The sequence below is a fragment of the Phyllobacterium sophorae genome, assembly GCF_003010965.1.
GTDB classification, from domain to species: Bacteria; Pseudomonadota; Alphaproteobacteria; order Rhizobiales; family Rhizobiaceae; genus Phyllobacterium; species Phyllobacterium sophorae.
On the sequence record NZ_PGGM01000001.1, the window covers coordinates 627898 to 685219 of the forward strand.

General features: G+C 58.0%; 54 protein-coding genes and 1 pseudogene (1 of these 55 cut by a window edge). 38 read left to right on the forward strand and 17 right to left on the reverse strand.

Annotation, left to right across the window (positions count from 1 at the left end; genetic code table 11):
- Window positions 1-233: 233 nt before the first annotated feature.
- The 4 genes from CU103_RS03085 to CU103_RS03100 all read left to right on the forward strand — a co-directional run bounded on the left by CU103_RS03085 (window position 234) and on the right by CU103_RS03100 (window position 3190).
- The gene (locus CU103_RS03085; protein ID WP_106662637.1) at window positions 234-557 is read left to right on the forward strand and encodes a hypothetical protein; all 324 of its coding nucleotides are present in this window, start codon (window positions 234-236) and stop codon (window positions 555-557) included.
- Between the two features lie 38 nt (window positions 558-595).
- Window positions 596-1258: a peptide-methionine (S)-S-oxide reductase MsrA gene (gene msrA / locus CU103_RS03090; RefSeq protein WP_106662414.1), complete on the forward strand. Its 663-nt coding sequence runs from the start codon at window positions 596-598 to the stop codon at window positions 1256-1258.
- A 211-nt stretch (window positions 1259-1469) separates the two neighbouring features.
- Complete coding sequence (locus tag CU103_RS03095; protein ID WP_106662415.1) at window positions 1470-2465, forward strand: BMP family lipoprotein; 996 nt, start codon at window positions 1470-1472, stop codon at window positions 2463-2465.
- Between the two features lie 83 nt (window positions 2466-2548).
- Window positions 2549-3190: a LysE family translocator gene (locus CU103_RS03100; protein WP_106662416.1), complete on the forward strand. Its 642-nt coding sequence runs from the start codon at window positions 2549-2551 to the stop codon at window positions 3188-3190.
- A gap of 162 nt (window positions 3191-3352) precedes the next feature.
- Here the strand turns inward: CU103_RS03100 and CU103_RS03105 are convergent, their stop codons facing one another.
- Window positions 3353-3565 (reverse strand): SlyX family protein, encoded by a 213-nt coding sequence (locus tag CU103_RS03105; RefSeq protein ID WP_106662417.1) that lies wholly within the window; start codon window positions 3563-3565, stop codon window positions 3353-3355.
- A 173-nt stretch (window positions 3566-3738) separates the two neighbouring features.
- On the opposite strand from CU103_RS03105, the gene CU103_RS03110 reads away from it, so the two are divergent.
- From CU103_RS03110 to deoA, 7 genes are read left to right on the forward strand one after another with little or no spacing between them, the layout of a single operon-like run.
- Window positions 3739-5271 carry an ABC transporter ATP-binding protein gene (locus tag CU103_RS03110; protein ID WP_106662418.1) on the forward strand — a complete coding sequence of 511 codons (1533 nt, stop codon included), beginning with the start codon at window positions 3739-3741 and terminating at the stop codon, window positions 5269-5271.
- A complete protein-coding gene (locus tag CU103_RS03115; RefSeq protein ID WP_106662419.1) occupies window positions 5268-5819 on the forward strand; it encodes a cysteine hydrolase family protein in 552 nt (183 codons plus the stop codon). The genes CU103_RS03110 and CU103_RS03115 overlap by 4 nt, the downstream gene beginning before the upstream one ends.
- The gene (locus CU103_RS03120; protein ID WP_106662420.1) at window positions 5816-6961 is read left to right on the forward strand and encodes an ABC transporter permease; all 1146 of its coding nucleotides are present in this window, start codon (window positions 5816-5818) and stop codon (window positions 6959-6961) included. The genes CU103_RS03115 and CU103_RS03120 overlap by 4 nt, the downstream gene beginning before the upstream one ends.
- Window positions 6961-7932, forward strand: a complete 972-nt coding sequence (locus CU103_RS03125; protein ID WP_106662421.1) for an ABC transporter permease — start codon at window positions 6961-6963, stop codon at window positions 7930-7932. Before CU103_RS03120 ends, CU103_RS03125 begins: the two co-directional genes overlap by 1 nt.
- A 10-nt stretch (window positions 7933-7942) precedes the next feature.
- Window positions 7943-8347, forward strand: coding sequence for a cytidine deaminase (locus CU103_RS03130; protein WP_106662422.1), 405 nt, complete (start codon window positions 7943-7945; stop codon window positions 8345-8347).
- Window positions 8344-9144 (forward strand): purine-nucleoside phosphorylase, encoded by an 801-nt coding sequence (locus tag CU103_RS03135; RefSeq protein WP_106662423.1) that lies wholly within the window; start codon window positions 8344-8346, stop codon window positions 9142-9144. Before CU103_RS03130 ends, CU103_RS03135 begins: the two co-directional genes overlap by 4 nt.
- A 6-nt stretch (window positions 9145-9150) precedes the next feature.
- The gene (gene deoA, locus CU103_RS03140) at window positions 9151-10464 is read left to right on the forward strand and encodes a thymidine phosphorylase (protein ID WP_162707275.1); all 1314 of its coding nucleotides are present in this window, start codon (window positions 9151-9153) and stop codon (window positions 10462-10464) included.
- 1 nt (window position 10465) lies between these two features.
- On the opposite strand, the gene upp is transcribed toward deoA, so the two are convergent.
- Together upp and CU103_RS03150 are read right to left on the reverse strand one after the other, a co-directional pair.
- Window positions 10466-11092, reverse strand: a complete 627-nt coding sequence (upp, locus tag CU103_RS03145) for a uracil phosphoribosyltransferase (RefSeq protein ID WP_106662425.1) — start codon at window positions 11090-11092, stop codon at window positions 10466-10468.
- A 33-nt stretch (window positions 11093-11125) separates the two neighbouring features.
- Complete coding sequence (locus tag CU103_RS03150) at window positions 11126-12145, reverse strand: adenosine deaminase (protein ID WP_106662426.1); 1020 nt, start codon at window positions 12143-12145, stop codon at window positions 11126-11128.
- 123 nt (window positions 12146-12268) lie between these two features.
- Between CU103_RS03150 and ubiE the strand changes: the two genes are divergently transcribed.
- The 4 genes from ubiE to CU103_RS03170 all read left to right on the forward strand — a co-directional run bounded on the left by ubiE (window position 12269) and on the right by CU103_RS03170 (window position 16665).
- Entirely contained in the window at window positions 12269-13045 is a 777-nt protein-coding gene (ubiE, locus tag CU103_RS03155) for a bifunctional demethylmenaquinone methyltransferase/2-methoxy-6-polyprenyl-1,4-benzoquinol methylase UbiE (RefSeq protein ID WP_106662427.1), read from the forward strand.
- Window positions 13046-13059: 14 nt separating this feature from the next.
- Entirely contained in the window at window positions 13060-14637 is a 1578-nt protein-coding gene (gene ubiB, locus CU103_RS03160; RefSeq protein ID WP_106662428.1) for a 2-polyprenylphenol 6-hydroxylase, read from the forward strand.
- 68 nt (window positions 14638-14705) lie between these two features.
- The gene (gene coaBC, locus CU103_RS03165) at window positions 14706-16100 is read left to right on the forward strand and encodes a bifunctional phosphopantothenoylcysteine decarboxylase/phosphopantothenate--cysteine ligase CoaBC (protein WP_245448554.1); all 1395 of its coding nucleotides are present in this window, start codon (window positions 14706-14708) and stop codon (window positions 16098-16100) included.
- A gap of 37 nt (window positions 16101-16137) precedes the next feature.
- Window positions 16138-16665, forward strand: coding sequence for a GNAT family N-acetyltransferase (locus tag CU103_RS03170; protein ID WP_106662429.1), 528 nt, complete (start codon window positions 16138-16140; stop codon window positions 16663-16665).
- Between the two features lie 59 nt (window positions 16666-16724).
- Here the strand turns inward: CU103_RS03170 and CU103_RS03175 are convergent, their stop codons facing one another.
- From CU103_RS03175 to dut, 6 genes are all read right to left on the reverse strand, one after another.
- Window positions 16725-17267 carry an SRPBCC family protein gene (locus CU103_RS03175; RefSeq protein WP_106662430.1) on the reverse strand — a complete coding sequence of 181 codons (543 nt, stop codon included), beginning with the start codon at window positions 17265-17267 and terminating at the stop codon, window positions 16725-16727.
- The gene (locus tag CU103_RS03180; RefSeq protein WP_106662431.1) at window positions 17264-17668 is read right to left on the reverse strand and encodes an ArsR/SmtB family transcription factor; all 405 of its coding nucleotides are present in this window, start codon (window positions 17666-17668) and stop codon (window positions 17264-17266) included. Before CU103_RS03180 ends, CU103_RS03175 begins: the two co-directional genes overlap by 4 nt.
- Window positions 17669-17817: 149 nt before the next feature.
- A complete protein-coding gene (locus tag CU103_RS03185; protein ID WP_106662432.1) occupies window positions 17818-18822 on the reverse strand; it encodes a proline racemase family protein in 1005 nt (334 codons plus the stop codon).
- Window positions 18822-19478: an HAD family hydrolase gene (locus CU103_RS03190; protein WP_106662433.1), complete on the reverse strand. Its 657-nt coding sequence runs from the start codon at window positions 19476-19478 to the stop codon at window positions 18822-18824. Before CU103_RS03190 ends, CU103_RS03185 begins: the two co-directional genes overlap by 1 nt.
- Before the next feature lie 3 nt (window positions 19479-19481).
- Entirely contained in the window at window positions 19482-20300 is an 819-nt protein-coding gene (locus tag CU103_RS03195) for an isocitrate lyase/PEP mutase family protein (RefSeq protein ID WP_106662434.1), read from the reverse strand.
- A 25-nt stretch (window positions 20301-20325) separates the two neighbouring features.
- Complete coding sequence (dut, locus tag CU103_RS03200; protein WP_106662435.1) at window positions 20326-20811, reverse strand: dUTP diphosphatase; 486 nt, start codon at window positions 20809-20811, stop codon at window positions 20326-20328.
- Window positions 20812-20976: 165 nt separating this feature from the next.
- Here dut and CU103_RS03205 point away from each other — a divergent pair, with 165 nt between their 5' ends.
- Window positions 20977-21786, forward strand: a complete 810-nt coding sequence (locus CU103_RS03205) for a class II glutamine amidotransferase (RefSeq protein WP_106662436.1) — start codon at window positions 20977-20979, stop codon at window positions 21784-21786.
- A gap of 88 nt (window positions 21787-21874) precedes the next feature.
- Window positions 21875-23461: a peptide chain release factor 3 gene (locus tag CU103_RS03210; RefSeq protein ID WP_106662437.1), complete on the forward strand. Its 1587-nt coding sequence runs from the start codon at window positions 21875-21877 to the stop codon at window positions 23459-23461.
- Between the two features lies 1 nt (window position 23462).
- Here CU103_RS03210 and CU103_RS03215 read toward each other — a convergent pair whose 3' ends face one another.
- Window positions 23463-25463, reverse strand: coding sequence for a long-chain fatty acid--CoA ligase (locus CU103_RS03215; protein ID WP_280954578.1), 2001 nt, complete (start codon window positions 25461-25463; stop codon window positions 23463-23465).
- Between the two features lie 517 nt (window positions 25464-25980).
- Between CU103_RS03215 and CU103_RS03220 the strand changes: the two genes are divergently transcribed.
- Window positions 25981-27615, forward strand: coding sequence for a Na+/H+ antiporter (locus CU103_RS03220; protein ID WP_106662439.1), 1635 nt, complete (start codon window positions 25981-25983; stop codon window positions 27613-27615).
- Window positions 27616-27661: 46 nt separating this feature from the next.
- On the opposite strand, the gene CU103_RS03225 is transcribed toward CU103_RS03220, so the two are convergent.
- Together CU103_RS03225 and CU103_RS03230 are read right to left on the reverse strand one after the other, a co-directional pair.
- Entirely contained in the window at window positions 27662-29275 is a 1614-nt protein-coding gene (locus CU103_RS03225) for a GMC family oxidoreductase (protein WP_106662440.1), read from the reverse strand.
- Between the two features lie 112 nt (window positions 29276-29387).
- Entirely contained in the window at window positions 29388-29831 is a 444-nt protein-coding gene (locus CU103_RS03230; protein WP_106662441.1) for an SRPBCC family protein, read from the reverse strand.
- 199 nt (window positions 29832-30030) lie between these two features.
- On the opposite strand from CU103_RS03230, the gene pgi reads away from it, so the two are divergent.
- From pgi to CU103_RS03255, 5 genes are all read left to right on the forward strand, one after another.
- On the forward strand, window positions 30031-31683 hold the full coding sequence (pgi, locus tag CU103_RS03235; RefSeq protein ID WP_106662442.1) for a glucose-6-phosphate isomerase: 1653 nt from the start codon (window positions 30031-30033) through the stop codon (window positions 31681-31683).
- Window positions 31684-31717: 34 nt separating this feature from the next.
- Window positions 31718-32773, forward strand: a complete 1056-nt coding sequence (locus CU103_RS03240; protein ID WP_106662443.1) for a M14 family metallopeptidase — start codon at window positions 31718-31720, stop codon at window positions 32771-32773.
- Entirely contained in the window at window positions 32770-33510 is a 741-nt protein-coding gene (locus tag CU103_RS03245) for an HAD family hydrolase (RefSeq protein ID WP_106662444.1), read from the forward strand. The genes CU103_RS03240 and CU103_RS03245 overlap by 4 nt, the downstream gene beginning before the upstream one ends.
- A 93-nt stretch (window positions 33511-33603) precedes the next feature.
- Window positions 33604-34593, forward strand: coding sequence for a threonine ammonia-lyase (locus CU103_RS03250; RefSeq protein ID WP_106662445.1), 990 nt, complete (start codon window positions 33604-33606; stop codon window positions 34591-34593).
- A gap of 118 nt (window positions 34594-34711) precedes the next feature.
- Entirely contained in the window at window positions 34712-36694 is a 1983-nt protein-coding gene (locus CU103_RS03255; RefSeq protein WP_106662446.1) for a PhoX family protein, read from the forward strand.
- A 133-nt stretch (window positions 36695-36827) separates the two neighbouring features.
- Here CU103_RS03255 and CU103_RS03260 read toward each other — a convergent pair whose 3' ends face one another.
- Window positions 36828-39164, reverse strand: coding sequence for an alpha/beta hydrolase (locus tag CU103_RS03260; protein ID WP_106662447.1), 2337 nt, complete (start codon window positions 39162-39164; stop codon window positions 36828-36830).
- A gap of 150 nt (window positions 39165-39314) precedes the next feature.
- Window positions 39315-39884 (reverse strand): DUF2239 family protein, encoded by a 570-nt coding sequence (locus tag CU103_RS03265; protein ID WP_106662448.1) that lies wholly within the window; start codon window positions 39882-39884, stop codon window positions 39315-39317.
- A 147-nt stretch (window positions 39885-40031) separates the two neighbouring features.
- Here CU103_RS03265 and lepA point away from each other — a divergent pair, with 147 nt between their 5' ends.
- Both lepA and CU103_RS03275 read left to right on the forward strand, forming a co-directional pair.
- Complete coding sequence (lepA, locus tag CU103_RS03270; RefSeq protein ID WP_106662639.1) at window positions 40032-41840, forward strand: translation elongation factor 4; 1809 nt, start codon at window positions 40032-40034, stop codon at window positions 41838-41840.
- A gap of 37 nt (window positions 41841-41877) precedes the next feature.
- Complete coding sequence (locus CU103_RS03275) at window positions 41878-42060, forward strand: hypothetical protein (protein WP_162707263.1); 183 nt, start codon at window positions 41878-41880, stop codon at window positions 42058-42060.
- A gap of 37 nt (window positions 42061-42097) precedes the next feature.
- On the opposite strand, the gene CU103_RS03280 is transcribed toward CU103_RS03275, so the two are convergent.
- Entirely contained in the window at window positions 42098-42940 is an 843-nt protein-coding gene (locus tag CU103_RS03280; RefSeq protein WP_106662450.1) for a hypothetical protein, read from the reverse strand.
- Window positions 42941-43299: 359 nt separating this feature from the next.
- On the opposite strand from CU103_RS03280, the gene CU103_RS03285 reads away from it, so the two are divergent.
- The 3 genes from CU103_RS03285 to CU103_RS03290 all read left to right on the forward strand — a co-directional run bounded on the left by CU103_RS03285 (window position 43300) and on the right by CU103_RS03290 (window position 45328).
- Window positions 43300-43497 carry a hypothetical protein gene (locus tag CU103_RS03285; RefSeq protein WP_106662451.1) on the forward strand — a complete coding sequence of 66 codons (198 nt, stop codon included), beginning with the start codon at window positions 43300-43302 and terminating at the stop codon, window positions 43495-43497.
- 384 nt (window positions 43498-43881) lie between these two features.
- Window positions 43882-44046 carry a hypothetical protein gene (locus CU103_RS31285; RefSeq protein ID WP_170116981.1) on the forward strand — a complete coding sequence of 55 codons (165 nt, stop codon included), beginning with the start codon at window positions 43882-43884 and terminating at the stop codon, window positions 44044-44046.
- Between the two features lie 997 nt (window positions 44047-45043).
- Entirely contained in the window at window positions 45044-45328 is a 285-nt protein-coding gene (locus tag CU103_RS03290; RefSeq protein WP_106662452.1) for a GIY-YIG nuclease family protein, read from the forward strand.
- Here the strand turns inward: CU103_RS03290 and CU103_RS03295 are convergent.
- Window positions 45315-45791 (reverse strand): hypothetical protein, encoded by a 477-nt coding sequence (locus CU103_RS03295; protein WP_106662453.1) that lies wholly within the window; start codon window positions 45789-45791, stop codon window positions 45315-45317. The genes CU103_RS03290 and CU103_RS03295 overlap by 14 nt on opposite strands.
- Window positions 45792-46665: 874 nt before the next feature.
- On the opposite strand from CU103_RS03295, the pseudogene CU103_RS03300 reads away from it, so the two are divergent.
- From CU103_RS03300 to CU103_RS03345, 10 genes and pseudogenes are all read left to right on the forward strand, one after another.
- Window positions 46666-46938 (forward strand): annotated as a pseudogene (locus CU103_RS03300) (Rdx family protein); the annotation flags it as partial.
- Between the two features lie 217 nt (window positions 46939-47155).
- The gene (locus CU103_RS03305; RefSeq protein ID WP_106662454.1) at window positions 47156-48109 is read left to right on the forward strand and encodes a sugar-binding transcriptional regulator; all 954 of its coding nucleotides are present in this window, start codon (window positions 47156-47158) and stop codon (window positions 48107-48109) included.
- Window positions 48110-48220: 111 nt separating this feature from the next.
- A complete protein-coding gene (locus CU103_RS03310) occupies window positions 48221-49531 on the forward strand; it encodes an ABC transporter substrate-binding protein (RefSeq protein ID WP_106662455.1) in 1311 nt (436 codons plus the stop codon).
- A 100-nt stretch (window positions 49532-49631) separates the two neighbouring features.
- Window positions 49632-50504, forward strand: coding sequence for a carbohydrate ABC transporter permease (locus CU103_RS03315; RefSeq protein ID WP_106662456.1), 873 nt, complete (start codon window positions 49632-49634; stop codon window positions 50502-50504).
- A gap of 4 nt (window positions 50505-50508) precedes the next feature.
- Window positions 50509-51339 carry a carbohydrate ABC transporter permease gene (locus CU103_RS03320; protein ID WP_106662457.1) on the forward strand — a complete coding sequence of 277 codons (831 nt, stop codon included), beginning with the start codon at window positions 50509-50511 and terminating at the stop codon, window positions 51337-51339.
- A 19-nt stretch (window positions 51340-51358) separates the two neighbouring features.
- Window positions 51359-52357: an ABC transporter ATP-binding protein gene (locus CU103_RS03325; protein ID WP_106662458.1), complete on the forward strand. Its 999-nt coding sequence runs from the start codon at window positions 51359-51361 to the stop codon at window positions 52355-52357.
- An 18-nt stretch (window positions 52358-52375) separates the two neighbouring features.
- The gene (locus CU103_RS03330; RefSeq protein WP_106662459.1) at window positions 52376-53152 is read left to right on the forward strand and encodes an L-iditol 2-dehydrogenase; all 777 of its coding nucleotides are present in this window, start codon (window positions 52376-52378) and stop codon (window positions 53150-53152) included.
- Between the two features lie 63 nt (window positions 53153-53215).
- On the forward strand, window positions 53216-54694 hold the full coding sequence (locus tag CU103_RS03335) for a mannitol dehydrogenase family protein (RefSeq protein WP_106662460.1): 1479 nt from the start codon (window positions 53216-53218) through the stop codon (window positions 54692-54694).
- Between the two features lies 1 nt (window position 54695).
- The gene (locus CU103_RS03340; protein WP_106662461.1) at window positions 54696-55376 is read left to right on the forward strand and encodes an HAD family hydrolase; all 681 of its coding nucleotides are present in this window, start codon (window positions 54696-54698) and stop codon (window positions 55374-55376) included.
- Window positions 55377-55481: 105 nt separating this feature from the next.
- Window positions 55482-57068: an FGGY-family carbohydrate kinase gene (locus CU103_RS03345; RefSeq protein ID WP_162707237.1), complete on the forward strand. Its 1587-nt coding sequence runs from the start codon at window positions 55482-55484 to the stop codon at window positions 57066-57068.
- A gap of 36 nt (window positions 57069-57104) precedes the next feature.
- Here the strand turns inward: CU103_RS03345 and polA are convergent, their stop codons facing one another.
- Window positions 57105-57322 carry the final stretch of a DNA polymerase I gene (gene polA, locus CU103_RS03350; RefSeq protein ID WP_106662462.1) on the reverse strand. The gene runs 2743 nt beyond the window's last position, so the window shows 218 of its 2961 coding nt (coding positions 2744-2961); the start codon falls outside the window, past its right edge; its stop codon occupies window positions 57105-57107.

Consider the following 57322-nt stretch of genomic DNA (forward strand, 5'->3'; position numbering starts at 1 on the left):
GCGCACTATAGTCAGAACAGGCACTCGATCAATACCTATTTCAACATAATCGCGCTTTGCCGCAGTTTCATCGCTTTCCCACTGAAATTGCTGGGAATTTTCTCGAATGTTTCGGCCGGTGCCATCAAAACACCAGGAAAATTCAATTCATTTGCAGCGAATCCGGCGCTAGAATGCCATTCGTCCAGTCAGATGCCCCTCTCGCATTTGGCGACTTGTTCTTGGAGATAGATGTGATCCGTTCGCTTTTCAGGCTGCTCGCCTATATTGCCCTCAGTCTGGCGATCATTGCCGCCGTTCTTGACGCTGCTCGCTCAGTTGGCGCGTCACATTTGATCATGACATCGCTCCGGGACAGCTGGCAGTCCATATCGGCGTCGTCGCTTGCGCTTGCCGAAACCAGCGTCAAAACCCATATTTACTCGATTTTGTGGGATCCGTTGATGCTCTGGGTGCTCGAAACGCCGACTTTTATCGTTTTTGCCCTACTCGCCTTTGTGCTCTATGCCATAGGTTACAGGCGCCAGAACAGGGTGGGGCGCTTCGCAGCCCGTTGAAGCACGATGGAACTACTCCTTATCCTGGAGGTATTCCGATGTTCATCATAGATATGTTCAACAAGAAAACCAGAATGCCTGATAGGGCGGAAGCTCTTCCAGGCCGCGCGACGGCGATTCCCACCGCTGAAACGCATTTTGTGAATGGACGCCCGTTGAACGGTCCGTGGCCGGACGGTCTGCAGACCGCGATGTTCGGCATGGGTCGCTTCTGGGGCGTCGAACGGCTGTTCTGGCAAGTGCCTGGCGTTTACGTCACCGCCGCAGGTTACGCCGGCGGCATCACGCCGAACCCCACCTACCAGGAAACGTGCACCGGGCTGACCGGCCACAATGAAGTGGTGCGCGTGGTCTTCGATCCGGACATCATTTCCTATGACGAACTATTGTCGCTGTTCTGGCAAGAGCATGACCCCACACAGGGCATGCGCCAAGGCAATGATATCGGCACGACCTATCGCTCGGGCATCTACACCTTCACGCCGGAACAGAAGGTTGCTGCCGAAGCAAGCCGAGATGCCTACCAGAAAGCGCTTGCCGCTGCTGGCCATGGCAAGATCACCACGGAAATTCTGGAAGTGCCGGAATTTTACTACGCGGAGGACTATCATCAGCAATATCTCGCCAAGAATCCCGCCGGTTATTGTGGCCTGCGGGGCACCGGCATTTCCTGCCCTATTCCACAGGCAAAAGCAGTCTAACAGTCTGACTTTGCTGAATTTTCGACGAGCGCTGCATTTGCTGGACAATGCTTCTGGCAATATTTGACCATCAGGCAAAATTTCGCGTGAAATTTGCCCTCTGACATGCAAGATTGCTTGCGGGGCGGCTGCCTCTGACGTTGCCGCAACGATCTTGGGACTCAACAGCAAGTTGGTCCTGCTCAACAAAATCTAGAGGGGTTGGTATCAAATGAAGCGTATTGTTCTTGGTCTCCTGGCTGCCACAGCTATGTCCGTCTCGGCCTTTGCTGCAGATGACAAGCCAGCCGTCATTTACGATCTTGGCGGAAAGTTCGACAAATCCTTCAATGAAGCCGCTTTCAATGGCGCAGAGAAATACACGGCCGATTCCGGTGTCAAATATCGCGAGTTCGAAATCCAGAACGAAGCGCAGCGCGAACAGGCATTGCGCAAGTTTGCAACCGACGGCAATTCGCCGATCGTCATCGCCGGCTTCTCGGCGGCCGCGGCAATCGAAAAGGTTGCAGGTGAATTCCCGGATACCAAATTCGTCATCATCGACGCGGTAGTGGAAAAACCCAACGTGCGCTCGGTCGTATTCAACGACAATGAGGGGTCCTATTTGGTTGGTGTGATTGCCGCCAAATCTTCAAAGACGGGGACCGTGAGCTTCATTGGCGGTATGGACGTCCCGCTCATCCGCAACTTCGCCTGCGGCTATGTCGGCGGCGTCAAGGCTACCAATCCGGAAGCCAAGGTGATCCAGAACATGACTGGCGATACTCCGGCTGCGTGGAACGATCCGGCCAAGGGGGGTGAAATTGCCAAGTCGCAGATGGATCAAGGCTCGGATGTCATTTTCGCGGCCGCTGGCGGCACCGGCATAGGCGTCCTGCAGGCAACTGCCGACGCCGGCAAGCTGGGCATCGGTGTCGACTCCAACCAGAACGGCCTGCACCCGGGCAAGGTTTTGACCTCGATGCTCAAGCGCGTTGATGTTGCGACCTACAATGCCTTCAAAGATGGTGCTGAAGGCAAGTTCACCGCCGGCGTCAATGTGCTCGGCGTGAAAGAAGCGGGCGTGGACTATGCTGTTGACGACAACAATGCCAAGCTGATGACCGATGACGTCAAGAAGGCTGTTGAGACTGCCAAGGCGGATATCATTTCCGGCAAGGTCAAGGTTCACAATTACAATACCGACAATGCCTGCCCGTACAAATAAGCACGGACTTATCAATGATTCAAAGCCGCCGGTTTATTGACCGACGGCTTTGTTTTTTCAGATCGCCGCAAAAGGAGACCGCCATGACTGCCTTTGCTGTCCTTCTCAGTATTCTCGCCGCCATCGCAATTGGTGCGATGAGCCCTGGTCCGAGTTTCGTCCTTGTTTCCCGCATCGCCGTCGTCTCGTCGCGCAGCCACGGTCTCGCTTCGGCGCTCGGCATGGGTGTGGGTGGCGCGTTCTTTGCTGCTTTGGCCGTCCTTGGCCTAACCGCCCTGCTCATGCAGTTCGAATGGCTCTATCTCATGCTGAAGATACTCGGCGGTGGCTATCTGATTTACCTGGCGATCAAGATCTGGCGCGGCGCATCGGAGCCGCTGGCGCCGTCGGGAACAAGCGAGAAAACCCGGGGCATTTCCGTTTTCCGTGCCTTCCTGCTCGGATTGATGACGCAGCTCAGCAACCCCAAGACCTCGATCGTCTACGCCAGCATTTTCGCGGCGCTAATGCCGCCCTCGCCGCCGATATGGCTGCTCTTTGCCCTGCCGCCAATAATATTCTGCGTGGAAGCGGGTTGGTACACCATCGTTGCGGTAGCCTTCTCAGGGTCGCGCGCTCGGCTGATCTATGCCCGCTTGAAGCGGTGGATCGACCGGGGCGCTGGCGCTGTGATGGGTGCGCTGGGGCTGAAGCTGATGGTCGAGGCTTTCAAGGCGAGAACCTGATCAAAGTTCCCGCGCCAGAACGACAGGACCAGTTTCAGCGCCTGTGAGTGTCTCAAATTCCCGCCCGCCGATACGCCGGTATTGAACGGCCTCGCTCGTAAAGAAGAGCAAGCCACGGCCGGCACCATGCGAAGAAATTCGAGCGCTCTACGAAGATCACCATCAGTAGTGCGGTGGTTTGGTTACTGGAATATCGGGGGCCGTCTGCTCTTCCAGCACGAGAAACCGGTCGGTCAATGCATCGAGTTTGCGGCGCATCCCCTCTATGACTTTCCATTGCCCGGCTACCTGGCCGGAAAGTTCCTCGATCGTCTTTTCCTGCTCGGTCACCAGAATCTCGAGGCGGGTCAAACGGTCCGTGTTATCGGCTGTCATTGCTCGTCTCCTTCACCGTGCACGCTTCTCTCTAGTCCGGGTTCGATCATGGTTCAAGTTTGATAGGCTTTGATGATTGTTGAATCTTGTTTTCTTGACTGGAAAGAAAAAAATCCCGTGTTAGGGTCGAATTCCGAAAAGACGATAAAAGCTGAACAACAGCGGATGGGGACATGGCCGAGCCGGCGATTGAACTTGTTGGAATTGATAAGCGTTTTGGTGCCGTTCATGCCAACCGCGACATTCATCTGCGTGTCGAGAAAGGCACGATTCACGGCATTATTGGTGAGAACGGCGCCGGTAAATCGACGCTGATGTCCATCCTTTACGGATTTTATCAGGCGGATTCTGGAGACATTCGCATCAATGGGACCATGGCCAGCATTCCTGATCCCAATGCCGCCATCGCGCTTGGCATCGGCATGGTTCATCAGCATTTCATGCTGGTAGAAAACTTCACGGTGCTTGAGAACGTCATGCTGGGCGTGGAGGGTGCACCACTCTTGAAGAATGGCATAGCCAAGGCGCGCGCCGAATTGAAGCGGCTCGAGCGGGAATATCAGTTGGACGTCGATCCCGACGCATTGATCGAGGAGCTCCCCGTCGGTCTGCAGCAGCGCGTCGAAATCCTCAAAGCGCTCTATCGCGGTGCGGAGATCCTGGTGCTTGATGAGCCCACGGGTGTGCTGACGCCGCCGGAGGCCGATCATCTTTTCCGTATCCTTGAGCAACTGAAGGATCAGGGCAAGACGATTATTCTGATCACGCACAAGCTGCGCGAGATCATGGCAGTAACGGACAATGTTTCTGTCATGCGGCAAGGCGCTATGGTCGCGACCCGCAAGACCGAAGAGACCACGGTGGAAGAACTTGCCGAATTGATGGTCGGCCGCCGCGTGCTCCTCAGGGTACAGAAGGGCGAGGCGAAACCCGCCGAAATCAAGCTTTCTGTCGAGAACCTGACCGTACGCGACAGCCGCGGTGTTGTGATGGTCGAAAATGCATCCTTCACCGTACGTGGCGGCGAAATCGTCGGGATTGCTGGTGTGGCTGGCAATGGTCAATCGCAGCTGATTGAAACCATTGCCGGCATACGTACTGCGGTCTCTGGGCGTGTGCTTCTCGACGGGCAGGTTATCGACATAACCGGCGCTGCCGATCCGGGTGAGCTGCGCGATCGCGGGCTCGCGCATGTGCCGGAAGACCGCCATCATATGGGCCTGGTGCTGGCCTTCGAGGAATACGAGAATTCAATCCTGGGCTACCATGACGATCCGCTCTATCTCAACGGGCCATTTCTCGATCTCGATGCAATCCAGGCCGATGCACGCAAGAAGATCGAGAAATACGACATTCGCCCCAGTGACCCGCGGCTGAAGACTGCGAATTTTTCCGGCGGCAATCAGCAAAAGATCGTGCTCGCGCGTGAAATGGAACGCGATCCCGGTGTTCTTATCATCGGCCAGCCGACGCGTGGCGTCGACGTGGGCGCGATCGAGTTCATCCACAAGCGCATCATTGAAATGCGCGATGCGGGCAAAGCTGTGCTGCTTGTCTCCGTGGAGCTCGATGAAATCCGCTCGCTCTCCGACCGCATCCTGGTGATGTTTGCCGGCCGCATCGTTGGCGAACGCGACTCGGACGCCAGCGAAGGCGAGCTTGGTTTGCTCATGGCCGGCGTCGAACAGCAGGAGGCGGCGGAATGACGACTCAGGCACTGGTCGTCATCGATGTGCAAAACGCCATCGATGATCCGAAATGGGGCCGGCGCGGTCAGCCTGAAGCCGAAGCCGCGATCGCCCGGCTGCTGGCCGCCTGGCGTGAGCGACGCTTGCCGGTTATCCATGTGCGCCACGATTCCACAGACCCCACATCGCCCTACAGGCCGGGAACGGAAGGTAATGAGTTCAAAGCCGAGGTAGCGCCGCAATTGGGTGAGCCGGTCGTCGACAAGCGCACCAACAGTGCCTTCATCGGGACGGACCTCATGGATGTCCTGGACGAATTGCAGGTACACAGTCTCGTCATCACGGGCGTGCTGCTCGAAAACTCTGTCGACGCCACGGTTCGTATGGCCGCCAATCTCGGATTCGAGGTCACCGTTCCAGAAGATGCTGTCGCGAGCATCGACCGCAAGGATCATTGCGGCAAGCACTGGGCCGCTGAAGATGTCCATGCTTTGGCACTATCCATCCTTGATGGCGAATATGCCCGTATCTCAACCGCCGACGCGATCATCGAGACCTTGCCATGAGCCAGCCCTTTGCCAAATTGCCCGCCTGGGCCGACTATGGCCTCCTGCCGCTAATCAATCTGATTGTCGCCTTTTTCGTCGCCGGTCTTGTCGTTCTCCTTGTTGGCGAAAGCCCGGTCGATGCTGCCATCTTGATGGTCAAGGGTGCCTTCGGTTCGGGCGATGGCGTCGGTTATACGCTTTATTATGCGACGAATTTCATCTTCACCGGCCTTTGTGTCGCCGTCGCGTTTCACTGCGGCCTGTTCAATATTGGCGGTGAAGGCCAAGCCTATATTGGCGGTCTTGGCGTTGCGCTGGTGGGGCTTGGTCTTGGCAGCGCTCTGCCCTGGTGGCTGGCCTTCCCCTTGGCAATCGTGGCATCAGCGCTCGTCGGTGCATTGTGGGCATTGATCCCGGCATGGCTGCAAGCCAAGCGCGGATCACACGTTGTCATCACTACGATCATGTTCAACTTCATCGCCGCCAGTATCATGGTCTATCTTCTGGTTGGACCATTGAAGCCTTTAGGCAGCCAAGCCCCGGAGACCCGCGTCTTCGGCGAGGGTGGGCAGCTGCCGGGACTTGGCTGGCTATTGAACCTGGTCGGGCTCAATATGCGTTCGGCCCCGCTCAACATCAGTTTCCTGCTTGCCCTTCTGGCTGCATTTCTTGTGTGGGTGCTAATCTGGCGCACAAAGCTTGGCTATGAAATCCGCACCATGGGCTTCAGCCCCAAGGCGGCGCGCTATGCTGGCATCAGCGAGCTGCGGATCATTATCATTACCATGATGATTTCGGGAGCGCTGGCCGGGATGATGGCCCTCAATCCGATCATGGGCGCACAACACCGGGTGCAGCTGGATTTTGTTGCCGGTGCTGGCTTCGTCGGCATTGCTGTGGCGCTCATGGGCAGATCGCATCCAGCGGGCATCGTTTTGGCCGCAATCCTCTTCGGCATGCTCTATCAGGGCGGCGCGGAAATCGCCTTCGACATGCCCAACATTTCCCGCGATATGATCGTCATCATTCAAGGGCTGGTGATCCTGTTTGCCGGTGCGTTGGAGCACATGTTCCGCCCCTCGCTGCAACGTATTTTCCAGCGTATTGGCCGGGGGAAACGCGGGACGGCACCAGCAGTGGTGGCGGGAGGAGGCCAGTGATGGAATCGCTCACTACAATCCTCCAGCTGTTCGATTCGACGATCCGGCTTTCCGTTCCGTTGCTGCTTGCTTGTCTGGCGGGTCTCTATTCCGAACGTGCCGGCATTTTCGACATTGGTCTGGAGGGCAAGATGCTTGCCGGGGCTTTTGCTGCCGGTGCTGCCGCCACCTGGTTCGGCTCGGCCTACATCGGCCTGTTCGCTGCAGTGCTCATATCGGTGGCACTCGGCCTTGTGCACGGCTTTGCGTCCATCACTCACCGTGGCAACCAGATCGTTTCCGGCGTTGCCATCAACTTCATTGCTGCAGGAACGACAGTTATTCTCGGGCAGGCGTGGTTCAGCCAGGGCGGGCGAACGCCTTCGCTTCCCAACGATGCGCGTTTCAATCCGATCAATCTTCCGGGCGCACAGGCATTGCGCGATGTGCCGGTCATCGGCCCGATCTATTATGAATTGATATCCGGCCATTCGATACTCGTCTATCTGGCTTTTGCCATGGTTCCCTTTACCTGGTGGGTGCTCTACCGCACGCGATTTGGCCTGCGCCTGCGGGCGGTCGGCGAAAATCCAGCAGCCGTGGATACCGCCGGTGTGTCCGTGCCATGGCTGCGCTATCGCGCGGTAATCTGCTGCGGTGTGCTCTGTGGCGTGGCGGGAGCCTATCTGGCAACTGCCCAAGGGGCTGGCTTCGTCAAGGACATGACCGCGGGCAAGGGTTATATCGCGCTTGCGGCATTGATCTTTGCGAAATGGCGTCCGGTGCAGGCCATGTTTGCCTGCCTGCTCTTCGGCTTCCTCGACGCGGTGGCAATCCGCATGCAGGGGCATCCCCTGCCACTCATTGGCGAAGTGCCGGTGCAATTCATGCAGGCCTTGCCCTATATCCTTACCGTCGTCCTCCTGGCCGGGTTCATCGGCAAGGCCATCCCGCCAAAGGCCGGTGGCGTCGCCTATGTGAAAGAAAGATGAGAAGTTGCAAATGAGCAAGGATCTGTTCGATGCGGCGTTTGCCGCCATGCAGAAGACGCATTCACCTTATTCGCAATTCCCGGTCGGGGCGGCAATTCGCACCAGCGACGGGCGCATCTTTTCCGGCTGCAATATCGAAGTCGTTTCCTATCCTGAGGGCTGGTGTGCCGAAACCACTGCCCTGTCGCATTTCGTCATGGGCGGTGGTGGCACGATCACGGAAATCGCGGTTGTCGCGGAGAAGAAGGCAAAATGCACACCTTGCGGCGGCTGCCGTCAGCGCCTGGCCGAATTCGCCGGACCTGAAACGCGCCTGCATCTTTGCGACAACAATGGAATTGTTGAAACCCTGACGATGAGGGAAATCTTTCCCTATGGCTTCGACGCCGAAGTTCTTGGCAAAGGTGCAGCATGATCGCACCTGCGACAGAAGCTCTTATCCAAAAGCTCAATGGTCTTGCGCCGCGCATCGCGCTGGTGCTTGGATCCGGCCTCGGTTCGCTGGTTGATGCCGTGGAAAATGCCATCCGCATCCCCTATTCCGATCTTCCAGGCTTTCCGCATAGCGGCGTCTCGGGTCATGCGGGCGAAGTCGTCGCAGGTTATCTCTCGGGCAAGCCGGTGCTGATGCTGGCGGGCCGTGCCCATTATTACGAGAAGGGTGATGCCTCAGTCATGCGGCCCGTGATCGCAGCGCTTGCTGATCTTGGCATCGAAATGCTGATCCTCACCAATGCTGCCGGTTCAGTCCGTCACGACCTCGTGCCAGGCAGCGTGATGTTAATCGATGATCACATCAATTATTCCGGCCTCAATCCTCTGATTGGAGAGCCGTCGGATCAGCGCTTTGTCGGCATGACGGCAGCCTATGACAAGAAGCTCAAGGACGCCCTGACCATCGCTGCCGGTGAGGTTGGGGAAATGCTTGCGCCAGGCGTTTACATGTGGTTTTCCGGACCCTCGTTTGAAACACCGGCAGAAATTCGCATGGCACGCACGCTCGGTGCTGATGCGGTCGGCATGTCGACCGTGCCGGAGGTCATCCTTGCCCGCTTCTTTGGCCTGCGTGTCGCAGCTTGCTCGGTGATTACCAATTTCGGAGCCGGCATGACCGGGGCGGAGCTTTCCCATGAGGAGACCAAGGATGTAGCGCCAAAAGGCGGCGCACGCCTGCAGAAAATCATCCGGGCGCTGGTTCGGGAGATCGGTTAGGCGATGTTGTTGCCCCAGGAAATTATCCGCCGCAAACGCGACGGACAAACGCTGGATGCGGCGGACATAACCGCCTTTGTCAATGCCATGAGTTCAGGTGCGATCACCGAGGGCCAAGTTGCGGCATTTGCCATGGCGGTGTTCTTCAACGGTATGAAACGTGATGAGGCAGTGGCGCTGACGCTCGCCATGCGCGATTCAGGCGATATTCTTGACTGGTCCGATTTGCCTGGGCCCGCCGTCGATAAGCATTCGACCGGTGGCGTGGGTGACAATGTCTCGCTGATGCTGGCACCGATAGCCGCCGCCTGCGGCGCTTATATTCCGATGATCTCGGGGAGGGGCCTCGGTCACACGGGCGGAACGCTCGACAAGATGGACGCGATTCCCGGATACCGCAGCCAGCCGGACAATGCGCTGTTCCGCAAGGTGGTGCACGAAGTTGGTTGTGCGATCATAGGGCAGACAGCCAATCTCGCTCCCGCAGACAAGCGTTTCTATTCAATCCGCGATGTCACCGCGACGGTGGAATCCATCCCGCTGATTACTGCCTCGATTCTGTCGAAGAAACTTTCGGCCGGACTCAACGCATTGGTGTTGGATGTGAAGTCCGGCAATGGTGCCTTCATGTCCAGAAATCGCGATGCCGTATCCTTGGCCGAGAGCATTGTGGCGGTGGCTCAAGGGGCGGGTTTGGCGACCACGGCGCTCCTCACGGATATGAATGAACCGCTGGCCCTCGCCGCCGGCAATGCAGTCGAGGTGAAGAATGCCGTCGATTTTTTGACCGGCGACCGGCGTGATGCCCGTCTCGAAGCGGTCACACTGGCGCTGGTTGCCGAGATGCTGGTCTCAGCCAAGCTCGCACCAAATCACAAGGTCGCGACGGAAAAGGCACGGGATGCCTTGAGCAGCGGCAAAGCGGCGGAAATCTTCGGGCGTATGGTGTCCGGGCTCGGCGGTCCGGCAGATTTCGTCTCTCGCGTCAGCCATCATTTGCCCGTTGCCCCCGTGACGCACGAGGTGAGGGCCCCACAGACGGGTCATGTCTCGTCGATAGATACCCGAGCAATTGGTGTTGCGGTTGTGACGCTGGGTGGCGGCCGGATCCGTCCGCAGGATCCTATTGATCATGCGGTAGGGGTAACGGCTCTTCAGCCAATTGGCGCCAGGATGGACGAAGGCGAACCGGTCGCTCTTGTGCATGCTCGCAACCACGATGACGCCGCCGCCGCCGTGCGCGTCATCGAATCCGCTTATGGCTTTTCGGAACGCAAACCGCGCACTGTCAACCCCGTCTTCCGCCGCATAGGCGCGTGACTCACTTCGTTCCGTACATGCGGTCCCCGGCGTCGCCGAGACCGGGGACGATATAACCCTTTTCGTTCAGATGGCTGTCAATGGCCGCCGTGAAAACCTGCACGTCCGGATGCGCTTTGGTAAAGCGCTCAATGCCTTCCGGTGCGGCGAGCAAGCAGAGGAATCGAATGTTGCTTGCGCCGCGATCCTTCAGTTTCTGAATGGCGGCTATGGCGGAATTGGCCGTTGCCAGCATCGGATCGACAACGATTATCAGCCGGTTGACGATGTCTTCCGGCGCTTTGAAGTAGTACTCCACCGGCAGCAGTGTTTCATGGTCGCGGTAAAGCCCGATATGTGCGACGCGAGCCGCTGGCACCAGATCGAGCATGCCCTCAAGCAGTCCATTGCCGGCACGCAGGATCGAGGCGAAGACGAGCTTCTTTCCCTCGATGACCGGCGCTTGCATCTCCATCAACGGCGTCTGGATGGTGATATTCGTCAGCTGCAGATCGCGCGTCACCTCATAGCACAGCAGCAGGGAGATTTCCTTGAGCAACCGGCGGAATCCGGCTGTCGAGGTATCCTTGTCGCGCATGATTGTGAGCTTGTGCTGGACAAGCGGATGGGAAACGATCGTAACGCCCATGGGAAATCCCCTTCATTCTGAATATGCCGAACCTTAGCTGCTCGACACCGATCCCGCAAAGAGCTCATCGGCAACGCGCACAGTTTTGTCGGGGTGAAGACGTTCAAGCAGCTTCGTTCGCGTATTTTCGTCAACAAAAGCCCCCTTGATCGCTGTTTCGGTCACCGCATTGAGCATCTCTTCATCATAACCAAAATAAGTCGCCGCGATCTCGTATTCCCGCGCAAGGTCCGTATGGAAAAAGGGCGGATCATCGGAGTTAAGCGTCACCGGAACTCCAGCTCTCGCAAGCTCTGCAAAGGGATGGGCAGGAAAATCGGGATAGACGCTCAGCGAAATATTCGACCCTGGACAGCATTCGAGCATGATCTGGTCATCTGCCAGCCGCTTGACCAGATCGGGGTTTTCGATCGCGCGCACGCCATGGCCGATGCGCGCGGGTCTGAGTGCATCCAGGGCGTCTGCGACGCTTTCCCAGCCCGACAGTTCGCCCGCATGCACGGTAATGCCCAGCCCCGCATTGCGTGCCAGGTCGAACGCCGCGGCGAAGTCCTTGGGGCTATGCATCCGCTCATCGCCGGCCATTCCAAAACCTGTGACCAGCGGGTGCGGATTGTCCGCGATATACTGCGCAGCCGCCAGCACGGCCTCGGGCCCTTTGTGACGCAAGCCCGTCGCGATCATCCGGCATTCCAGGCCGGTAGCGCCTTTGGCCCGGCGCATGCCTTCCGCGAGCCCTTCAATGTAGGCGCGCGGGGAGAGCCCGGCGCTGATGGCATGGTCTGTTGAGATGAACACTTCCGAATAGATGGCGCCTTGCCTGCTCAGCGAGAGCAGATAGTCTTCGGCAAGATCGGCGTAGTCCTCGTCGGTACGAAATAGCATCGAGGCCTGATCATAGGCGCGGAGGAAGGATGTAAAGTCGTGCCAGACGAATTTGCCACCCTGAAGGAATGCCGAAACATCTGCGCCATATTTGGTGGCCTTTCGCTCGACCAGGCCAGGCGAGGCGGCCCCTTCCATGTGGCAATGCAATTCGGCTTTCAGGACCATTCCGGTCACTCCAGAAAAATTAAACAAATTAATCGACGCGGCGCTTCACCGCGCTACAGACAATAGCCTTATGCGTTTCAATCTTCTATGGTTCGCCGCAACATAGATCAGCAGGTACACACAATGAGCCAGCAACGAACCGGGGCCCATGGCGGCATGGAAACATCCTTCGGCTTTCAGGATGTCAGTGATGGGGAAAAGCAGGCACGCGTCAATGATGTCTTCCATCGCGTCGCCAAGCGCTACGACGTGATGAACGACCTGATGTCAGGCGGCCTGCATCGGGTCTGGAAGGATTCGATGATTGCCTGGCTTTCACCTTCCAGGACGGCGAATTGGAAAGTGCTCGACGTGGCCGGCGGCACCGGCGACGTCGCCTTCCGGATCATCGAAGCCTCCAATCGCAATGCCCATGCGACCGTGCTCGATATCAATGGCTCCATGCTTGGCGTCGGACGCGACCGCGCCGAAAAGAAGGGCCTTGCCGACAACGCCGAGTTTGTCGAAGCCAATGCAGAAGAACTTCCCTTCGGCGATGCGAGCTTCGACGCGTACACGATCGCATTCGGCATCCGCAATGTCCCGCATATCGATCGCGCACTGTCCGAGGCCTTCCGTGTTTTGAAGCCGGGCGGGCGATTCCTCTGCCTCGAATTTTCCGAGGTCGAACTGCCGGTCCTTGACAAGATCTATGACGCCTGGTCGTTCAACGCCATTCCGAAGATAGGCAAGGCAGTGACAGGCGATGCCGATAGCTATCAGTATCTGGTGGAGTCGATTCGCAAGTTTCCGCGTCAAGCGGATTTCGCCGAGATGATCCGTCAGGCAGGCTTCGAGCGGGTGAGCTGGCGCAATTTTACTGGCGGCATCGCCGCGCTGCATTCCGGCTGGAAGTTGTGAGTTGTGATTCCTGAATGAGTAAGCTTGCAGCAACATTTCGCCTGATGCGGGCCGGATGGATCATGACGCGTGAGGGGGTCATATCTGCCTTGCCCGCGGAAGGTCTGAGCGGCCTTCCTGCGTTCGGTCATCGGGTGGCCGGGCTTCTGGCGCGCAGGCGTGCCATGACCGCACAGCGTTCCGAACGTATGTCGCGCGCCATCAACAAACTCGGTCCATCCTACGTCAAGCTTGGCCAATTCCTGGCAACGCGTCCCGACGTGGTCGGAAATGAGGTGGCGGACGATCTGGCGCTCTTGCAGGACCAGCTTGATTTCTTTCCGATGGAGGCTTCGGTCAAGGCAATAGAAGGCTCGCTGGGACGGTCTGTCGAGGACCTTTATGTAAGCTTTAACGAACCAATGGCCGCGGCCTCGATAGCGCAGGTGCATCCGGCGTTCGTCAGAAACAATGGCGAGCTCAAGAAGGTTGCCGTCAAGGTGGTGCGCCCCGGCGTTCGCCAGCGATTCAACAATGATTTGGAGAGTTTTTTCCTGGTCGCGAAATGGCAGGAGCGTTATGTGCCGGCCACGCGCCGCCTTCGACCCATCGAAGTCACGCGTACCCTCGCTCAAACGACCCGCATTGAGATGGATATGCGGCTTGAGGCGGCGGCATTGTCGGAGATTGGCGAAAACACCAAGGACGATCCGGGGTTCCGTGTTCCAACTGTGGATTGGGAGCGCACCGGACGTGACGTCCTGACGCTCGAATGGATCGACGGCGTGAAAATGTCGGACATCGAAGGTTTGCGTGCTGCCGGCCATAATCTCATCAAGCTCGCGGAAACACTTATCCAGTCGTTCCTGCGCCACACATTGCGCGATGGTTTTTTCCATGCCGACATGCATCCCGGTAATCTCTTCGTCGATTCCGAGGGCCATATCGTTGCGGTGGATTTTGGCATTACCGGCCGCTTGGGCAAGAAGGAGCGCCGCTTTCTTGCCGAGATCCTGTACGGCTTCATTACCCGGGATTATGCGCGTGTCGCCGAAGTACATTTTGAAGCCGGCTATGTGCCGCATCATCATGATGTATCGAGCTTTGCCCAGGCAATCCGCGCCATTGGCGAGCCGATTCACGGACAGCCGGCGGAAACCATTTCCATGGCGAAACTGCTGACGCTGCTTTTCGAGGTCACCGAGCTATTTGATATGGAGACCAGGCCCGAGCTCGTCATGCTGCAGAAAACCATGGTCGTTGTTGAAGGCGTATCACGTACGCTGGATCCGCATTTCAACATGTGGAAAGCATCCGAGCCCGTTGTCGGCGGCTGGATCCGCCGCAATCTCGGGCCGCAGGGCATTCTCATTGACGCCCGCGACGGCGCAAATGCCCTCCTGCATCTGGCCAGGCAGGCACCTGAACTTCTGGCGCGCGCGGATCGCTTGTCACAGGAACTCGACCAGATGGCGGCGAATGGATTGCGCTTTGATGAACAGACCGCCAAGGCAATTGGCAAGGCCGAGGCGCGGCATACGCGTTCCGGCCGCGTCGCACTTTGGGTGATTGCAATTTGCCTTGTCGCGATCACCTATAAGCTTGTCGCTTGAAGAAACGATGCGATTGGTGATATCATTGATTGCAAATTGCGGGATAATTTTCGCGAAAGTGCAATCATATGGCCAGTATCACAATCCGAAATCTTGACGATACCATCAAGGAAAAATTGCGTCTGCGCGCTGCGGCACATGGACGTTCGATGGAAGAAGAGGTCCGGCTTCTCCTCGGGGGACTGGGAAATACGACTCCCACCGGGCTTGCACCTGCCGCCGTGAATGCTCATTCCGTCGCGTCGGGCTCCCTTTCCGGGCGGCGCGTACTCCTGATCATCGGCGGTGGCATTGCCGCGTATAAATGCCTCGACCTGATTCGGCGGTTGCGCGAACGGGGCGCCCAGGTGCGGCCGGTTTTGACCAAAGCGGCTGAAGAGTTCGTCACGCCGCTGGCTGTCGGCGCGCTTGCTGCCGACAAAGTCTTCACCGAGCTTTTCTCCCGCGAGGATGAACACGATGTCGGCCATATCCGCCTCTCGCGTGAAGCCGATTTGATCGTCGTTGCGCCGGCGACGGCCGACCTCATGGCCAAGATGGCAAATGGTCTTGCCAATGACCTCGCATCTGCCGTGCTGATGGCGACTGACAAGCGTGTGTTGATTGCCCCGGCAATGAACCCGAAAATGTGGGACCACCCGGCCACGAAGCGCAATCGCGCGACTCTGGAGAAGGATGGCATCCATTTTGCTGGTCCCAGCAGTGGCGAGATGGCAGAGAGTGGTGAAGGCGGTACGGGACGCATGGCCGAACCGCTGGAGATCGTTGCGGCGATCGAGCTGCTGCTCGACCGCCGTCCCAAGCCGCTGACAGGCAAGACCATAATCATGACCTCGGGACCGACCCATGAGCCGATTGATCCGGTGCGCTACATCGCCAATCGTTCTTCCGGCAAGCAGGGCCACGCTATTGCCGCAGCACTGGCGAAGCTCGGCGCCACAGTACGGCTGGTTTCCGGACCTGTGAGTATTCCCGATCCTGAAGGTGTTACGGTAACCCACGTCGAGTCGGCACGGGAAATGCGTGATGCGGTGGAACAGTTTCTGCCCGCCGATGCCGCTGTCATGGTCGCTGCGGTGGCGGATTGGCGCACGGCAAACGAGGCCGGCGAAAAGATCAAGAAAAAGCCGGGTGAAAAAGCCCCGGCGCTGCAAATGGTCGAGAATCCCGATATCCTCGCAGGTATCGGTCATAGCAAATTGCGGCCGCGCCTTGTCGTTGGCTTTGCCGCCGAAACCCAGGATCTGTTGAAGAACGCGCGCAAAAAGCTCGACAAGAAGGGTGCTGACTGGATCGTCGCCAACGATGTCAGCCATGCCACGGGTGTCATGGGCGGCGATCGCAATGCGGTGCGCATCGTCAGCCGTTCAGGTGTGGAAGAATGGCCGGACATGAGCAAAGGCGAGGTTGCTGAACGACTGGCTGCCAGGATCGCCGCCGCATTGCAGGCGGTTGAGGTTTAGGGCTAAGACCGGTCGGCATGAAAACGGAGTACCATTCATGATTCCCACCCTTGAAACCGATCGCCTTATCCTGCGTCCCCATCGGCGCGAGGATTTTGAGGCGGTTCACGCCATGTGGCAGCACCCCGCGATCTACACGCAAATAACGGGAAAACCATCGACCCGAGAACAATCCTGGGCACGCCTCTTGCGCTATGCGGGTCTCTGGCCCCTGATCGGTTATGGCTTCTGGGCAATGGAAGACAAGGCAACCGGACGCTTTGTCGGCGAGCTCGGCTTTGCCGACTTTCAGCGGGAGATCAACCCGCCGTTCGGTGACGCGCCGGAAATGGGCTGGGTCCTCGCACCGGAAATTCACGGCAAGGGCTATGGCAGCGAAGCGCTGGCGAGCGTTGTTGAGTGGGGCGATACATTCTTCAAGCAGGATCGGGCGCTTTGTATCATATCGCCGGAAAACGCCGCCTCGTTGCGAGTTGCCGAAAAGAACGGCTTCAGCAAGGTTCTCGAAACGACCTATACGGATGAGCCCGTCATACTTTTGGAACGGGCGTTTCGACCCAATTAATTGCCGCCGAGGCTGGCACGGTGTCAGCCTCGGCGTTATGTAAGCAAACACTTACAGTTCTATTCGACGATAATCTGGCTGTATTCCTTTCTGAGTCGTTCGAAATTGCCCCAGAACCCCGGCGTCTTGTCGCCATTGAGGTGATCGATGAGCACGCCGAGATGGGTGTGCCAGCCACTCGCAACCATGACCATTGAATCGGCACTGGCAAGACGCGTATGGGTCACCCTCAGCAATGTGTCGGCGCCTTTCGCTTCGAGTTCGAATGTGACTTCGGAATCCTGTCCCCCGTCCGGCCACGTAATGCTCAAGACATGCGGCGGCTCATAACGAAGAACCTTGCCTTCATTGGTTGCACCTTCGAAGTTCTTGAATTCGGCCGGTGTCGTTTCGTCCGTAAGTTGCGAATGGTAAAAGGTCAGTTTGACGTCACCGCCGACGTAATCGGCCATCGGGCCTTGCGCCAGCCATTTTTTGCGCTTGTCCGATTCCGTCAGATATGCCCAGACCCGTTCAATAGGGCCTGGCAGGATGCGTTCGATGCGAACCGTACGAGGCGCGGTGACAACGCCGAGCCGATCATTTCCAACATGCTCGTTCATTTCTGTCTCCTTGACGTATTTTCAGGTGTTGACGGTTTTTCTGGCAGTTTCCCGGCCGCCTGGGCCGTGGCGCGATCCTCCTCACGCAGGATTTCCTCAAGATCTTCCAGACGCGAGGTCCAGAACCTTTCATACGTGCGCAGCCACTCCTGTGCCTCGGCGAGCCGCGCCGCCTCAAGCTGGCACATATGAGTCCTGCCCTGGACATGCCTGCGGACCAGCCCGGCCCCTTCCAGCACCTTGATATGTTTCGACGCGCCCGCCAGCGACATGTTGAAGGGTGTCGCGAGTTCACTGACCGAGCGTTGACCATCCGTGAGCCGGTGGAGCATCGCCCTTCGCGTCGGATCAGAAAGGGCGTGGAATACGGCGTCGAGATGAGGTGCCTGAAATTCAACCATATGGTTTAATATCATTGAACCCAAATTTAGTCAACCATATGGTTGAATATTATTCTGCCAACATTAATTCCCTTCACAAGGCGCAAGGGTGCGAACAGGCTGGTACCTACCTGTTTTCGGCAAAGTAGCGGTTGATTGGATACGTTGCGCTAAAGAACCAGAAATCCCTGTCCCAGCGGATCGTCTTCCTCGACGATGAATTCCGCCTTGCCACTGTAATAGGCATGACCGGAAACACGGGCGGTAATGGCATCGTATTCGCCGGCTTTGGTTTTGGAGGCGACGAAGCCCGCGAACCTTGACCCGACGATGCTTTCGAAAATCCGCGCATTGCCCTCGCGGATCTGGCCCTTGGCATGCATCGCCGCGAGGCGTGCGGTTACCCCGGAGCCCGTGGGCGAACGGTCAAGTTGCGCGTCGGCGAAGATGCAGACGTTCTTGGTCGGACCTTCATTCCAGGCATCAGCCCCATCGGTCAGAATGGAGCCGTAGAGGAACGCCAGATCCTTGTGATCGGGGTGGTCAAGCGGCACCGCCTCTTTCACCGCTTCCGTTAAGATCGTCGCGGCTTCGATGAATTTTTGAGCCGGATCGCGGCCAAACTCGAGACCGAATTGATGGCAGTCCGCCATCGCATAAAAGGCGCCTCCATAGGACACGTCGAACTTCACTGCCCCAAAACCGGGCAGGTCGATGCTTTGATCCCGTGCAAACAGGAAAGCCGGGACACTCTCAAACGAGACGCCGCCGGATTTGCCCTCGCGCACTTCGACGGAGGCGACCACCATGCCACATGGGCATTCGATATGAACCGTTGTCACCGGCTCCACCTTGGGAACAATGCCGTAATCAATGGCATAGCGGCCAAGCGCGATGATGGCGTGGCCACACATGGTGGAATAACCTTCATTGTGCATGAACAGCACCGCGAGATCGGCGCCGGGAAGATTCGGCTGAACCAGCAATGCACCGTACATGTCGAAGTGTCCGCGCGGCTCGAACATCAGGATCCTGCGCAGGTGATCATGCCTGTCGCGTACATAGGCACGTTTCTCGAGGATTGTACCCTTCGGCAATTCGGGATAGCCGCCAGTGATGATGCGCAGCGGCTCACCGCCCGTGTGCATGTCGACGACCTTAAGTGGGGCATCCATCAGGCAATCTCCAGCAATGCGGGCAATTTGCGCATGTCGTCGAACAAAATACCTCCCGCGGCCGTCAGGCCATCGCGGTCCGCGTGCTCGTCGCCGCAATAGGCGAAGACACGCATGCCAGCGGCCGTTCCCGCTGTGGTTCCGGCAACACTGTCCTCGATCACTACGGCCTGGGAGGGCTCGTAGCCCATCTCTTTTGCGGCGTGCAAAAACAGATCGGGAAAAGGCTTTCCGCGAGCAACCATGGAAGCGCTATAGAGCACATTCTGGAAATGGCCGATAAGACCTGTTTTCCCGAGCGTTATGTACATCTTTTCGACATGCGCTGATGAAGCCACGCAAAAGGGAAGTGCGGCTTTCTTCACTGCAGAAATGACGTATTCAATGTGAGGGATGGCTTCGACACCATTTTCAAAGATGATGGGAATAGCCTGATACCAGCGGTCGACGAAATCCTCCCCGAGCGGATAACCTTCCGCTTCGACCTTCTCCTTGACGGCGCGCATCGGCATCCCGCACAGGTTTTTCCGTGCCTCTTCGAAGGTGATTGGGTAGCCGGATGCGCCGAGCATTTTCACGAGATGCTGGTTGGCAAGCGTTTCGGTATCGACCAGAACCCCGTCACAGTCGAAGATCACCAATTCGGGGCGTGCCATTATTCAGCTATCCTTATCCATGCCTTGTGAAAAGAGTTGTTGCAGGTCGCCAAATGGAACGCCTGTCTTGGTAAATTCAAAAGTGCCTTTGTCCAGAACCTCACGTGCGGCGTCGCGAACCGCGGTAAAGGCGGCCGTCGTCAAACGCGGGCCGAGCGAAATGCGGCGCACACCGATTGAAGCCAGCTCGCTGACGGTGAGCGATGCGGGTGCCAGCACACTCACCGGTTTTGAAACCGAAGCGCAGATTGTCCGGATGCGCTCGATATCGGAAATGCCGGGGGCAAAAAGTACATCGGCGCCGGCCTTCTCAAAGGCTTGCAAGCGCTTGATCGTGTCGTCGAAATCAGTCTGGCCGTGAAGGAAGTTTTCGGCCCGTGCCGTGAAGACAAAATCGGTCTTGAGGGCGCGCGCTGCTTCGGCTGCGGCCGCGACACGTTCGACCGCCAGCGAAAAATCGTAGATCGGCTTGTCTGGATCGCCAGAAAAATCCTCGATGGAGCAGCCGGCAAGTCCCGCCGCTTCAGCCGCAAAGATCGTCTCTGCGGCACTGTCGGCACTGTCGCCTTTGCCCTTCTCCAGGTCACCGGAAATCGGCAGGTCGGTCGCCCCGACGAGATCACGGCAATGCTGCATCATCACGTCGAAGGTAATTGTCCCATCGGGAAGGCCGCGTGAAAATGCGAAGCCGGCGCTGCTGGTCGCCAGGGCCTTAAAGCCCATAGAAGCAAGAAACTTTGTCGTCCCGGGGTCCCATGGATTGGGCATGAGAAAAATCTCGGATCGCTCATGCAACTGACGGAAAACCCTGCCCTTGTCCATGACGACCTCCCAGTCGAAAATCCAATCACGAAGTGCCCGTTGACCCGAACCCCCCAGCGCCGCGAGCCGTGTCACTTGCATGTTGCCGCTCTTCAATGGCGAGCTGGACAACCGGTGCCAGAACCACCTGCGCGATACGCATGCCGCGTTCCACGTAGAAATCGTCGTCGCCGAGATTGATCAGGATTACTTTTACCTCACCACGGTAGTCGGAATCAATCGTGCCCGGCGTATTGAGGCAGGTAATTCCGTTCTTGATCGCCAGACCTGAACGCGGCCTTACCTGCGCTTCGAAGCCCTTGGGAATCTCGAAAATCAGACCCGTAGGTACCAAGGCTCTGCGACCGGGCAGAAGCAGCAAGGGCCGGTCTTCGGGTACGGCAGCACGAAGGTCCATGCCGGCGGAACCCGAGGTTTCGTAGGAGGGTAGTTCGAGTCCCTCGCCATGCGGCAAACGGACAAGACCCAGAGCTGGGTTTTTCGGATGAGCGGAATCGGTTTCTTGAGCCATGAAAGTCCTTTTTCACCAGTCGGCGGGCACCGTCAACTCACAAGATTGGGGTGCATCCATTCTTTGCACATAATCTCCTTCTAACAGGCTACCCCATCTGGGCGATTCCCAAGAATGAAATCACACGGTATTGTCAGTCTGTATGAGATCAAAACCAGGTGATTCATGTGTCGTTGGGCAGCCTATCTCGGACCGCAACTTTATCTTGAAGATGTTATCGCCTCTCCCTGTCACTCCCTGATCGCTCAAAGCCATGATGCGCATGAGGCCAAGACGCGCACAAATGGCGATGGGTTTGGTGTCGCCTGGTATGGCGAACGGGACGAACCGGGCCTATACCGCGATATCCTGCCGGCATGGTCGGACCAGAACTTGAAGAGCCTGTCGCGGCAGATACGCTCGCATCTCTTTCTCGCCCATGTACGCGCATCGACCGGCGGGGCAACCAGCCGCATGAATTGCCATCCTTTCGTCTGCGGCAAATGGAGCTTCATGCACAACGGCCAGATCGGCCATTTCGATCGCTTGCGCCGCGGACTGGAAGCGCGTCTCGACGATGAACTCTACGCCCAAAAGTTCGGCTCGACCGATTCTGAACTGATTTTTCTGCTGATGCTGCAAAATGGTCTCGACGATGACCCGGCCGAGGCACTGGTCCGAACCGTCAATGACATTGTTGCGGAGGCCGAACGGGCCGGTGTTCCGGCGTTTGTCAGGCTCACCGCAGCATTTTCGGATGGCGAGCACCTCTACGCCGTCCGCTATGCCACGGATCGTTTCGCGCCATCGCTCTACACGGCGAGTCTGGCCGCAAGCGCCGGGCTGTGTGTGGTCTCGGAGCCGCTCGACGGTGAAGCGGGAAACTGGATTCCGGTGCCCCCAAATAGCTTCGTGACCATCAAAAACACCAAACGCATCGCCATTGAACCTTTCATGAGCGAAGAAAAATCCGGGCAGCTCGCCGAAACTGCCTGATCTGCCATTCAGAATTGGCAGTCGACGGCAAGGGCTGCGGCTGATAGAAGGCGCGCAACCATTCCCGTTTCAAGTTTGAGCCTTCTCTATGTCTTCTGCCGACCATCCTGTCTCCAAGCGCCGTACTTTCGCGATCATCGCGCATCCCGACGCCGGTAAAACCACGCTGACCGAAAAGCTGCTGCTGTTCGGCGGAGCGATCCAGCTTGCAGGCGAAGTCAAGGCAAAGAAGGACCGTATCCAGACGCGTTCTGACTGGATGAAGATCGAGCGCGAACGCGGCATCTCGGTTGTCACCTCCGTCATGACCTTCGAGTACAAGGATTGCATTTTCAATCTGTTGGACACGCCCGGCCACGAAGATTTCGCGGACGATACCTACCGCACGCTGACCGCCGTCGACAGCGCGGTCATGGTCATCGATGCCGCCAAGGGTATCGAGGCGCGCACGCTCAAGCTTTTCGAAGTTTGCCGCATGCGCGACATCCCGATTGTCACCTTCGTCAACAAGATGGACCGCGAAAGCCGCGATCCTTACGAAATACTCGACGAGATTGAGCAGAAGCTTGCGCTCGATACCGCCCCGATCACCTGGCCGATCGGGCGTGGCAAGAGCTTTGCCGGAACCTACAATCTGCAGAACAACACGGTGCGTCAGCGCGACTCGGAAGAAGTGCCGACGCCGGTCAACGGCCCTGAATCAGCCAAAGTGTCCGGCCTTTTGCCCGAAAACGAGCGTCAGGCTTGGATCGACGAGGTAACGCTCGCACGCGATGCCTGTAATCCATTCGACCTGCAGTCCTTCCGTGAAGGTCACATGACCCCGGTCTATTTCGGTTCGGCACTGCGCAACTATGGCGTGCGCGATCTGATCGAAGCCTTCTGTGACTTTGGCCCAAGCCCGCGAGCGCAGGATGCCGATACGCGCCGCGTCGAAGCGACCGAAGAAAAGATGACCGGCTTTGTTTTCAAGATACAGGCCAATATGGACCCCAATCATCGTGACCGGATCGCCTTCCTGCGTGTATGCTCGGGCAAGCTGTCGCGCGGCATGAAAGCCAAGCTGGTACGCACGGGCAAGCCGATGGGCCTGTCGGCACCGCAATTCTTTTTCGCCCGCAGCCGCCAGATTGCCGATGAAGCATGGGCAGGCGATGTCGTGGGCATTCCGAACCACGGCACCTTGCGCATCGGCGATACGCTGACGGAAGGCGAAGACCTCCTGTTCCGGGGTGTTCCGAACTTTGCCCCGGAAATTCTCCGCCGCGTGCGGCTCGACGATGCGATGAAAGCCAAGAAGCTGCGTGAAGCATTGCAGCAGATGGCGGAAGAAGGTGTTGTCCAGCTCTTCTTGCCGGATGATGGTTCGCCCGCCATTGTCGGCGTTGTCGGCGCGCTGCAGATCGACGTTCTGACGGAACGGCTAAAGGTGGAGTATACGCTCCCCGTCGGGTTCGAGCCGGCACGCTTCACCATCGCCCGCTGGATTTCAGCGGACGATCCGGCGGAATTGCAGCGCTTCATTAATGCGCATCGCGCCGATATTGCCCATGACCTCGACAATGATCCGGTATTTCTGGCGCAGAATTCCTTCTCGCTGTCCTACGAGGCGGAACGCTGGAAGGCGATCCGCTTCGCCGCGATCAAGGATTATCAGGTGCGCGAGGCCGCCTGACCTATGATCTGAGTTCCCGGCGCAGAATTTTGCCGACATTGCTCTTCGGCAATTCGTCGCGGAATTCGACCGAGCGCGGACGCTTGTAATTGGTCAGCCGCTCGGCACAGAATGCTTTCACCGCTTCTTCCGTCAGCGCCGGATCTTTCCGCACGACGAATAGCTTGACCGTCTCGCCCGAATGTTCGTTGGCAACGCCGATTGCAGCCGCCTCGCGGATGCCAGGATGCTCCATCGCCACTTCCTCGATTTCATTCGGATAGACGTTGAAGCCCGACACCAGGATCATGTCCTTCTTGCGATCGACGATCTTGGTGTAGCCGCGCTCATCCATATAGCCCATGTCGCCGGACCGGAAGAAACCGTCGGCTGTCATTGCCTTCTCCGTCTCGTCCGGACGGTTCCAGTATCCCGCCATGACCTGCGGCCCGCGAATGCAGATCTCACCAACTTCCAGCAAGGGAAGTTCCTTGCCTTCGTCGTCGCGAATGGAAAAATCCGTCGAGGGCAGGGGCACGCCGATGGTGCCGGAGAATTCCGTAGCGTCGAGCCGGTTTGCCGATGCCACAGGTGACGTTTCCGACAAGCCGTAGCCCTCGGTGATCAGGCAGCCGGTCACTTCCTTCCAGCGATCGGCCACCGGCTTTTGCACAGCCATGCCGCCGCCAAGTGACAGGATCAGTCCCGAGAAATCGAGCTTGCGGAAATCCTCATTGTTCAAGAGACCGTTGAACAGTGTGTTGAGGCCGGGGAAGATGTGCATCTTGTGCTTCTGCAGCTCCTTCACGAAGCCCGGAATGTCACGCGGGTTCGGAATGAGCACATTCACCGCTCCCTGTTCCATGCCCATCATCGCGTTCACTGTCAGAGCGAAGATATGATAAAGCGGCAAGGCGCAGATGAAGGTCAAATCGTTTGGCCGCGGCTTGATACGGTAGGCGACATCGCACCACAGCCGCATCTGCGCAACATTGGCAACGATATTGCTGTGGGTCAGGATCGCGCCTTTGGAAACACCGGTCGTGCCGCCGGTATATTGCAGGAAGGCAATATCGGGGCCCTTCACCTCAACAGGTTTGAGGGTCAGGGCTGTACCTTTGACCAATGCTGTCTTGAACGGCGTATGGCCGGGCAGTGACCAGGCAGGGACCATTTTCTTGACGCGCCGGACGACGAGATTCACCAAATGGCCCTTAAGGCCCATCATGTCACCCATTGCCGCAACGATCACATGCTGGACGGGGGTCTTGGTGATCACCTTCGCCAAGGTTGCCGCGAAGTTTTCCAGGATGACGATTGCCTTGGCCCCACTGTCCTTCAGCTGGTGCTCAAGCTCGCGCGGCGTATATAGCGGATTGATGTTGACGACGGTCAGACCTGCGCGGAGGATGGCTGCGATGGTAATTGGATATTGCAGCACATTGGGCATCATCACCGCAACACGATCGCCCTTTACGAGGCCGCGCGACTGGAGCCACGCTCCCATCGATTGCGAGTAGCGGTCGAGTTCAGCATAAGTGATGCTCTTGCCCATGCAGCTGAAGGCTGGCCGGTTGCTATATTGCTTGAAGGCCATGGCAAACAGATCGCCGACCGAATCATACTGCAAAGCGGCGATGTCGGCGGGTACACCGTCGGGATATGATTTGACCCACAGCCTGGGCGTGGGCTTCACCGGCTGCGCCGCATCGGTCTTTGGTTTTGATGTCGGTTTGGATGCCTTGGCTTTGGCCGCGAGCTTTGTCGCTGGTTTCGCAGGGGCTGGTGCAGCGGCCGCATTTTTCACATTTGCAGCCTTTGTCTTTGCGGGCCCTTTGGCTGAGCGAACCGCCTCTGTGGCAACGGGTTCTTTCTTTGACGCCGGCGTTGTGCCTTTGGCTGCGGTCTTCGCTGTTGGTGCCGGGGTGACGGCCGGGGCCTTGGCAATCCCCTTTGCAGCCTTCGCCTTTGCAGGCGCACCTGACGGTTTGCTGGCCACGGTCTTGTTGTTTGCCGCCTCCACTGTTTTGGCATCAGCCGGTGTCTTGGCTTTGGCTGCGGGCTTTGCTGCCTGTTTCGCCGGTGCCGGCTTTGCAATCGGAGCCCCGGCAATCTCCTTTGCGGTCCTCGTCTTGGCAGGAGCTTTCACCGGGCTGCTGGCCGCGGCTGTCTTGACACCACCGGCTGACTTTTTTGAAGCAGGTGCGGCGGTCTTCGCCTTGTCAGATGCCGCTTGCGCACTTGCGCGCCTGAGCGTTTTTACCGGTGTTGTCTCGTTCGCCACATTAACCTCCCAGTTGTTTCCCTAAGCCCGGTTCGCGGTTCTCCAGCCGCGCCCCATGCTACTCAACAATCCTATCTATTGCGAGAGGCGTCACCCATGCAAGTATTTACATTGACGTAAACGTAAAAATAGTCAGTCCGCTGTTTTTTCGTAATTCATTCAAAGGGCGCACTCTTGGCACAAAGTTGCCAAGGTTCGCCTCGACAAAGCATTCGCACTTCCTTCATCTTGTTCACCGAACGAAACTGGATCCACCGTGGAAACAATAACCATTGTCCTCCTGATGCTCCTGGCCGTGGTTGTCAGTGACTCCATTATCCGCATGCTGCCCTTGCCGGTGCCTCTGCCGCTGGTGCAAATCGGGCTTGGCGCGGTGATAGCTTCCCTGACCACCATTCGGGTGGAACTTGACCCCGATATTTTCTTCCTTCTGTTTCTGCCGCCGCTGCTGTTCCTCGATGGCTGGCGCATCCCCAAAGAAGGGCTTTTCCGCGACAAGGGCATCATCCTTGAAATGGCGTTGGGCCTGGTCATTTTCACCGTGCTTGGCGTCGGCTTCTTCGTGAACTGGATGATTCCGTCAGTACCCCTCCCTGTCGCATTCGCGCTGGCGGCCATCGTTTCCCCGACCGATCCGATCGCCGTCTCCGCCATTGCTGCGCGTGTACCGATCCCGTCACGCATGATGCACATACTGGAAGGTGAATCGCTGCTCAACGATGCATCCGGACTCGTCTGCATGCGCTTTGCCGTCGCTGCAATGCTCACCGGGTCGTTCTCCTTGTCAGAGGCGTTCTTCACCTTCCTGTGGCTCGCCATCGCGGGCACCGCCATCGGCGTCGGCGTTACCATTGGAGTAACCCGCGGCAAAGCGTTCCTGACCCGGCATCTTGGCGAGGAGAGCGGTTCGCAAATTCTCATAAGCCTGCTCATCCCCTTCGGCGCTTACCTTCTTGCCGAACATGTTCACGCTTCTGGTATTCTGGCAGCTGTCGCCGCCGGCATTACCATGAGCTATGCCGAAAACACCGGCCAGTCACTGGCATTGACAAGGGTGCGGCGCACTGCCGTGTGGGACACGGCGCAGTTTGTGGCGAATGGTGCTATCTTCGTGCTTCTCGGCGAACAACTTCCGGGCATATTTTACGGCGCGGTCGAGAACGTGCAGCAGGCAGGGAGTTCGAGTCCCTGGTGGCTGTTGGTCTATGTGGTGGTGATTTATGCAGCACTGGTGGGACTTCGATTCGCATGGGTTTGGGCCTCATGGCGCATCGCCCTGTCGCGCCCTTCCAGTCGGGAGAATAACATCGTACGGCCGAGTTGGCAGCTTGTCGCCACCATGTCATTTGCCGGTGTGCGTGGCGCGATAACGCTGGCCGGTATCTTGACGCTGCCGCTTTTCCTGCATGACGGAAGTCTTTTCCCTGCCCGCGATCTGGTCATTTTCCTGGCAACGGGCGTTATCATCCTGTCGCTCCTCATGGCCAGCCTTTGCCTTCCCCGGTTACTCAGGAATATCGATCTGCCTGCTGAGGATTCGAACCAGAAAGAGGAAGACTATGCGCGTATTGCCGCCGCCGAGGCGGCCATCATGGCGGTCGAACGGGCGCAGCACGATCTCGCTGCCGGACGCGCCGACGCTGACATCTATGCCGATGTGGCAACGCAAATCATGGAACTCTACCGCAAGCGGATCGACGGGCGCATGCATCTCGGCGAGGAACGCGAACAGACGGCTCGAAGCGAGGAGATCGGTAAGCTGCTGCATATTACTGCGTTGAACGCCGAGCGGCAGGAAATATATCGTCTGGTGCGGGCAAGGCGGCTTGAAAGCACCATGGCCACGAAGATGGTCCGCGATATCGATCTGCTTGAAGCCAGATATGGCTAGAGCCTTTCATACCTCATGGGCGGGAAGGAGTAGCAACCTGTCCAGATTACGCCTGATCTTCCAATACCAGCTCTGCACCCTTTGCCCCCACCATCATCGCGGCGGCATTGGTATTGCCCGAAATAAGGTTCGGGAACACTGAGCAGTCAATAATACGCAGGCGGTCCACACCATGGGCCCTCAGGCGCGGATCGACTACGCCCTCCAAAGGGTCGGATCCCATGCGGCAAGTGGAAACCGGATGATAGACGGTGCCGCTGCGCCGTCTGAAATCCGCAATGAGTTCATCGTCGCTCCGGCAGGCCGGCCCAGGCAACAATTCCTCGACGATCAGTCTGGACATTGTCGGTGTCGCGGCGATCTTGCGCAGGAATTTCACCGCGTCGAGCATCTCGGCAACGTCATGCTCCGTCGAAAATGCATTTGGCATGATGCGCGGCTGTTCCAGCGGATCGTTGGAGCGAATATGAATCGAGCCTGTACTCGTCGGGCGGCAATTGGAAAGGCCGATAGAGAAACCAGGCCAGGGATCCGGTGTGAGGATTGGTCTTTCACCCGTCTTGGGTACGACGGTAGAAAACGCCTGGAAATAAAGCTGCATGTTGGCTCGCTTGCGCGATGGATCGGTGCGGAAAAAACCACCGCCCTGGTTCATGCTGATTGAGAGCGGCCCGGTCCGCAACAACAGATATTCGATCCCGGCGAGAGCCTTGCCCCACCAGGGTCGCAACACCTGGTTGAGCGATGGAATACTCGCCCGGAAAGTATAATTGATGCCGAGATGATCCTGCAGGTTCTCACCCACCTGTGCGTTGTCGTGAACGACCGGAATACCAAGCTGACGCAGGCGCGCCGCATCGCCGATGCCTGAAAGCTCGAGGAGTTGCGGTGTGTTGACAGATCCACCGCAGAGGATCACTTCTCGCCCTGCCTTGACCGTTTCTCCTGTCCCATGACGCTTGAATTCGACGCCGGCCGCGCGCGTTCCCTCAAAGACGATGCGGGTCACCAGTGCCTGCGTGATGACGGTGACATTCGGGCGCTTCATCGCCGGGCGCAAGAATGCCCGCGCCGCCGACATCCGCCTTCCGCCCTTGGTCGTCAGCTGGTACGCACCAACCCCTTCCTGTGTTGCGCCATTGAAATCCGGATTGTATCCGAGCCCGGCTTCCTGAGCCGCCTTGATCAAATGGTTGGCGAGGGGATGGAACAGTTTCGAGCAATCGGTAACTTGAAGGCGGCCGCCGCGCCCAAGGCAGTTGGACGGCCCTTCGTGATTTTCAAGCGAGCGGAAGACCGGCAGCAGGTCCGAAGCGCCCCAGCCTGGATTGCCGCGGTCACGCCATTCATCAAAATCCTCCGCTGCGCCGCGGACATAGACCATTGCATTGATTGAACTTGATCCACCGAGCACCTTTCCGCGCGGCCAGTAGTCGGCAGTGCCACCGAGACCTGGATCAGGCTCGGCGCGATACATCCAGTTGACCGATCTGTCATAGAACGTCTTGCCATAGCCGAGCGGCATGGAAACGAAGAAACGCCGGTCGCTGCCGCCGGCTTCCAGGACCAGTACCGAATACCGGCCATCCGCAGACAGCCGTTCCGCCACGACCGAACCGGCCGATCCGGATCCAACGATGATGAAGTCAAAACAGCGCATGAATACCTAGCCTGGATGCAAAACCGCATCTGAGGAGGATATCCGGCTTCGGTGTCATAAACCCAAACGGCTTTGCGCCATGGCTTATGGAAATTGCGACAGGAGAGTGGCTTTAGCTTCCGCTGATGGTCTGGTTGAGGTTTTCGAAGAATTGCGTGGCGAGTTTCTTCGATGTCGACGAAATCAATCGGCTGCCAAGCTGCGCGATCTTGCCGCCGACATCTGCGTTGACCACGTAGGCCAGCACTGTTTCGGCGCCCTCCTCGGTCAGGGTCACATCGGCTCCGCCCTTGGCAAAACCGGCAATGCCGCCTTTGCCTTCGCCGGAGATTGTATAAGACGATGGCGGGTTGAGATTGGTGAGTTCGACCTTGCCGTTGAAGCGGGCCTTGACCGGACCGATCTTGACCCCGACCGTGGCTTCCAGCTCCGTGTCGGAAATCTTCTCAAGGCTTTCGCATCCCGGAATGCACGCTTTCAAGACTTCGGGATCGTTCAAGGCCTTCCAAACGGCGTCACGTGATGCGGCAATGCGTTCTTCCCCCGTCAAATCCATGCTGAACCCTCCCTCACTTTGCGAAATTTAGAATAATATTTGGACAAATAGAAGCGCTTCTGCGCCGTAGTTCCGCCCGCATTTGCCCCACACTCTTACCCTATTATGGAAAGCGTAGAGATTCTTCCTTCGATCAATTGAACTAAAACCATTCCAATGGCAGTTTGCCCACAATCAAGCGTGACTTCAGGAGACAGACATGGCGTCAGAACAAGCGAACGACCTCAAGCGGTCGGTTCAGGCATTGAAAGCACATTGGAAAAACGGCGCTCCGAAAAATATGCGCGCGACCTTTGCCGACGATTCAAAACGCTTCTCCCGCTACTCGCTCCAGCTCGATGATCTTCTGCTTGATTGGTCCAAATGCCTGGTGAATGACGAGACGCTTTCCCTGCTTGGCGATCTGGCAAAAGTCGCGAACGTCGAGGAGCGTCGCGACGCAATGTTTGCCGGCAAACCAATTAACAATACTGAGGGCCGGGCGGTGCTGCACATCGCACTGCGCAATCGCTCGGGCAAGCCGATCAAGGTCGATGGCGAGGATGTCATGCCAGGCGTCAAGGAGGTGCTTGACCGCATGGCGGCCTTCTCCGATGGTCTGCGATCGGGCAGCATCAAGGGCTCGAAGAACAAACCGATCACCGATGTCGTGAATATCGGCATCGGTGGCTCTGATCTTGGACCCGCCATGGCGACGCTCGCCATGTCGCCGTACCATGACGGGCCGAAGCTGCATTTCGTCTCCAACATCGATGGCGCGCACATCGCTGATACGCTTGCCGGTCTCGATCCTGCGACGACACTGATCATCATCGCCTCGAAAACTTTCACCACCATCGAGACAATGACCAACGCCAAGGCAGCGCGCAAATGGATTGCCGATGCACTTGGCGAGAAGGCAGTCGGCAAACACTTCGCCGCCGTTTCGACAGCGCTGGACAAGGTCGACGCTTTCGGCATTCCCGCGGATCGTATTTTCGGTTTCTGGGATTGGGTCGGCGGCCGCTATTCGATATGGTCGGCCATCGGTCTGCCGCTGATGATAGCGATTGGTCCGGAGGATTTCGGCCGGTTCCTCGATGGCGCCCATGCGATGGACGAACATTTCCGCAAGGCGGCTCTACCCAGGAACCTGCCTATGATTCTTGGCCTGGTCGGCTATTGGCACCGCGCCATCGCCGGTTATACCAGCCGTGCCGTGATTCCGTACGACCAGCGCCTCTCACGCCTGCCTGCCTATCTGCAGCAGCTCGACATGGAGTCCAACGGCAAGGGCGTGACCGTCGATGGCAAACCCGTTGCCGGCCCCACCGGACCGGTGGTATGGGGCGAACCCGGCACAAACGGCCAGCACGCTTTCTTCCAGCTACTGCACCAGGGTACGGACACGATCCCGGTGGAATTCATCGTTGCCGCCAAAGGCCATGAGCCGCATCTCGACAACCAGCATGAGATGCTGCTCGCCAACTGCCTTGCCCAGTCCGAAGCGCTGATGAAGGGCCGCACGCTCGAAGAGGCCAAAGCCCAGCTTGCGGCAAAGAACCTGCCCAAATCCGAAGTAAACCGCATCGCGCCACACCGCGTCTTCACCGGCAACCGCCCGTCGATCACGATTGTCCATGACAAACTTGATCCTTACGCGCTCGGACGTCTGATTGCGCTTTACGAGCACCGGGTGTTCGTCGAGGCACAGCTCTTCGGCATCAATGCCTTCGATCAGTGGGGTGTGGAGCTTGGCAAGGAACTGGCAACGGAACTCCTGCCGGTCGTCTCCGGCGAGGTCAAGCCAAAGGACAAGGACGCTTCCACGCAAGGGCTTGTCGCGCACTTGCGCAAGCGCCGCGAGAAATAGAGCTAAAGTCACACGAAATAATCGGAAAAGAATGATGAAGACGGAAATGATCCAGCTGGCCGGCGACGTGCCGGGCAACAGCATCGAACTGCGCGTTCTGCGTTTCGAAGGCAAGAATGAAAAGGCTGCGACAGCCTATCTGCAATCGTCCTTGCACGGTTCGGAATTGCCCGGACAGGCCGCGCTGCATTTCCTCGTTCCCATGCTGGAAAAGGCCGAGAGGGAAAGCCGCGTCGCCGGCAACATCACTGTCGTCCCGCAGGCCAATCCGATCGGCTCTGCACAGTGGCTATCGCATCAGCATCTCGGCCGCTTCGAATATTTCTCCAACGTCAATTTCAACCGGTCCTTTCCCTTGCTCGAGACGTTCGACACGTCCGGTCTTGCACAAGTCGATGCGCCGAAAGCCCTGGCCGAGCGGCTGAAAGCCCAGCTCCTGCGTCTGGCACTGCCGCATGAAATCGTGCTCGATCTGCACTGCGACGATGAAAGCGAGAGCTACCTTTACATCCACCGGGCTTTTCTGCCGGAAATGTACGATCTTGCTTCGGCGCTGGGCTCGACGGCGATCCTCTCCTGGGACAGCACGGCCGACGCCGCGTTCGAGGAAGCCTGTGCCCATCCCGTCTTGCAATTGCCCGAGGCCCAGCGAAAGGCTCGCGCGGTAACGACGGTCGAGTTCCGCGGACTGAACGACGTCGATATCGAAACCGGCAGGGCCGATGCCGAGGGCCTCTACCGGTTTTTGGTGCATCGCGGCGTTATTGTTGATCCAGGCGTCGAGCTGAAAGTAGATTTCAGCGGCCCTGTGACACCGCTGGAAAATGTCGAAATGATTCGCGCGCCGCAGGGCGGTATGATTCTCTTCCATGTCGATGTCGGCGCCGAGGTGGAAGCCGGTGCCAGGCTGGTCACGGTGGTAACGGTCCCCGGTGATCCGGACGGCGACATCACTCTGACCGCACCCCAGGCGGGCCGGATCCTTACCCGCCGCAGCCATCGTTATACCAGGCGCGGCGATGACCTGATGAAACTGCTGGGCACCAGGCGTTCCGACAACGCCAGGCCCGGCTCTCTGGAGGCTCGATGAAAACCGCCCGCTCATCGCGCATCCGCGGCATTCTTTTCGACAAGGACGGCACGCTGGTTGACTTCAACCGCACCTGGTTCGGCATCACCATGGAACTGGCGCAGAAGGCGGCGGATGGCGATGAAGTTCGGGCGCGGGCGCTGGTCGAAGCTGGCGGTTATGATTGGGAAATGGAAAAGTTCCGCGGCGGTTCGGTCGTCGCTGCCGGAACCATCCATGACATTGTCGATCTCTGGCATCCTGAACTGACACTCGAAGAAAAGCGGGCACGTATCCGCGATTATGACGACTACGCCGTGCGTGAAGGCTCGCGCCGCGCCGTCGGCATTGACGGCCTGCAAGTAACGCTGGAAGCCCTGGTCAAGCAGGGCTTTGTGCTCGGCATCGCCACGAATGATTCGGAAGCGGGTGCGCGGGCCACCGCCGAAGCGCTCGGCCTGACGGCATTGTTCAGCGTGATCATCGGCTATGATTCCGTAGCGCGCGCCAAGCCCCACGCCGATCAGCTGCATCTGTTTGCCGCCAGGACTGGTCTGGCGCCTGCCGCCATCGCCATGGTGGGCGATAATGCCCATGATCTTGAGATGGCCCATGCTGCGGGCGCGGGCCTTGCCGTTGGCGTGCTCTCCGGCAACAGCACGCTCGACGACCTTGGCCCGCTCAGCGATGCCATTCTTGGCTCGATCGTTGAACTGCCGCAGTATCTGGCGCATCGGGAGAGTTCCGCACCCGCGTAAGCCGTCAATTGCCATGATGACAATGATTTGGATGCTTGAAGCCATTCATGGTGCTATCAATTCGCTATCATCATAGCTTGAAGCGAGGGCAGCATGGATAGTCAGGGTTTTGCCGTTGGAATAGCCGACGTGGAGGCTGCCGCGACGCGGCTGGAAGGTCAGCTTGTACGCACCCGGCTCATTGAATCCGAGGCCTTGAACGCCCGTTACGATGCACGCATCCTCTTCAAGCCTGAATGCCTGCAGCGTACCGGCTCGTTCAAGTTTCGCGGCGCCTATAATCGGATCAGCCAGTTCACCCCGAAGGAGCGCGAGCGTGGCATCGTGGCGTTTTCCTCAGGTAACCATGCGCAAGGTGTCGCCAGTTCCGCCCGGCTTTTCGGCATCAGGGCCGTCATCATCATGCCGAGCGATGCACCGCAGACCAAGATCGCCAATACCCGGTCCTACGGTGCGGAAGTTGTCTTTTTCGACCGCTACAGCGAAAGCCGCGAGGCGGTGGCGGTACCATACATTGAAGAGCGCGGCATGGTTCTGGTGCCGCCCTATGATGACCCGTCCATCATGGCGGGGCAGGGCACGATTGGTCTTGAACTCATTGCCGAAGCCGGGGAACGCGGACTGGCGCTTGACGATGTCTTCGTACCAAGCGGTGGTGGCGGTCTCATCAGCGGTATTTCGGTTGCCGTCAAGGCGGGCTCGCCGCAAACGCGCATTTGGGGTGTTGAGCCGGAAAATTTCGATGATCTGCGCCGCTCGCTCATTGCCGGCGAACGCGTAACCAACGAGACGGGTCACCGTTCGATCTGCGATGCGATCCTCACGCCGCAGCCGGGCGTGCTGACCTTCCCGATCAACAAGCACAATCTTGCGGGCGGCATCGCCGTTTCCGACAGCGCGGTCAGGGCCGCCATGCGTGATGCCGCCAACCATCTGAAGCTGATTGTGGAGCCGGGCGGATGTGTCGCGCTTGCAGCGCTGGCGGCTGGTGAGGTCGATATCAGGGGCAAGACCGTTGCGGTGGTTCTTTCCGGCGGCAATGTGGATCTCGACATCTATGGCGGGCTGATCGCGGCTGCTTGAACTATGGTCGCAAGTGGGGAGAAACAACGGAACTGTCATCATATTGTTACTCTGCCGTCATAGCGGGTCGATACGGTTGAAATCCGTTCTCCCAGCCAGATAGCCAGAGGTAAGCGCCATGAACGACCAATCTCAGACATTCCGCACCAGCCTGCTCGAGGAAAATGACGGTCCCGGCCACAACCCGACCGACAATGCCACCATGGGCGAACTCATTGCCGCGCGGTTTTCGCGCCGCGGCTTCCTGAAGGGCTCGCTTGCCGTTTCCGCCATTGCCGCAACCGTAAGCCCGATGGCGTTGATGCTTGCCGATGACGCGCGCGCCGGGAGCAAGTCGGCCTTCACTTTCGAGGAAGTCGAGGCAGGTATTGACGAGAAACACCATGTCGCTGCCGGCTACGATGCGGATGTGCTTCTACGCTGGGGCGATGCACTCTTTCCGGATTCGCCAGAGTTCGATCCTTTGAACCAGACGCCGGAAGCCCAGGCCAAGCAGTTCGGCTACAACAATGATTATGTCGGCTACATTCCGATCGACGGTTCCTCCGAGCATGGCATCCTCGTCGTCAACCATGAATACACCAATGAACATCTGATGTTCCCCGGCATCGTCAAGGTTGTCGAGGGCAAGCTTGAGGTTGCACCGGCAGACCAGAAGCGTGTCGATATCGAGATGGCTGCCCATGGCGGCACCGTCGTCGAGATCAGGAAGACCGGCGGCAAGTGGCAGGTCGTCAAGGACGGCAAGCTTAACCGCCGCATCACCGCCAATACGGAAATGCAATTGTCGGGTCCCGTTGCCGGGCATGACCGCGTCAAGACCAATGCCGATAGCTCCGGCAAGAAAGTCTTCGGCATGATCAATAATTGTTCAGGCGGCGTCACACCTTGGGGCACCTACGTTTCGGGCGAAGAAAACATTCACGGCTATTTCCTCGGAAAACTGCCGGAGGACAGCAAGGAAGCCGCCAATTACAAGCGCATGGGCATTCCGGAAGGCGTCTATGACTGGGGCAATTTCCACGACCGCTTCGATCTGTCGAAGGACCCGAACGAGGCCAACCGTTTTGGCTGGGTGGTCGAGATCGATGTGAACGATCCCAATTCCATTCCGAAGAAACGTACGGCCATGGGCCGTTTCAAGCATGAGGGTGCCGATTCCATCGTCGCCAAGGATGGCCGTGTCGTCTTCTATCTCGGCGATGATGAGCGTTTCGATTACGTCTATAAATTCGTCACCGCCAGCAAGTTCAATCCGGATGACCGCGCCGCCAATCTCGATCTTCTCGATGAAGGCACGCTCTACGTCGCCAAATTCGATGTCGACGGCACGATCGCCTGGCTGCCGGTCGTCTTCGGTGAGGGCCCCCTGACCGAGGCCAATGGATTCCGCTCGCAAGCCGACGTCTTGATCGAAACCCGCCGCGCCGGCGATTTGCTCGGCGCGACCAAGATGGATCGCCCTGAAGATATTGGCCCGAACGGCGTCAATGGCAAAGTCTATGTCATGCTCACCAACAACACCAAGCGCAAGGACGACCAGGTCGACCCAGTCAATCCGCGCGCCAAGAACGCCTTCGGTCATATTGTCGAGATTGCCGAGGAAGATGGCAATTTCACTGCCACCAAGGGCAAATGGGAAATACTGCTGAAATGCGGTGACCCGTCCGTCGCCGATGTGGGTGCTTCTTTCTCCACCGACACGACGAAAAACGGCTGGTTCGGCATGCCCGATAATTGCGCGGTCGATGCGGATGGCCGTCTTTGGGTTTCCACCGACGGCAATTCGCCGAAGGAAACCGGGCGCACCGACGGCATCTGGGCAGTGGATACGGAAGGCGCAGCACGCGCCACGTCGAAGCTGTTCTTCCGTGTTCCCGTAGGCGCCGAAATGTGCGGCCCGCTCATGCTGCCCGATATGGCAACGATGATGGTTGCGGTCCAGCATCCCGGCGATGGCGGCGAGGATTGGAAGCCCTTCGGCCGTCCCTCCTACTATGAGGACCTTTCGACCCGCTGGCCGGATTTCAAGGACAACATGCCGGTGCGTCCGTCGGTCCTCGCCATCACCAAAAAGGGCGGCGGCAAGATCGGGGTTTGAGTGCACGAACAAGAGCCCCGGCTTGTGGGATATTCCCACAAGCCGGGGCTCTTTTGTCATTGGGCTGCAACTCGTTTCACAGTCACGCATGAAACCACGCCGGCCCGAGGGCAAGCGCCGTAGTGCGATGGCATCAATGATTGACGATCAGCTGGTTGTCCTCGTCGCCAGCGGACTTGTTTGCCCCTTCATTGCTGCCAAAGGCGACACCACCACCGGCCCCTCCCAGCATACCTGCCTGTGACAGCGCAATCTCCGCCAGGCGCTCGTCACGCCCGAAATTCTGCAACTCGATATCGGTGATCGCCACCTTGCCGCTTTCCTTGGGGAAAGCGAGTTTCAGTTCTTTGAGGTGTGCAAGGTCTACTCCCTCAAAGGCTTGCAAGGGGATGGCGACCATGTTCAGGAGGATTTTCACCTCGCCGTTGGCGTAGGGTGCGTCGGTCGGGTCGTCCAGCATCGGCAAGTCCTCTTCTTTGGGTGTGGTTCCACCCTTCTTTCGCTTCGGTGCGTTGTACAGTGCGTCGCTGAAATTGCTCGCATCGACCGTCGCCGACTTGCCGGCCGTGTCGGTAAGTGTGACCTCCACTTCCTGACCCAGCGGCCATACCACTCCAATGCGGAAGGTAAGTGAATCATAGTCCTTGGCGGAAAGGTCCTTGAGTTCGGTGACGATCGAGGCGTTCGGCTTCGACCAGGGGAGTTCCGCATGGTCCGCAATTGAGAGGAGGCCCTTGATGGCAATCCCAAAAGTATCAACTTTCCATGCGAAGCCCGGCAGACGTGTGGGTGCGCAGTTTCCTCCCGCGTTGGCAACGGAGGGCATGATGCACCGTGCGGTAGCATCAAAGTCTGAAAACGTAATGACGCCGCCGATGAGGCTGCGCCTGAGACTGTCTGCCCATTCGAAACGCTGGATCAGCTGACGCCCAGACTCGGCCTTCTGGACGGTCAGCACAATGCGTTCGTCGCAAGGGCCTTTGCCAGATGGACAGGCCTGTTCGGGCAACTGTGCCAGGCCGTTCCACCATGATGCGAACTTTTGCTCGCCTCCCACATGATAGCGCATGAACGAATTGATGATGAAAGTGCCGCCTCTGCGTTGATCGTCCGAGGTGAGCCTGATGGAGTCGGTGTTTGACGTGAGGCAATAATCAGGTCCTCTGCCTCTACCGAAGTCGTCGCTGGGCCAATGTGTATTGTAATAGTTGTGGTTGGCGCCGTTCACCATGATCTGATAGCGCGGTGCCGTATAGTCGGAACGGCCGAAGCGATTTCGGTCATAGGTGGAAGAACCCTGAAGGTTGCGCATGTCGCCATCGCAGGACGGCAGCAATGTGGCCACTGGCACATCGCTCAACCCGTTACTGCCGCCAAAATCCGTCTGCGCCAACAAAAAGGCTCCTTTGAAACTATACGGCGGGGGAACGTTCTCGTTTCCACTGCCGGCGGCGTAATAAATGTTGTATTTCGCGATCGCTGCTTTGAACCTGGTCTCATCTATGCTGGCCGTTGCGCTGCCAGCGGCGGGTATGACAGCTGCTGAAAGATCGGGATAAGCGGTTCTAAAGCCGGACGGTTGAGCCAGGAGAGCCGTCCGCAGATCCGCTTCCGTTACGCCGCTGCGGGTTTCGTTAAACAGTATGGCCGTGGAAACGCCTTGGCCACCGCGCGAATGGCCCATGACGCCGATACGAGTGAAATCGAGTTTGCCTTTCAGATCATTAAGAGGTCCAGGTTTACCGTCTTTGTCCACCTGACCATTCTCGTCGATCTGGCGCAGGCGATCCAGTGTGCCGAGTACGAGTTGGGCACGCGACTGGCCGGAAGAGTTGTCCCACCCCGCCTCATTGATAATCCTAGCGTCAATTGACAGAACCACATAGCCATGTGGTGTCAGATCCTCCGCGAGATAGTTGTATCCTTGAAAACTGTGTTCGGTCGTTGAGTCGGTGTGTTGCCCATGAAGGAAAACAATGACCTTATACCGCTCTGTATCGAGCGAGGAATCGAGTTTCTTTTCAGGATAGCGTATCCAGCCCTTGATCGGGCTGATGATGACTTTGCCGCCAGTAAAGGCGGCTGAGTCGGCACTATGCATTGTTACGACGTTCCCGAGATCATAGTCAAATGTTGGTGATGATTCAAACGTCTGGCCTCCCGCTGTATCCGGCGCTATCTCGATAAAGCGGGTGGCACTTTTGCTTGCGGCTTCAAGCGCGTTAACAATCGGGTTCGGCTCACCGCCTGTCGTAACCGGCGGGCTCGGATCTGTATTGGGAACGATCTTGACTTCGCCGGTCACCGGCTCGTTCGGTACCTTGGTATCGTCGCTCGTCGATGGCTCGGTTCCAGAAAATGTTGATTCCGGGTTCGTTTCGGAATCGCTGCCATTGCAGCCTGCCAAAACGGCAAGCAGTACGCCAAACAGACACGCGCTGCGCGTGCCGGATTTCACCCATTGCATCATCTTGAAAACTCCTTGGGCCAATGCCCTCAAAATAAATAATAAAAACAACGAAATCTGGCTTGTGGGCCGATCCGTAACGCCGGACCTGCTCACAAGCTTGCAATTTCAAAAGCAAGGGCTGTGCCAGAAAGCGCGATCTTGGCCTAAAGACTAAATGGTGCCGTCCTCCCAATCGAAAGCCGGTTCGCTCAGCTGCCGCGCATGATCGCGCACATCCTGCGGCCAGCCTTCGGTCAGGTCGGTGAACTGCTGGACGTTTCCGGCATAAAGCGCCCGCGCCACTTCTTCGTAGTGCGGCTGGTTGCCGGCCATCGCCATCATGAAGCGGTCGGCGGCTTCCTGCGCCTGCCGCTTGGCGGTGCGCCCGCTAGTTGCGTTGCGTGCCGCATCCACCAGCTTGCGTAACGTAACGGAAGCGCCGCCCGGCTGGCTGTTCAGCCAATCCCAGTGCCGCGGCAAAAGCGTTATTTCACGTGCCGTAACGCCAAGTTTCGGCCGCCCCGGCTTGCGCGGCTCGCTATTGCTCAGCCGCGCCACGATCTCCGCATCGCTGCCGCGCAGGTCGAACTCGACCTGCCGGCCAGTCGCGTCGTCGAAGATCAGGATCGTCTCGTGGGTCTCGCCCGCGTGCTTCACGCTGAGCGCCACTTGGGCGCGTGTCCCGCTGGCAATCTTGCGCGTGCCCTGAAAGGCCGTGCACTTCGTCTCTATATCGTCCATCGCGCTCACTCGCTGCTCAATCCAGGCGATAATTTACCCGGATATAACCCTATCGTCAATATACCCGGATAAAATTATTATGGGCGATTGTCGCGAGCGCCGCGTGTCGCCCTTCCAAAACGCCCCGAAATGCTCTATGTGGCGCGCATGAGCACTCCACTAGATCACATCCGTAATTTCTCCATCGTCGCCCATATCGACCATGGCAAATCCACCCTTGCCGACCGCCTGATCCAATCGACCGGCGGGCTGGAGCAGCGCGACATGAAGGAGCAGGTGCTCGACTCGATGGATATCGAGCGCGAGCGCGGCATCACCATCAAGGCGCAGACCGTCCGGCTCAACTACAAGGCCAACAATGGCGAGGACTATATCCTCAACCTGATCGACACGCCCGGCCACGTCGATTTCGCCTATGAGGTCTCGCGCTCGCTCTCCGCCTGCGAGGGTTCCTTGCTTGTCGTCGATGCCTCGCAGGGTGTCGAGGCGCAGACGCTGGCCAATGTCTACCAGGCCATAGACAACAACCACGAGATCGTCGTGGTTTTGAACAAGGTCGATCTTCCCGCCGCCGAGCCGGAGCGTATCCGCGAGCAGGTCGAGGAAGTCATCGGCATCGATGCGAGCCAGGCCGTGCTGATCTCCGCCAAGACCGGCCTTGGCATTCCGGATGTGCTGGAAGCCATCGTCAACCAGCTGCCGCCGCCGCGCGAGGGCGACCGCACCAAGCCGCTGAAGGCCATGCTGGTCGATAGCTGGTACGACGCCTATCTCGGCGTCATCGTCCTCGTGCGCATCATCGATGGCGTGCTGAAAAAGGGCCAGACCATCCGCATGATGGGCACCGGCGCCAAATATCCGGTCGAGCGCACCGGCGTGTTCACGCCGAAGATGCTCGCCGTCGACGAGCTCGGACCCGGCGAATTCGGCTTCATCACCGCTTCGATCAAGGAAGTCGCCGACACCCGCGTTGGCGATACCATCACCGAGGACAAGCGCCCGACCGATACGATCCTGCCCGGCTTCAAGCCGGCGCAGCCCGTGGTTTTCTGCGGCCTTTTCCCCGTCGATGCGGCGGATTTCGAGGATCTGCGCGCCGCCATGGGCCGCCTGCGCCTCAACGACGCCAGCTTCTCCTATGAGATGGAAAGCTCCGCCGCGCTCGGCTTCGGCTTCCGCTGCGGCTTCTTGGGGCTCCTGCATCTCGAGATCATTCAGGAACGGCTGGAGCGCGAATTCAACCTCGATCTCATCGCCACCGCGCCGAGCGTCGTCTACAAGCTCAACATGACCGACGGCACCCAGCGCGAGCTGCACAATCCCGCCGACATGCCGGAAGTGATGAAGATCGCCACCATCGAGGAGCCGTGGATCCGCGCGACGATCCTCACCCCCGACGATTATCTCGGCTCCATCCTCAAGCTCTGCCAGGACCGCCGCGGCATCCAGATCGACCTGAACTATGTCGGCAAGCGCGCCATGGTCACCTATGACCTGCCGCTCAACGAGGTGGTGTTCGATTTCTACGACCGGCTGAAGTCGATCAGCCAGGGCTATGCCTCCTTCGACTATCACCTGTCGGATTACCGCGAGGGCAATCTGGTCAAGATGTCGGTGCTGGTGAATGGCGAGCCGGTGGATGCGCTGTCGATGATGGTGCACCGCGCCGCCGCCGAAAAGCGCGGCCGCGACCTTTGCGAAAAGCTGAAGGACCTGATCCCCAAGCACATGTTCAAGATCCCGATCCAAGCGGCCATTGGCGGCACGGTGATCGCGCGCGAAACCATCTCGGCCCTGCGCAAGGACGTGACGGCCAAGTGCTATGGCGGCGACGTCTCGCGCAAGCGCAAGCTGCTGGAAAAGCAGAAGGAAGGCAAGAAGCGCATGCGGCAGTTCGGCAAGGTCGAAATCCCGCAGGAAGCCTTCATCCAGGCGCTGAAGATGAGCGATAATTGAGGGCCATGGCCCTCAATTCCCTGTCTTTATGACCCCGATGCGCCTCGTTCATCAGTTCCTGATCGGCAGCCTGATCCTGTGCAGCGCGGCGGCGTGCAGCACGACCGCGCCGCGCACCCCGCCCGCAGCCATGCCCATCACCCAGGGTGACCAGCCCGAACCCCCGACGCCCGGCATCAAGCCGCTGACGGTGGAACAGGAAGAGCAGGTCGGGGGGTGAGGCCGACAAAGCGCGATGGCTTCATACGTCCCACAGTTTAATCGGGCAGTGCATCGTCTTCTTCCAGAACCGACTGTTGCGCCTGTAGCAACCTGATCAATTTTCCAATTTCTCTTGGTCCCAGATCTCGATTTGATACAATGCGAACTACAGTATCGCTACCCAGTTTGCTACGCATCCATTCGGTTTCGTCCGCTACGACTACCCCAATATTTGCTCCAGTTAGATTTCGGTGCGAAGAATGAGAAGGTTCACCGAAGGGCTTTTGACCTTGCGAAATCGAGTTCGCCGTTTCGCTTGCAAAAGGCACTTCCGATGTAACCGTCTCCTCATACTCAACAGTATCCGAGATGTCTGGAGCCGTTATACCCGCAAACAACAATGCGTCTCGATAGGTCTGGATCACCTCGGACGCCGAAGCTTCACTGTAGGGAGCTTCGCCGTTGTCGACGCGATCAAACAACAAGTGATTTCGGAGCACAGAATCCGAAATCTTGTCGGGACTGCCGAAGCGTTCCCATAGCTCTTTGTGAATACTAGGCATAAGGGCTGAAGTCCTTATCGCTTGCTTGCGTTTGTCCGACTCTGGATCCGTGTCCTGAATGATGCGACGCGCAACGTCCGTAAGCTGAAATTTTCTCGATTTTCCCGTGCCTTGGTCGGAGAGCAGACTATACTGTATTAACGCAGCCGCACTTTTCAACAGGCCGCCACTCTCAACTGATAACTGCCATGCATCTGCTAAAACGGATATCCCGGCCGCATAGTGATTGGCTTTACGAAACAATTGCTCAGCCCTCTCTATTGCCTTTGGTAGAGTAAGAGAAGGATAGGGCGGGCTACGAAAGCGCTTGCGAACGTCAGTATTCTCGTTATTCATGGCCTTCTCCGAAAAGATTTTATTGCAAGTTACAACACCTGTAGCTGAAATATAGCACTATTATAGCTTGACATCAAGGATTGAATATGCGACAATGAAATTATAAGCAGGAGTTTCAGCAATGGGCAGAGCAGTAGCCGCTTGCGAATAGAGCGCCGTCGTAAGGGCAGTAACAAAAAGGGTCACAGAACACGTCGACTGATCCTCGACTGCAATGTGACCCGTGGTGTCAGTGGACAAGCCCGAATCCGCTGGACGGAATACTAAGATTGTCGATTTGTCTGAACCGTTTGCATTCAGAGAATCGCATTTCTCGGTCTCCGTTTCAAGAGGGTAATTTTTGAGTGAAAGGATTTGCCATGAACGACAACGGCAAACCAAGCTACAAACTTGCCTTCGAAGATGCGGTCATGAACTGGCTTCGTCATTGGGATGGTGAGTTCCAAAACCGCATTGCAGCAAGCTTCGACGTCAATCCTGGTCGCGTGAACGAAGTTCTAAAGGAACGAGCTCACGTCGGGAGCAAGGAAGAAGCACTTAAGAAGCGTGCTGCGTGAAACCCCGCCAACGCTTCCGAGCGTTGGCATCTCATCTCATCTCATCTCATCACTCTAACGGAGATTCAAATGGCTACAAACCCACCTAAGGGGGACGGTCATCGGAACGGCGCCGTTCGCGACCGTTCGCAGACCTTAAACCCTAAGACAGAAACATGGACAAAACGCGACTCAGATACTGGTCGCTTTATGGACGGTAAGAAAGGCGGCACGCCCTTCAAAGGTGTACGCAAAGAGAAGTAATGTTCTCGGTTATCCTCGGGTCCGCCCGAGGATAGCAATCATCGCAGGTCCACATACCAGCCATGCAGTTATTGCACTGCACAATACCCACACTCGCGCCTATCTTATGCCTGTTGAAACAGTGCCATAAGGGAACAGGCCATGAGCTTTCTGATTGATTTTGCCACGCGCAGCCGCCGCAACAATGACAGTGCCTATCGCGAAGCCCTGGCCATGCTGCAGGGCATGAGCGCGAGCGACCGTGCCGATATCGGCATCAAGCAGGCGGATTTCGCCCGCATCGCGCGCGAGATGTCGCGCCGCTGAATTTTGGGTGCTTTGCCGAGCGCATATCGCGGATCGTAAAGCACTCGGCTCTCCATGCATCGTAGAGCACCTCCGTCTCCGTCCATCGTAAAACACCACCCTTTCCGTTCATCGTAAAACACCCCCCTTTCCGTCATCCTCGGGCTTGACCCGAGGACCCACGGCAAAGAAGCGCGAGTTCGCCACCGCGCAACGCATTCCAGAGAATTACCTCTCTCAATGGCACACCAGCGCTGACACTCCGCTGGATCTCGTCGAGTTTTGTCGAAATGATAACGCTTCTTTGCCGTGGGTCCTCGGGTCAAGCCCGAGGATGACGGCGAGTGAGGTGCGCCGGGATTATCGGAAAGGGAGGAGGTGCTTTGCGATATACGGGAGGTGTGTGCTGCAGGATGACAGAGAGGGACGTGCTCTTGGATTATCGTAGATCGCTTCGCTCGCCGTTTATCGTAAAACGCCACCTCGTCATCCTGAATGCACCTTTCCATCTATCGTAGAGCACTCGGCTCTCATGTATCGTAAAACACCTCCCTCTCCGTTCATCGTAAAACACCCCCCTTTCCGTCATCCTCGGGCTTGACCCGAGGACCCACGGCAAAGAAGCGCGAGTTCGCAACCGCGCAACGAATTCCAGAGAATTACCTCTCTCAATGGCAAGCACACCAGCGCTGACACTCCGCTGGATCTCGTCGAGTTTTGTCGAAATGATAACGCTTCTTTGCCGTGGGTCCTCGGGTCAAGCCCGAGGATGACGGAAAGGGAGGTGCGCCGGGATTATCGGAAAGGGAGCGCGCCTCAGGATGACGGAAAGGGAGGTGCGCCAGGATTATCAGAAAGGGAGGTGCGCCAGGATCAGCGGAAAGGGAGGTGCGCCTCAGGATGATGGAAAGCGAGGTGCTCTACGACATACAGAGAGGCGATGCTTACGATGAAGGAAAGTTGAAAATACGCCATTCGTTGAATTTACCCGGGCGCCGTTTGCAATTCAAAATGCAGCATGTCCGGCTACGTTTATATCCTCGCCAACCACAAGCACGGCACGCTGTACATCGGGGTCACGTCCGATCTTGCCGGGCGCATGTACCAGCACCGCGAGGGGTACACGCCGGGTTTTGCATGGAGATACGGCTGTGCGCGGCTGGTCTGGTATGAAGAGCACGGGTTGATCGTAGACGCTATCCAGCGCGAGAAATCGCTGAAACGCTGGCATCGCCAATGGAAGATCGAACTTATCGAAAGCATCAACCCAAATTGGGAAGATCTTTACGCTACACTCTCGTAAACTCCATCACCCAGTTGGTTTCCCAGGTTTCGCCGCCATCCTTTGAAAACGCCTGCGCCCACAGCGGCATGTCGGGCGAGGGCGTCCACAGGAAGCGCACGCGCACCGGCACGCCGTCATCGGTGTCGTCGCCGTAGAAAACCCCCTTGCCATTGTCGAAATGGCCGATGATCGGCGGAAACATCACATTGCTGCGGCTGTCGGACCAATTCAGCGACCATGACCCGTCGCGCGGGTTGAACAGGCGCACCGTCAGCCCGGCAAAACCCTGTGACGGCATATCCATTTCCTCGATATTCGCCGTGCCATACAGCGCCTTGCGCACGCTCGACGTGGCGTGGAACTCATCCCATTCGTCAGATTGCTTGAACCGCTCCTTCAGCCGCAGGTTGCGGATGTTCCAGTCGCCGATGAGAAAATCGAAATCCGCCGCACTGCCAAGTGTCTGTATCTCCGCGTCCATCGCTAGTCCTCCCGCGCACCATTCTGCGTGCTTTTCGTGGATGAATATAGCGCAGGGCTCCTGACAACCTTGTGTCAGGAGATGTCAGGAGGAGAGGGGAGTTTTGGGTGCGTTGAGTGCGGCTTTCTCTCCCTCTGTGGGGGGCCGAAGGCGGGCGAGACCAGTGGTCGCCCCGGTAGCGATTTCGGCATCTTAGCTCTTGCTAAGTGCCAGAAATCGCAAGAGAGGGGATATGCTTCACTAAACTACCCCCTCACTTGGATTTTCTAAGGATTTAGCGAGGGCTAAATCCAAGAAAATCCTTTCTCTCCCACAAGGAGAGAGATAATCGGTATCGGCTGTGGGTGCCGAACTTGTCCAACCACGCGCAGTGCCCTTGCACGAAAATAATCGTGGCTGTTTATCCACGCCCCTCAAACCTCGGTTATTCTATCCCCGTCCTTTCCATGGGGAGCTGCTTCCGGAGCCGTTCGAAAGTGGGGAAGGACAGCGTGTCAGCGGGCGGGCAACGGACCCAAGCGCTGGCCGACCTGTTCGTCTTCGGAGGTCAATCTGCGCATTTTAGGCAGATATTGCCTCCATTGTTGACGCCAACGCCAATCGTGCGGACACTGCACCGACGGCGACGATGGGCCCGGACTCCAGGCGTTCATCCACTCGCCCCGCGGAACAAGCAGAAGCTGGCCGGCAGGGGGACAACGTTAGCGGGCGGTCTTCGGATCGCATACCTTATCTACCAAGACGCGCTTCGACGACCGCCCGTCTTCCCACAATGCAAACAATGGCCAGACTCAAGATGAGGGCGTGGCAAGGGGGAAAGCTGGCCTCTACGAAGCAGCTTACATACCGATGAGGAAATGATAATAGACAGAACATGACAACAAAACCGCGCATCACCATCACCTATTGCACGCAGTGCAGCTGGCTCCTCCGCTCCGCCTGGATGGCGCAGGAGCTGCTCTCCACCTTTGGCGCCGACCTCGGCGAAGTGTCGCTGATTCCGGGCACCGGCGGCGTCTTCGAAATCCGCGTGGACGGCGATCTCATCTGGGAACGCAAGCGCGACGGCGGTTTTCCCGAGGCCAAGGTGCTCAAGCAGAAGGTGCGCGATATCGTCTGGCCCGAGCGCGATCTCGGGCATTCCGACGGGCATAAGGCTGAGGTCCCTGCCAGCGCCGAGCACAGCGAGAAGCTCAGGGGCGGGGCAGACGGGGTCCCTGCCAGCGCCGAGCGCAGCGAGAAGCTTAAGGGCGGGGCAGACGGGGTCCCCGCCAGCGCCGAGCACAGCGAGAAGCTTAAGGGCGGGGCAGACGGGGTCCCTGCCAGCGCCGAGCGCAGCGAGAAGCTTAAGGGCGGGGCAGAAATTGAGTAAGCCGGACGTTACCACGACAAAGCTGGACGACGCCGCCCGCGCTGGCTGGTTGTATTATGTCGCCGGCAACACGCAGGACGAGATTGCCGCCAAGCTCGGCATTTCGCGCCAGTCGGCGCAGCGCATGGTATCGCTGGCGGTGTCGGAAGGGCTGGTCAAGGTAAGGCTCGACCATCCGATCGCCCATTGCCTCGATCTCGCCGAACAGCTCAAGCAGCGCTTCGGCCTGAAGATGGCGGAGGTGGTGCCGACCGATCCGGGCTCCAGCTCGACGACACTCGGCGTGGCCGATGCGGCGGCGGCGGAAATGACCCGCTGGCTGAAGTCGGAAGCGCCGATCGTGCTCGGCATAGGCACCGGCCGCACGCTCAAGGCGGCGATCGAGCTGCTGTCGCCGATCGAGTGCCCGCAGCACAAGGTGGTGTCGCTGACCGGCAACATTTCGCCGGATGGTTCGGCGGCTTTCTACAACGTCATTTTCAACATTGCCGACAAGATCAAGGCGCGCTCATTTCCCATGCCGCTGCCGGTCATAGCCTCTTCGCCGCAGGAGCGCGAGCTGCTGCACAGCCAGGCGATGATCCGCCCGGTGCTGGAATTGTCGGCGCGGGCCAATGTCGCCTTTGTCGGCATAGGCGACCTCGAGGAAGACGCTCCGCTGTTTATCGATGGCTTCATTTCGCGCGAGGAACTGGACGCTCTGCGCCGTGCCGGGGCGGTGTGCGAAATCCTTGGACGTGCCTTCGATCGCTATGGCGAACCCATCGAGGGGCTGACCAATGCCCGCGTCGCCAGCGCGCATATCCCCTCGCGCGACACCGCCACCGTCATCGCCACCGCCAAGGGTGCGAAAAAGCTACCGGGCATTGTAGCGGCGATAAAAGGCAATCTAATCAACGGCCTGATTACAGACGAGCGGACCGCGGAAACGCTTCTCGCCGGATAATTCCCTCCCATTGTTGCATCGCAGCGACGAATTGCTCTTGACTTGTTTCGCCGTTGTGTGAGTATTTGCCCACAAGACAAGCAATTGCTCATAACATTCGGGAGGAATGAAATGTTAACGAGAACGCTTCTGCTCGGCGCCGTATCTGCGCTCGCCATGGCGAGTTTTGCCCATGCGGAGACGCTGACCATCGCCACCGTCAATAATGGCGACATGGTCCGCATGCAGAAATTGACCGAGGACTTCACCAAGAAAAATCCGGACATCCAGCTCGAGTGGGTAACGCTCGAGGAAAACGTGCTGCGCCAGCGCGTCACCACCGACATCGCCACCAAGGGCGGCCAGTACGACATCATGACCATCGGCACCTATGAAGTGCCGATCTGGGCCAAGCAGGGCTGGCTTCTGCCGCTCGATGGCCTGGGCGATGCCTATGACAAGTCCGATCTTTTGCCGGCTATCAGCGACGCCGTCTCTGTCGATGGCAAGCTCTACGCTTCGCCATTCTACGGCGAAAGCGCCATGGTGATGTACCGCAAGGACCTCGCCGAGAAGGCCGGCGTGACCATTCCGGAAAAGCCGACCTGGGACCAGATCGCCGAAGCGGCGAAGAAGATGACCGACAAGTCGAGCGAAACCTACGGCATCTGCCTGCGCGGCAAGGCCGGCTGGGGCGAGAACATGGCGCTCCTGACCGCGACGGCCAATTCTTTCGGGGCACGCTGGTTCGACGAAAAGTGGACTCCGCAGTTCGATCAGCCGGAATGGAAGAAGGCCCTGCAGTTCTACGTCGACCTGATGAAGGAAGCCGGACCTCCCGGCGCCTCGTCCAACGGCTTTAATGAAAACCTTGCGCTGTTCCAGACCGGCAAATGCGGCATCTGGATCGATGCGACCGTTGCGGCCTCGTTCGTGACCAATCCGAAGGAATCCAAGGTTGCCGACAAGGTGGGCTATGCGCTCTTCCCGACCGGCGGCGTCGAGAACCACGGCAACTGGCTGTGGGCGTGGAACCTTGGCGTTCCGGCTGGCACCAAGAAGGCGGAAGCCGCGCAGAAGTTCGTCTCCTGGGCGACCGACAAGGCCTATACGGAACTCGTCGCGAGCAAGGAAGGCTGGGCCAACGTTCCTCCGGGTACGCGCAAGTCGCTCTATGCCAATCCGGAATATGAGAAGGCTGCTCCCTTCGCCAAGATCACGCTCGATGCGATGAATGCGGCCAATACGAGCAAGCCGACAGTCAAGCCGGTGCCCTATACGGGTGGCCAGTTTGTCGCCATCCCTGAGTTCCAGGGCATTGGCACGGCCGTCGGCCAGCAGTTCTCCGCAGCGCTTGCCGGTTCGATGACCGTCGACCAGGCCTTGCAGGGTGCGCAGGCGCTGACGACGCGTGAGATGACCAAGGGCGGCTACATCAAGTAGGATCCTCCTGGCTCCGGGCGGTTCCTGACGCGAATGTTGGGGGCCGCCCGGGCCTCCTTTTGCATTATCACTTTGACGTTCACTGCATTGGAACCTGACCATGGCTACGCTTCAGACACGCGCAACTGCCCGTTTCATGATGTCGCCCGCCGTCATCCTGCTGTTTCTCTGGATGATCGTGCCGCTTGTCATGACGCTGTATTTCTCGTTCCTGCGCTACAATCTGCTGATGCCGGGAACCGAGGAGTTTATCGGCTTTCTCAACTATCAGTACTTTCTGACCGACCCCGCATTCTTCACCGCACTCGGCAATACCCTGATGCTCGTCGGCGGCACGCTGCTGATCACTGTCATCGGTGGCATCCTGCTGGCGCTGGTGCTTGACCAGCCATTCTTCGGGCAGGGCATCGTCCGTCTTCTGGTGATAGCGCCGTTCTTCGTCATGCCAACGGTGTCCGCTCTCGTGTGGAAGAACATGCTGATGCATCCGGTCAATGGCCTTTTTGCGTGGATTGCCCGCTCATTCGGGTTCCAGCCCATCGACTGGTTTGCGGAACTGCCACTCTTCTCGATTGTCCTTATCGTCGCGTGGCAATGGCTGCCCTTCGCAACGCTGATCCTGCTCACTGCGCTGCAATCGCTCGACGGTGAACAAATCGAGGCGGCAGAGATGGATGGAGCCGGGGCGATCTCGCGCTTCATCTATCTGGTGCTGCCACACATGTCGCGGGCGATCACCGTTGTCATTCTCATCCAGACGATTTTCCTGCTCAGCGTCTTCGCTGAGATCCTGGTCACGACCAATGGCGGCCCAGGCATCCAGACGACGAATATCACCTATCTCATTTATATGCAGGCGCTCCTGCAGTTCGATGTGGGCGGTGCCTCGGCCGGCGGTATTGTTGCAGTGATCCTCGCCAATATTGTCGCTTTCTTCCTCATTCGCCTTATCGGCAAGAACCTCGAGAGGTAAAGCCATGGCCCGCGCAGTCACCACACGGCATAAGCTGACATTCACGATCCTCGGTTGGACGATCGGGTTCCTGATCTTCTTTCCGATCCTGTGGACATTCCTGACCAGCTTCAAGACTGAAGGAACGGCAGTCGCAACGCCACCGCAGTTCCTGTTCTTCGACTGGACTCTGGAAAATTACCACGAGGTGCAAAGCCGCTCGAACTACATGAAGCACGTCACCAATTCCGTGGTGATCTCGGTGGGGTCAACGCTGATTGGTCTGGCACTCGCCATCCCGGCCGCCTGGGCCATGGCATTTTCGCCAACCAAGCGCACCAAGGACGTCCTGATGTGGATGTTGTCCACAAAGATGATGCCGCCTGTCGGCGTTCTCGTGCCGCTCTACCTGATTTTCCGCGACTGGGGTTTGCTGGATACGCGCCTTGGTCTCGTCGCAGTCCTGACCATGATCAACCTGCCGATCATCGTCTGGATGCTCTACACCTACTTCAAGGAAATACCGGGAGAGATCCTCGAAGCGGCGCGCATGGACGGCGCCTCGCTGATGAAGGAAATCGTTTATGTGCTGACGCCGATGGCCGTGCCAGGTATTGCATCGACCATGTTGCTGAACATTATTCTGGCATGGAACGAAGCGTTCTGGACGCTGAATCTTTCCGCGGCCAATGCGGCGCCACTCACCGCATTCATCGCCTCTTACTCAAGTCCAGAGGGCCTGTTCTGGGCCAAGTTGTCGGCCGCATCCACCATGGCGATTGCGCCTATCCTGATCATGGGATGGTTCTCGCAAAAGCAGCTGGTTCGTGGCCTGACCTTCGGCGCAGTGAAATAGGTTTTCGGGGAGGATTATTATGGGAAGTATTACGCTCCAAAAAGTATCGAAGTCATTTGGAACCACTGCGGTCATTCCAGAAATCGACCTTGAAATCGATGACGGTGAATTCGTTGTCTTCGTCGGTCCTTCCGGCTGTGGAAAATCGACCCTGCTGCGGATGATCGCAGGTCTCGAAGATCTGAGCGGCGGCAGGATCGTCATCGACGGCAAAGACATGTCCAACGAGGCGCCGGCGAAACGCGGTTTGTCGATGGTATTCCAGTCTTATGCCCTCTATCCGCATATGAGCGTCTACGGCAACATCGCCTTCCCGTTGAAGATGGATGGCCAAGAAAAATCCGCTATCGACAAGAAGGTCAAGGATGCGGCGCATATTCTGAACCTCACCAATTATCTCGATCGCCGGCCGGGACAATTGTCGGGCGGCCAGCGCCAGCGTGTCGCCATAGGCCGCGCCATCGTGCGTCAGCCTAAAGCGTTTCTCTTCGACGAGCCGCTGTCCAACCTCGATGCTGCCCTGCGTGGAAACATGCGCCTCGAGATCAGCGATCTGCATCACCAGTTGAAGACCACGATGATCTATGTGACGCACGACCAGGTGGAAGCCATGACCATGGCGGACAAGATTGTCGTACTTAATGCCGGGCGTATCGAGCAGGTGGGCTCACCGCTTGAACTTTACCGGAGCCCGCGAAACGTTTTCGTGGCGGGCTTCATCGGCTCTCCTCGCATGAACCTCATCGAAGGTCAGGAAGCTGCCAAGCAAAACGCGACGACGCTCGGCGTGCGGCCGGAACATATCCGCATCTCCAAGACCGATGGTGCCTGGAAGGGGACCGTCGGTGTTACGGAACATCTCGGGTCCGACACGTTCATCCACGTGCAGGTTGATGGCGTTGGCAAGATCACCGTGCGAACCGATGGCGATTTCAGCACCGAATTTGGCCAGCAGGTCTATCTCACGCCGGAGCCGGCACGGCTGCATAGGTTCGATCCTAACGGGCAAGCAATATAAAGCGATGGGCAATTTGACATGAACAGACTTGCTGGCAAGACGGCTTTCATAACGGGTTCGGCGCGCGGCATCGGCCGAACGTTTGCGGAAGCTTACATACGCGAGGGCGCCGCCCATGTGGTGATTGCCGATATTAATCTGGAACGTGCACAGGAGACGGCAAAGGAACTTGGCAGCCAAGCGCATGCGGTCCGCCTCGATGTTACAAGCCAGGCATCGATCGATGCAGCGGTCAAGGAAACCGTCGACAAGTTTGGCGGCATCGACGTGCTCGTCAACAACGCAGCGCTGTTCGATCTCGCGCCAATCGTCGAGATTACGCGTGAAAGCTACGACAAGCTTTTTGCCGTCAATTTCTCTGGCACATTGTTCACATTGCAGGCCGTTGCCAAGGCAATGATCGCGCGTGGCAAGGGCGGCAAGATTATCAACATGGCCAGCCAGGCCGGCCGGCGCGGCGAGCCGCTCGTTGCAATCTATTGCGCTACCAAGGCGGCGGTAATCAGCCTCACTCAGTCGGCCGGTCTCAACCTGATCGAGCACGGCATCAATGTGAACGCGATTGCGCCGGGTGTGGTTGACGGAGAGCATTGGGAAGGTGTCGATGCGCTTTTCGCCAAATATGAGAACAGACCGCGGGGCGAGAAAAAGCGTCTGGTTGGCGAAGCCGTTCCCTTTGGCCGTATGGGCACAGCCGAAGATCTTACTGGCATGGCCATTTTCCTCGCGAGCGGCGAGAGCGACTATATCGTCGCCCAGACCTACAATGTTGATGGCGGCAATTGGATGAGCTGACGTTTCCCTGCATTCACCAGAAGGATGCAGGCGCATCTTACATGAAAAGAGGGATTAGGCCCGATGACTGTTAAACTCTCCAAAGCCACGCTGCAGAACTTGCCGAAAAATGTTGGCGTCCCCGGCTACAGCCAATCGGGACTGAAGGCCGGCATAATCCATTTCGGCATCGGCAATTTTCATCGTGCGCATCAGGCAGTCTATCTCGATGAATTATTCAATGCCGGCACAGATCATGAGTGGGGCCTTGTCGGTGCTGGCGTTCTCGCGTCCGACGAAACCATGCGACAGAAGCTGCAGGCGCAGGATTGGCTGACGACTGTTGTCGAGCAGGATAGTGGCCACAGGACTGCTCACGTCACGGCGTCGATGATCGACTATCTGCAGCCTGGCGACACGGCAAATATCATTGCTCGCCTTGCCGATCCTGAAATCCGCATCGTATCCCTTACGATCACGGAGGGCGGTTACTTCATTGATCCGGCGTCCGGGGTGTTCAATCCCCAGCACCCGGCAATCGTTTCCGACGCGGCCAATATCAAGGACCCGAGTACCGTCTTCGGCTTGATCCTTGCCGGTTTGATGCGCCGCCGCGATGAAGGAACGGCACCATTCACGGTCATGTCCTGTGACAATATCCCGGGCAATGGCCATGTGACCTGCGACGCAGTCAGTGGTCTTGCCGCGGTTATCGATCCGAATTTGGCTCAATGGGTCAAGGACCAGGTCGCTTTTCCCAACAGCATGGTCGATCGCATTACGCCTGCCACGACAGACCGGGAGAGAGGATTGCTTGCGACGGATTTCGGTGTGGAGGACAACTGGCCAGTTTTTTGTGAACCATTCAAGCAATGGGTATTGGAGGATCATTTTCCGGCCGGGCGCCCGGCTCTGGAGAAGGTCGGTGTGACCTTCGTCAAGGACGTCGCCCCCTATGAACTGATGAAAATCCGCATTCTCAACGGTGGTCACGCTGCAATCGCTTACCCGGCATCGCTCATGGATATTCATTTTGTGCACGAGGCCATGGAGGAGCCGCTTATCCGCGACTTCCTGACAAAGCTGGAACGGGAGGAGATTATCCCCGTTCTGCCTCCGGTACCGGGCACATCCTTCGACGCCTATTTCGACCTCATTGTCAGGCGGTTTTCCAATCCGAAGATCGGCGACACGATCCAGCGCCTGTGCCAGGATGGATCCAACCGCCAGCCGAAATTCATCCTGCCGACGACAGCCGACAGGCTTAAGGCGGGCAACGGTATTACTGGACTTTCGCTGGTTTCTGCGCTGTGGTGCCGGTTCTGTGCCGGGACGACCGATAGCGGCAAGCCGACGAATTATCTCGATGCAAGCGCTGAGCGATTGAAAGTAGAAGCTTTGAAGGCAAAGGACGATCCGAAGGCATTTCTGGCTATGACCGATATATTCGGTGAAGTTGGGACATCGCCGATTTTCGTGGAATCGTTCTCGCGAATCCTGCGGATTTTGTGGGACAAGGGCGCGCGCGAGACTTTGACGCTTTACCTTGCCGACAAGCTCTGAGATGGCAAAGCCCGCTCTCGTCATTTTCGATTGTGATGGTGTCCTCGTTGACAGCGAGCCGATTTCCATTGCAGTCCTCCTTGACATGATCGCCAAGAGCGGGACCGCATTGTCCGAGGACGACGCTTATGACCGGTTCCTCGGGCGCAGTATGACGACCATCAGCAAGATATTGCATGAGGATTATGGCTTTGCCGCAAGTGAGGCAGACCTCGACGAGATGCGCTCCAACCTCTTTGCCCGCTTCAGATCGGATTTGAAACCGATTCCGGGCATTGCCGAAACGCTTCGCGCGCTGGATGTGCCCCGATGCGTCGCCTCGTCAAGCCAACCGGACCGCATTCGCTTGTCCCTGACACTCACCGGGCTGCTTGATCTTCTCGACCCGCATATCTTCAGCGCCACCATGGTCAAACGCGGAAAGCCGGCACCGGATCTGTTCTTGCTAGCGGCAAAAACGATGAAAACGGCACCGACAGATTGTGTCGTTGTCGAAGACAGTCCCGCCGGAATTGAAGCGGCGAAGAGCGCGGGGATGCAGGTCTTCGCCTTCACCGGCGGAACACACTCGCGCGGCGGACGGTTGGAGGCGGCCCTTGCGTCTCTTAAACCAGACCGTATATTCAACGACATGTTGCAATTGCCCGGCTTGCTCAGAGACCTTTCGAAAACTTCACCCTGATGGCCATCCGATGCGATTTTCTGCGCTTCCGGTGCTCATGGACGCTGATTTATCAGGTTGAGTTCTCAAAGGCCCCATATGACAGCAAGTAATACCGAAAGTTCGTTGATGCCGAAATTCGTCTGTGCGGTCGATGTTGGGACAGGAAGCGCCCGTGCGGGCATTCTCGATGCGGCGGGAAATCTTCTTGGCCGGGTCGAACATCCGATCTTGATGAACCGTCCGCGGGCAGATCATGCGGAGCATGATTCAGAAGACATCTGGAAATCCGTTTGCGTAGCAGTGCAGGGCGCTCTTGCGGCCTCGAAAGTCGATCCGTCGCACGTTGTCGGTATCAGCTTCGATGCAACTTGTTCACTCGTTGTACGCGACGAGGATGGCCTCCCGTTGACCGTGTCGACATCGGGTGAGCACCGCTGGGATACCATCGTCTGGCTGGACCATCGGGCGCTGGATGAAGCGGATGAATGTACTGCGACGGGCCATAAAGCGCTGAGCTATCTTGGCGGCGTGATGTCGCCGGAAATGCAGACCCCAAAACTGATGTGGCTGAAACGGCATTTGCCGGAAAGCTGGAACAAAGCCGGCTATTTCTTCGATCTTGCCGACTACCTGAGCTGGAAGGCTTCCGGTTCACTTGCGCGCTCGCAATGCACGCTGACGTGTAAATGGACCTATCTCGCGCATGAAAGTGAAGGCTGGCAGCCGGACTATCTGGAGACCATCGGCTTGGAAGACATGATCGAGCGTGGAAACCTCCCTGACCACGCCAGCCCGATGGGCGCATTCGTCGGCACATTGACACCTCAAGCAGCCGAAGGTTTGGGGCTGACTACCGCATGCCACGTCGGTGCAGGGCTCATCGATGCCTATGCTGGCGCCCTCGGCGTTCTGGGCGGCTTTGCTGGTGACCTCTCCGAGATCGACCGGCACCTTGCCCTGATTGCGGGCACTTCCAGCTGTCTGATGGCGCTGTCGCAGGAACCGATTTCCTTCAGCGGCGGCTGGGGCCCGTATTATGGGGTGGCCTTGCCGGATTGCTGGCTGAGCGAGGGCGGCCAATCGGTGACCGGCGCCTTGCTGGACCATGTCATTCGCTGGCACGGGGCCGTTGGCGAACCGAATACAGCGTTGCACAAGAAGATCACCGACCGGGTAATGGAACTGCGTGCAGACGAAGGACTCGATCTCGCCGGCCGGCTGCACGTTCTTCCTGATTTTCACGGGAATCGCTCTCCGCTCGCCGATCCGCATGCGGTCGGCGTGATCAGTGGTCTGACACTGGATGCATCCTTTGACAGCCTGTGCAGGCTCTATTGGCGCACGTCAGTTGGCATTGCACTTGGCGTCCGCCATATCCTGGAAGCTCTGAATGACAAGGGTTACGCGATTGACACCATGCACGTCACGGGCGGGCACACCAAAAGCCCGCTGCTGATGGAACTCTACGCCGATGCAACGGGCTGCACCGTAATCACCTCCGCTGCAGAGGACGCGGTTCTTCTTGGTACCGCCATGGTTGCGGCAACTGCAGCAGGGCTTTATCCTGACCTGCCTTCGGCCTGCATCGCGATGAAGCAGGGCGGCCGCCCGCGCCAGCCAAATCCCGAGGCGCGCAAGCGCTTCGATCGCGATTACCGCATTTTCCTCGAAATGCATGCGCAGCGAAGGGTGCTGGACACACTTCAATAAAGGTTCGCGCCTATGACAGGCTCCAGGGCCCTGACCCTAGTGGGCTTCGTCCCAATTGTTCGCGGCACGTGCATCGACATGCAGCGGGACGGACAGGGAAATCGCCGGCATAGCGGCATTTTCCATGACCGCGCGAATGACCGGGATTGTCGCTTCCACTTCCGCTTCCGCCGTCTCGAAGATCAGTTCGTCATGCACCTGCAGGAGCATGCGCGCCGAGAGGTTCGCTTCGTCCAAGGCTGGCTCGATGCGGA

Excerpts from the sequence above, each read along its gene's own strand:
- msrA (WP_106662414.1), top strand. The coding sequence starts at position 596 with ATGTTCATCATAGATATGTTCAACAAGAAAACCAGAATGCCTGATAGG.
- CU103_RS03095 (WP_106662415.1), top strand. The coding sequence starts at position 1,470 with ATGAAGCGTATTGTTCTTGGTCTCCTGGCTGCCACAGCTATGTCCGTC.
- CU103_RS03100 (WP_106662416.1), top strand. The coding sequence starts at position 2,549 with ATGACTGCCTTTGCTGTCCTTCTCAGTATTCTCGCCGCCATCGCAATT.
- CU103_RS03105 (WP_106662417.1), bottom strand. The coding sequence starts at position 3,565 with ATGACAGCCGATAACACGGACCGTTTGACCCGCCTCGAGATTCTGGTG.
- CU103_RS03110 (WP_106662418.1), top strand. The coding sequence starts at position 3,739 with ATGGCCGAGCCGGCGATTGAACTTGTTGGAATTGATAAGCGTTTTGGT.
- CU103_RS03115 (WP_106662419.1), top strand. The coding sequence starts at position 5,268 with ATGACGACTCAGGCACTGGTCGTCATCGATGTGCAAAACGCCATCGAT.
- CU103_RS03120 (WP_106662420.1), top strand. The coding sequence starts at position 5,816 with ATGAGCCAGCCCTTTGCCAAATTGCCCGCCTGGGCCGACTATGGCCTC.
- CU103_RS03125 (WP_106662421.1), top strand. The coding sequence starts at position 6,961 with ATGGAATCGCTCACTACAATCCTCCAGCTGTTCGATTCGACGATCCGG.
- CU103_RS03130 (WP_106662422.1), top strand. The coding sequence starts at position 7,943 with ATGAGCAAGGATCTGTTCGATGCGGCGTTTGCCGCCATGCAGAAGACG.
- CU103_RS03135 (WP_106662423.1), top strand. The coding sequence starts at position 8,344 with ATGATCGCACCTGCGACAGAAGCTCTTATCCAAAAGCTCAATGGTCTT.
- upp (WP_106662425.1), bottom strand. The coding sequence starts at position 11,092 with ATGGGCGTTACGATCGTTTCCCATCCGCTTGTCCAGCACAAGCTCACA.
- CU103_RS03150 (WP_106662426.1), bottom strand. The coding sequence starts at position 12,145 with ATGGTCCTGAAAGCCGAATTGCATTGCCACATGGAAGGGGCCGCCTCG.
- ubiE (WP_106662427.1), top strand. The coding sequence starts at position 12,269 with ATGAGCCAGCAACGAACCGGGGCCCATGGCGGCATGGAAACATCCTTC.
- ubiB (WP_106662428.1), top strand. The coding sequence starts at position 13,060 with ATGAGTAAGCTTGCAGCAACATTTCGCCTGATGCGGGCCGGATGGATC.
- coaBC (WP_245448554.1), top strand. The coding sequence starts at position 14,706 with ATGGCCAGTATCACAATCCGAAATCTTGACGATACCATCAAGGAAAAA.
- CU103_RS03170 (WP_106662429.1), top strand. The coding sequence starts at position 16,138 with ATGATTCCCACCCTTGAAACCGATCGCCTTATCCTGCGTCCCCATCGG.
- CU103_RS03175 (WP_106662430.1), bottom strand. The coding sequence starts at position 17,267 with ATGAACGAGCATGTTGGAAATGATCGGCTCGGCGTTGTCACCGCGCCT.
- CU103_RS03180 (WP_106662431.1), bottom strand. The coding sequence starts at position 17,668 with ATGGTTGAATTTCAGGCACCTCATCTCGACGCCGTATTCCACGCCCTT.
- CU103_RS03185 (WP_106662432.1), bottom strand. The coding sequence starts at position 18,822 with ATGGATGCCCCACTTAAGGTCGTCGACATGCACACGGGCGGTGAGCCG.
- CU103_RS03190 (WP_106662433.1), bottom strand. The coding sequence starts at position 19,478 with ATGGCACGCCCCGAATTGGTGATCTTCGACTGTGACGGGGTTCTGGTC.
- CU103_RS03195 (WP_106662434.1), bottom strand. The coding sequence starts at position 20,300 with ATGGACAAGGGCAGGGTTTTCCGTCAGTTGCATGAGCGATCCGAGATT.
- dut (WP_106662435.1), bottom strand. The coding sequence starts at position 20,811 with ATGGCTCAAGAAACCGATTCCGCTCATCCGAAAAACCCAGCTCTGGGT.
- CU103_RS03205 (WP_106662436.1), top strand. The coding sequence starts at position 20,977 with ATGTGTCGTTGGGCAGCCTATCTCGGACCGCAACTTTATCTTGAAGAT.
- CU103_RS03210 (WP_106662437.1), top strand. The coding sequence starts at position 21,875 with ATGTCTTCTGCCGACCATCCTGTCTCCAAGCGCCGTACTTTCGCGATC.
- CU103_RS03225 (WP_106662440.1), bottom strand. The coding sequence starts at position 29,275 with ATGCGCTGTTTTGACTTCATCATCGTTGGATCCGGATCGGCCGGTTCG.
- CU103_RS03230 (WP_106662441.1), bottom strand. The coding sequence starts at position 29,831 with ATGGATTTGACGGGGGAAGAACGCATTGCCGCATCACGTGACGCCGTT.
- pgi (WP_106662442.1), top strand. The coding sequence starts at position 30,031 with ATGGCGTCAGAACAAGCGAACGACCTCAAGCGGTCGGTTCAGGCATTG.
- CU103_RS03240 (WP_106662443.1), top strand. The coding sequence starts at position 31,718 with ATGAAGACGGAAATGATCCAGCTGGCCGGCGACGTGCCGGGCAACAGC.
- CU103_RS03245 (WP_106662444.1), top strand. The coding sequence starts at position 32,770 with ATGAAAACCGCCCGCTCATCGCGCATCCGCGGCATTCTTTTCGACAAG.
- CU103_RS03250 (WP_106662445.1), top strand. The coding sequence starts at position 33,604 with ATGGATAGTCAGGGTTTTGCCGTTGGAATAGCCGACGTGGAGGCTGCC.
- CU103_RS03255 (WP_106662446.1), top strand. The coding sequence starts at position 34,712 with ATGAACGACCAATCTCAGACATTCCGCACCAGCCTGCTCGAGGAAAAT.
- CU103_RS03260 (WP_106662447.1), bottom strand. The coding sequence starts at position 39,164 with ATGATGCAATGGGTGAAATCCGGCACGCGCAGCGCGTGTCTGTTTGGC.
- CU103_RS03265 (WP_106662448.1), bottom strand. The coding sequence starts at position 39,884 with ATGGACGATATAGAGACGAAGTGCACGGCCTTTCAGGGCACGCGCAAG.
- lepA (WP_106662639.1), top strand. The coding sequence starts at position 40,032 with ATGAGCACTCCACTAGATCACATCCGTAATTTCTCCATCGTCGCCCAT.
- CU103_RS03275 (WP_162707263.1), top strand. The coding sequence starts at position 41,878 with ATGCGCCTCGTTCATCAGTTCCTGATCGGCAGCCTGATCCTGTGCAGC.
- CU103_RS03280 (WP_106662450.1), bottom strand. The coding sequence starts at position 42,940 with ATGAATAACGAGAATACTGACGTTCGCAAGCGCTTTCGTAGCCCGCCC.
- CU103_RS03285 (WP_106662451.1), top strand. The coding sequence starts at position 43,300 with ATGAACGACAACGGCAAACCAAGCTACAAACTTGCCTTCGAAGATGCG.
- CU103_RS31285 (WP_170116981.1), top strand. The coding sequence starts at position 43,882 with ATGAGCTTTCTGATTGATTTTGCCACGCGCAGCCGCCGCAACAATGAC.
- CU103_RS03290 (WP_106662452.1), top strand. The coding sequence starts at position 45,044 with ATGTCCGGCTACGTTTATATCCTCGCCAACCACAAGCACGGCACGCTG.
- CU103_RS03295 (WP_106662453.1), bottom strand. The coding sequence starts at position 45,791 with ATGGACGCGGAGATACAGACACTTGGCAGTGCGGCGGATTTCGATTTT.
- CU103_RS03310 (WP_106662455.1), top strand. The coding sequence starts at position 48,221 with ATGTTAACGAGAACGCTTCTGCTCGGCGCCGTATCTGCGCTCGCCATG.
- CU103_RS03315 (WP_106662456.1), top strand. The coding sequence starts at position 49,632 with ATGGCTACGCTTCAGACACGCGCAACTGCCCGTTTCATGATGTCGCCC.
- CU103_RS03320 (WP_106662457.1), top strand. The coding sequence starts at position 50,509 with ATGGCCCGCGCAGTCACCACACGGCATAAGCTGACATTCACGATCCTC.
- CU103_RS03325 (WP_106662458.1), top strand. The coding sequence starts at position 51,359 with ATGGGAAGTATTACGCTCCAAAAAGTATCGAAGTCATTTGGAACCACT.
- CU103_RS03330 (WP_106662459.1), top strand. The coding sequence starts at position 52,376 with ATGAACAGACTTGCTGGCAAGACGGCTTTCATAACGGGTTCGGCGCGC.
- CU103_RS03335 (WP_106662460.1), top strand. The coding sequence starts at position 53,216 with ATGACTGTTAAACTCTCCAAAGCCACGCTGCAGAACTTGCCGAAAAAT.
- CU103_RS03340 (WP_106662461.1), top strand. The coding sequence starts at position 54,696 with ATGGCAAAGCCCGCTCTCGTCATTTTCGATTGTGATGGTGTCCTCGTT.